This window comes from Burkholderia torrens, from assembly GCF_984668525.1.
This window is the reverse complement of sequence record NZ_OZ480212.1, coordinates 3,082,098-3,139,768: the sequence shown is the minus strand read 5'-3', so window position 1 is coordinate 3,139,768 and position 57,671 is coordinate 3,082,098. Positions and strand designations below refer to the sequence as shown.

Below are 57,671 nucleotides of genomic sequence, written 5' to 3'. Positions count from 1 at the left end.
GCTTCATGTCCGCAACGCGCTGCATGCGGCCGGCCTCTCCAGCCGAACCGCGCGTGCGCTCACGCCGGATGTGCTGCGCGCGCTGCAGGCGACGGGCGGCGACTATTTCGTGAAGCCGGTGCAGGGTATCGCGTCGTACGGTGCCTTCCGGCTCACGCACGACACGAGCTGGGCGACGCTCGAGGCGATCGCGGCCGAAGCGCGGGCGGACACGGTCTATGCGTCGGTGCTCGGCGACGGCGTTCGGTTCATCGCGGAAGAGTACGTGAGCGGAACCGAGTGCAGCTTCGAGGTGCTGGTGGTCGACGGACGTCAGTACGTGGTCGCGATCCACGAGAAATGCGAACTGACCGAAGCGAACGGCACCGTGCTGGAGGACAGCTGCACCAGCCCGCCCGTCTCGATCGCCGCACACGAATGCGCGGCCGGCATCGCGTGGCTCGGCAAGGTGTTCGCGCACCTTGCGCTCGACTGGGGCTGCTTCCATGTCGAGGCCCGTTTCGACGGCACGCGATGGGACCTGATCGAGATCAATCCGCGTGTGGGCGGCAGCCTGATTTCGCCGAGCGTGTTGGCGCTCAATGGCGCAGTGAACCTGCTCGACATGTGGCTCGCGGTACTGCTGCTGGATGCCGATGCCGCGCGCGCGTCGCTCGCGCACCTCGCGTATGGCATCGACGGCCATGCGGCGGGCCCGAACGCGACGGTCTTCCGCGTCTACTTCGCGTCGCCGGGCCGGATCGAGTCGATCTCGCTCAATCCGCTGCCGCGCGCGCCCGTGGTGACGCAGGTGCTGCTGAAGTCCGGGGACGAAGTGGATCCGGCATCACGCGAAGTATTTCTCGGTCAGTTGTTGTGGTCGATGAGCCGCGCGGAACGCGACGCCGAGCTCGACACGCTGCTCGCGGCTTCCGCGGACGCCATTACTGTGCACTACCGGGTCGCCGAACCCGCGCTGGGAGCCTGATCATGACTGCTCGTTCCACATCGACGTTGTTGATCGTCGACTACAACCTGAGCCGGGTGGAAGACGTCGCGCACCTGGCGCGCTACGCGCGGGAGCGCTACGGCGCCCGGAAGGTGCTGATCCGTTCGGGCCCAAGCGAGCGTGACCGGCGTATCTGCGACGACGTGATCGATCTCGACCCGCTCGCGGACGGCTTCGTCGATGTCGCCGTTGCGCGGCTCGCGGGCATCGCGGGCGACCTGCGGGCCGGTATCGTGTTCTCGGACAACGCGGTCCAGCATGGCGCCGCGCTGCTGGAGCGGCTCGGCCTTGCGGTCGATTCCGCGTCGCTCGCGGCCGGTGCGTTCAGCAAGCACGCGTATCGGGTCGCGGAGCACCGCGTGCGTGCGCTGCTCGAAGCGCAGCGCGTGATGGTGCCGGACTATGCGGAGGCAGCGTCGGTCGACGATCTGCGGCGCTTCGGTGCCGCGCATCCGGGTGGCTTCGTCGTCAAGCCGTCGTGCGAGGGCAACAACCGCGGCGTGGTGGTCGTGCGCGACGGCGACAGCATGGAAGCCGCATTCGCCGAAGTCGCGCCGTATGTGTCGCGCGGCGTGATCTGCGAAGCATTCATTCCGTTCGCGCGGGAATTCTCGTTCGACGGCCTGGGTGCGCTGGCGTTCACGACCGAGAAGGTCAGCGCGACCGGCCGCTATCCGGTCGAGGTCGCGCAGATCCTGCCGTCGCGGCTCGCCGCTCACGAAGCCGACACGCTCACGCGCGCGGGCCGCCTCGCCAATCTGCTGGTCGGGCAACGCGACGGCCCGTTTCACAACGAGATCAAGCTCAGCGACGACGGGTTGCAGGCTGCCGTCGTGGAACCGAACCGGCGTCCGGCAGGCATGAAGATCTGGTGGCTCGCGCGCTGGGCCTACGGCGTCGATCTGTTCCACGCGTGGATCGACACGGTCTGGGGCGTCGCGCCGCCCGTGACGCTGCCGGAGCCCGCGCGCTTCGCTGCCGCGGTGATGCTGGGCGTTGCATACGACCGGCAGTTTTCGCCGCAGGACGTGCGGGCCGGCGCGGACCCGCTCGGCGACGCGATTGCCGACACCGTGCGCACACTCGGCTTGCGCGACGGCGCGCTGCAATCACAGGGCTTCGAATGGTTGCACGCTGACCGGCGCTTCGTTCACGCGATCGCACGCGACAACGCCGATTTCGTCGCGCTCGCCTGCATCACGCTCGAACCGGGCGACGCCGATATTCGCGACGTCGTCGCTACGCTGCGCGCGAGCTGGCCGGCTGCGCTCGATGCGGCCTGTGAAGTGCGCGCGGCGGCGTGACGCCACCGTCAATCAATTGGTCCGGAGACCGCGATGAACATTCTCGTATTGCACCGCGTGCCCTATCCGCGCATCGACTATGCGCGTGGCATCGATCACGATCTGCATGACGTCACGTATTTCGGCAAGCGTGACATTCTCGACACGATTCCGGCGGAGCTGCGCTGCTCGCGTGTCGAACGGGCCGGCCCCGCCACTGCGTTCGATGAGGCGAGTGCCTGGCTCGAAGCCCGTCCGCAGCGATTCGACATCGTGATTTCCCTGTCGGAGTACGAATTGATCGACGCAGCGAAGCTGCGCGAGCGATTCGGCATCGCCGGCAAATCGGTCGAAGAAGTGATGCTGGTGCGCGACAAGGTGAAAATGAAGGCGGCGGTGCGCGATGCCGGTGTGCGCGTGCCGCGTTTCCTGCCGTTGCGCGCGTGGATCGACGCGCAGGGGCACACGCCGTGGCACGGCAAGACGGTGCTGAAGCCGCACAGCGGCGCGTCGAGCGCCGACGTCGTCGTGTTCGATACGCCCGCCGCGCTGTTCGATGCGTTGGCGGCGGGGCGCACGGGCGTCGCCGCGCTCGATTCGCACGCGCCGGATATCAGGGATTTCCAGCTGGAGGAATTCGTCGACGGTCCGATTCTGCATTTCGACGGCATTGTCGCGGACGGCACGCCGCGCGCGATCACCGCGAGCCGCTATGTGGGCACCTGTCTCGGCTACGCGGCGGGTCAGCCGCTCGGTTCGTACCATTTCGCGCTGAGCGACACGGCTCGGCGCTGGGTCGAGCGCGTGCTGGCTGCGGTGCGCATCGATACGGGCAGCTTCCACCTCGAAGCGATCGAACACGACGGCGAACTGGTGTTCCTCGAAGTCGGCAACCGGGTCGGCGGCGCGGACGTGGTCGCGACGTTCGAGCTCGCCACCGGCATCCACCTGCCGTCGGTCGAACTGCGGCTGCTGATCGGCGCACCGGCAAGCCTGCCGGCGCGCACCGCGTTCGCGCAGCAGCTCTGGCATGGCTGGTTCGTGTTTCCGGGCCATCACGTGCAAGGCGGCCGCTTCCACGGGTTCTCCGGCGTCGAGCCGTTCCGCACGAGCCCCGCTGTGCTCGCGTGGGCCGAACTCGAGACGGGGCGCGCATTCGCATCGAATGTCACGTACTCGGCGCGCGAAACCCCGCTCGCGGGGATCATCGGCACGCCGAGCCCGGAGGAGACGAGCGACTGGATCGAGCGGCTGTTCGCCTCCGCGTCGCTGTGCATCTCCGTGCCGGCGTCTTCCTGACGCACGGGCCTTTCGACAGGAGCCGAGCATGGCACACGTGATCACGGAAAACTGCATCAAATGCCGCTACACCGATTGCGTCGAGGTGTGTCCGGTCGATTGCTTTCACGAAGGCGCGAATTTTCTGGTCATCGACCCGGACGAGTGCATCGACTGTGGCGTGTGTCGTGCCGAATGCCCGGTCGGCGCGATCTTTCCCGCCGACGAGGTGCCGGCGGCGCAGTACGCGTTCGTCGCGTTGAACATGACACTGTCGAAGACCTGGCCGAGCATCACGCGCAGCCAGCTGCCGCCGGTCGATGCGGCCTGCTGGGCGAATGTCGACGGCAAGATCGCGCTGCTCGAATCGTAGGCGGCGCACGACGATATACCGGCGTCGCGGCGGGAGCCGGTCTCGATAATCCCGCTTTGCCATTCACCATTCATGGAGGTTTGCATGGCACTCAATCCGCTGCAACAGTTCTTCTCGAAGGTTGGCGCCGGTGACGTATCGGGCGCGCTCGAGGTCATCGACGACGCGACGGTGTTCGAGCCGCAGGGCCCCGAAAGCCTGCCGATCTACGGGCGCTTCGTCGGCAAGGCCGGTGTCCAACGCCTGCTCGGCACGCTGGGCGAGCTGTTCGAGACCGAGCAGTTCGAGATCCGCAAATGGGCCGAAGCCGACGACTACGTGTTCGCATACGGCTACATGCAGCATCGCGTGCGCAAGACAGGGCGAACCTTCAAGAGCGAATTCGCCGTCGTTGCACGCATCGAGGGCAACGTGATCCGCCACTATCGGATCTTCGAGGACACGGCGGCCGCCGTGGCGGCGTTCGCCTGATCGCCTGATCGTCTGGCAGGATGCGCGACGGCCCGGTGCATCGCACACCGGGCCGTCGCACGCTGTGTTCGCCGCGAGGTTCAGCGAATCTGCGTGAGCCAGCCGCTGTAGTCGGTATCGGTGCGTTGCAGGTGATGCTGCGCGCTTCCCGCGACGACACGCGTCTCGCTCGGCGCGTGACCGAATTCCAGCTTGAACGCACGACTGAGCTGCGTGTTGCTGTTGAATCCGTACCGGTATGCCAGATCACCGATCCGGTGACGCGCGCTTTCGGGCGACATCAGCGCGCGGTGAATCGCGAGCAGGCGGCGCTTGCGGATGTAATTCGCGACCCCGCCATCCTGCTCGAACAGCCGGTACAGGCTCGAGCGCGAGATGCCGATTTCCTTGCAGATCCGATCCGGCGACAGGTCCGGTGATTCGAGGTTCTGCCGGATGTACTCCTTGATCTTCACGTACAGGGTCGACAGCAACTCGTTGCGCGCATTCGAGATCTCCTGAGCGGTCGGGCTGAGCATCGCCTTCACCAGGCTCAGCGTCGCCTGCTCGGCATGCAGCGCCTCCGCTTGCGACAGCGTGCCGATCTTGTCGAGCAGGCTCCTCAGATAGCTGTCGAGGAGCTGGCTGATTCCGCCGCTGAAGATGGTGCCGTGGACGCTCGACGGCAGGTTCGGCAGCATGTCGCGCGCGACCAGCAGCGTGACTGCGTCACCCGCCTGGATTTCGCGGTGATAGGGACGAGCCTGGTCGACGACGAGGATATCCCCGGGCTGGACGAACACCGGTCGTCCATCCATCTCCCCGCGCACGCTTCCCGCATCCCGCAGGTTGAACGAATAGTTGTCCATCCCGTCCCGCCGGATGAACGCCGCCGAACGGTTGAGCGCGTACGAAAGCGGCGCCGCCGCATTCCCCGGATGGTGGTAGGTCCACTTACCGACCGAAATGTTGCCAAGCGTGTAGCCGATAAATTGGTAATCGATTATCGGGTCAATCGGCGCAGTCAAAGAAAACTCGGCAATCGAATACTGGGTCTGCCATGCATCGAGTCGCTCGGCAGGTGAATAATCTTGTAAGGAGAAACGGAAAGGCGGATTGGTTGTGCTGCTCATCTTGTGGCCCTCTAAATCGTATTTTTGGTTTGCTAAATTATAGAGGGGTTTTTTGAAGGAATGTGACGTGCGGAGGGGGGCGTGGCTAGGTAAATTTTCTTCTATCTATATAATTTATGTGATGGTTTTAATTGATTCTCGATTGGCGGTGTTTCGGCCATTTTTAATGGGGTTCCATCGCACATGGCGGCTTTTGAAGTGATCCGCGTCTTCAAGGTCGCTGATGGTGAAATAATGATTTCGATTTTGTGAAATTCGATGCGCTATTTCAGGGCTGTTTTTCTTTCGATTATCTTTCGATGGGCATGCTGTCTGTTTTGAAGAACCGGGGGCAGCGGGCTTGCCCTTGTATCTTCGGGCATGCATTAGAGCAACCGCATTAATATCGCGAGTCAGTCGCTCGATGGATCTCCGACATCGCACCATCTGCGAAAATTTTTTGTTTCGCATGTCGTGCCGATCAGCATCCCATACCCGGCAGGTTCTACCGATCACAGGTGGACGGTAGATCGCTAGTGTTCTCGCCAGAACCGCAGCATGAATCGCTTCTTTCGATTCGAAGTGGTTATGGAACGAGCCGGACCCCAACGTCCGCGGCTTCCGTAATTTCATTGATCGCGACGCCTTCCATCCCCTTTTGCGCCATGAGCACAAAGGCGGCATCCGGCAGGCGCGCCCGTGTCTCGCGCTTTCCGGGCGCGCCTCGAGGCTCGCGAACCTCGGGGCTCGACGGCGATTGCTGGTTCGAGACGGCCGGCGGAGGTGTTCTGCTGCGACCGGAGGAAGCGTTGGGCATCGGCGTGCGCCCGGGTTCGGTGTTTGAGTATACGTTCGAACGTCATAATTGACAAAAACATCAACGATGATTTTAATGTCACCAAGGCGGCCTGCAGTGGCCAGTCTCAAGAATTGGAGACAGAACGGTGACGGAGACAAAACTGGCGTGCGAGTCGGGCGCCCATGAAAGCAACGACAACGCGGGCTGCGCCGGCGGCTGCGACTTGCCGTCGGATGTAGACGTGCTTGTCGTGGGCTGCGGCCCCGTCGGCGCGGCGGTCGGCGCGCTTCTTGGCCGGGACGGCGTGCGTGTGCTTGTCGTCGACAGGGCGGCGGAGATCTTCATGGCGCCGCGTGCGATCGCGCTCGACAACGACGCGCTTCGCATCCTGCAGTACGTCGGGGTGAACGAAGCCGATCTCGATACGGTGGCGATTCCGTACGTCCGGATGCGCTCGCCCTGGTTCGGCGAGTTCGGGCGCATCAATACGCTCGGGAGCATCGATGGCCATCCGAAGCTCGTGACGTTCTATCAACCGGATCTCGAGCGATGCTTGCGTGCGCGACTGACCGCGCACCGCACCGCCCGAATGGCGCTCGGTGTGACGCTCGTCTCGCTCGACGAGAACGCCGATCACGTCGCCGCCACGCTCGACAGCGGGCAGGGCGCGCGGCACGTCGTGCGCGCCCGCTACGTCGTCGGTGCCGACGGTGCCAGCTCGATGGTGCGCCAGTTGATCGGACAGGATTTCAAGGGCAAGACGTTCGCGGAAGACTGGTTGATCGTCGACGCGCGAAACGTGCGCCGACCCATCGACCATGTCGAGTTCATCTGTGACCACCGGCGGCCGACGCCTCATATGACTGCCCCCGGTGGGCGCGAGCGTTGGGAGTTCATGCTCCATCCCGACGAGACGCGAGAGGAGATGGAATCCGACGAACGCATCCGCGAACTGCTCGCGCCGTGGGGCGGCATCAAGGACATGGTGATCGAACGCAAGGCCGTGTACCGATTTCATGCCCGAACCGTCACGACATTCAGCAAGGGACGCGTTTTTCTTGCAGGCGACGCCGCCCATATCACGCCGCCGTTCGTCGGCCAGGGGCTCGTCGCCGGTCTGCGTGATGCCGCGAATCTGGGCTGGAAACTGGCGTGGGTCGTCAAAGGCCACGCAACCCCGCAAATTCTCGACTCCTACGATCGGGAGCGCCGACCTCACGCCAAGGCGATGATCGGCGTTGCGAAATTCATGGGGAAGCTCGTGATGCCGCGCAATGCCGGGATCGCGTTGTTCACGCATGGTCTGATGCGATTGACGCGGTTCGTTCCGCCGCTACGGAATCATTTCGACGAGCTCGGGATCAAGCCGAAGAATGCGTTCCGGTGCGGTCTGTTCGTTCCCGGCCATTCGTCCACGCGGCTCGTGCGCGGAGCAGCCCTTCCGCAGGGATGGCTGCGCAAGCACGATGGGGCGATCCGCCTGAGCGACGACGTGTTCGGTAGCGGTCTCGCGTTGATCGGATTCGGACGGGATCCGGGCGTCGAGCTCGACGCCGACGCGCGAGCCGCGCTGATTGCGGCGGGTGGTGTCGTGGTGCAGGTCGTACACCGTGGGCAGCGCCTTCATCGCATCGAGAACGACGGATGGGAGGACCTGAACGGTACGTTCATGCCGGGTGTCGTGCGGTTTGGCTGGGCGGCCGTGATTCGGCCGGACAAAACGGTCCTGCACGAGGGCCCGGTGGCCGACTCGACCCGCCTCGTTCTCGAATCCCTGCAATTGCTTGGTGCGCGCACTTCCTTGTCGCCGCTATCCGGTCACATTGCCCAGCCGACTTCCTGAGGCCCCCCATGAAGCTCACGACTGCACAACCCGCACGAAATCCCCAGCCGACGACGAAGGCCCGGGCGCTTTCCTATTTGATGTTCGAGCGTCCCGATCTCGAACGGGCCGAACGATTTCTCAACGATTTCGGTCTGCGAACGGTATCCCGTGACGGCGAATATCTGTTCCTCCGCGGCACGGCTGGCACACCGTTCTGCTACGTCGTCCGGCGTGCTGAAAAAAACCGCTTCGTCGGCTTCGGGCTCGAAGTTGACGACATCGACACGCTGCGCAAGCTTGCCCATGTACCGGGCGCGTCGAACGTGGAGCCGTCATCGTGGCCCGGCGGCGGGCATCGCGTCACGCTCGTCGATCCATCGGGTTTTCGTGTCGACGCCATCGCGGGACAAGCGCAGGCCGGTGCCCTGCCGCACCGGTCGGCGTTGCCGTTCAACTCGCCCGATACCGTCGTTCGCGTGAACGATACCCAGCGTCCGCCGCTGGAGGCGCCGGAAGTGATTCGCCTCGGTCATGTCGTGCTCGAACTCGCCGATTTCCAGGCGACCTGCGCGTGGTACACGTCTCACTTCGGCTTCATCCCGAGCGACGTTCAGGTGTTGCCGGATGGATCGCCCGCCGTCGCGTTCCTGCGACTCGATCGCGGGGCGACACCCGCGGATCACCATACCCTGGCATTGGCACAGGGATTCGCGGCGCTGTACAGCCACTCGGCATTCGAGCTGGTTGACGCGGATGCCGTGGGGGTCGGGCAGCGCGTGCTGAGCGAAAAAGGATGGACGCACGCATGGGGGATGGGGCGCCACATTCTCGGCAGCCAGGTCTTCGACTATTGGCAGGACCCGTGGGGCGACAAGCACGAACACTATTGCGATGGGGACATGTTCACGGCGGACGTGGCGACGGGCATCCACGAAGTCAGCCGTGAAGCGATGTCGCAGTGGGGCCCACGGATGCCGCGCAGCTTCACCAAACCGAAGATCACCGCGGCAAGCATCGCAGCGCTCATCCGAAACCTCCGGACCAGTCCGGACGTCACGTTCGCGAAGCTGCGCACGCTCGCGAAGCTGTTTGCGTGACCTTCATCTTCACTCAGACCTGTTCGAGGCATCTTCATGGCATTGCACGTCTTGCACTACCGGCATCAGGGGCGCGCCCAATGGGGCGTGGTGACGAATGGCCGGATCACACCGATACCGGGCGACTACCCGACGACCGGCGAATTCGTGCGAGCGCATCGGATCGATGAACTCGCCGCGCTCGGTGGAGAAACGATTCCCGAGTCGGACGTCGAGTGGCTGTCGCCGGTTACGCGCAATCAACAGTTCGTTTGCCAGGGCGCCAACTATCGCCAGCACATGATCGAGTCCGGCATGAATCCGGACGCGAAGTCATTCAACATGATCTTCACGAAGGCGACCAGCTGCATCGTCGCCGCCGATTCCGACGTCGTCCGGCCGCACCATGTGCAATTCCTGGACTACGAGATCGAACTGGGGCTCGTGCTTCGCCGCGACATCACGTCCCGGCAAGCCATCACGGAGGCGAACCTGCACGAGTACGTTGCCGGCCTCGTGATCGTCAACGACTATTCCGCACGCGATATCCAGATTCCCCAAATGCAGTTCTACAAGGGGAAGAGCTATCGAACGTTCGGACCGGTGGGACCGTATCTGTGCCTGCTGGAGGCAAGCGATATCGCGCGGCTGCGCGCGCTGACACTGACATTGACCGTGAACGGGGAAGTGCGGCAGAGCGATTCGACCGGGAATCTCGTGTACGGTCCGGCCGAAACGCTCACCGAGCTTTCGGGCGTTCAGGATCTGAACGCCGGCGACTTGCTTGCAACGGGCACGCCGTCCGGATGCGCACTCAGCATTCCATCGCCGGCGAAACAACGGATTGCCGCGTTGCTGCCCGAGCACGTGAAGTGGCGGATCTTCGCGAAGGTTCAGGCCGCGCGCCCGCAGTACCTGAAGGCCGGAGATCTGGTCGAATCGCGCATCTGGAGCAAGGATGGGGCGATCGACCTCGGTGTGCAACGCAACCGAATCGTGGACGAGCACGCATGAACGCCATCGCAACCGAAGCGGACGTGCTGCGGATCGAAAACCAGGGGCCGCCCGCCGACCTCCCGGCCAGCACCTACGAGATGATCGGCCGTGGTGCGGCGATCGACCCGAACGCGCCGGCCTTGTCGTTTTTCCTGCGTGCCGACGATCATCGCAAGCCATTGCGCTGGACCTATTCGGAGCTTCTGCGGGATATCAACCGGACTGCGAACATGTTTTCGCGCCTCGGCATCGATCGCCACTCGGTGGTCGCCTACGTGCTGCCGAACTTGCCGGAGACGCATTTCGTCATCTGGGGAGGCGAAGCGGCCGGGATCGTATGCGCGATCAATCCGTTGCTGGAGGGGCCGGCAATCGCATCGCTGCTCAAGGCCGCAAACGCGAAAGTGCTGGTGACGCTGGCACCCTTTCCGGGAACGGATATCTGGTCGAAGATCCAGCCCTTCCTGAGCCAGGTGCCGTCGCTGCGAAGCCTCGTCCTGATCGACCTGGCCGGACGCGTGCACGGATGGCGCCGAATGGCGGCGCGCGTGATGCAGCGTCGCGAATGTAAACGGTTGCACGGGCGCGCGGGTGTGCGCGGCGCCGTTCCGCGCCACATCGCGATCCACGATTTCGACGATGCGATGTCGCGTGAATCCGGCGATTCGCTGCTGATCCCACGGCGTTTCGAAGCCGACGACATATCGTCCTACTTCTGCACGGGCGGCACGACGGGTTTGCCGAAAATCGCGGTTCGCCGGCACGGCAACGAGGTGGCCAATGCCTGGAGCGTCGGGCAGGTCGTCGGTGCCGGGATGGGTCCGGGGAAGGCCGTTTTCTGCGGACTCCCGCTGTTCCATGTCAATGCCGTGCTGGCAACCGGCCTGGTGCCGTTCTCGCGCGGCGCGCATGTGGTGCTGGGTACGCCACAGGGCTATCGCGGCGACGGCGTCGTCAAACGATTCTGGGAAATCGTCGAGCGCCACAGGATCAATTTCTTCAGCGCGGTGCCGACCTTGTATTCGGCGTTGCTCGACGTGCCCGTCGACGGCTGGAATATCGACTCGCTCGAGTATGGGCTCTGCGGTGCCGCACCGATGCCCGTGGAAGTATTCCGCGCGTTCCAGGAGCGCACCGGGGTCCGGATCCTCGAAGGTTACGGGCTTACCGAAGGCGCGTGCGTAAGCAGCGTCAATCCGCCTGGCGGCGAACGGCGCCTCGGTTCGATCGGTTTGCGCATCCCCGGCCAGATGATGAAGGCGGTGATACTCGACGACGCCGGCCGCTACGTGCGCGATTGCGTCGAGAACGAAGTCGGGTTGCTGACGATTTCCGGGCCGAACGTTTTCGCGGGCTATCTTCAGGAAGACCAGAACAAGAGCCTGTGGCTCGATCTCGGCGACGGCCGGCAGTGGCTCAACACCGGGGATCTCGCGCGACGCGATGCGCAAGGCTACTTCTGGCTCACGGGCCGCCGCAAGGAGCTCATCATCCGGGGCGGTCACAACATCGATCCGGCGACAATCGAAGAACCGCTGCATCGCCACCCGGCAGTGCAGATCGCTGCGGCAATTGGACGTCCCGACGTGCATGCAGGCGAGCTGCCGGTCGCCTACGTCCAGTTGAAAGCCGGCGCGACTGCAACCGAGACGGAGCTCGACACATTCATACGCAGCTCGATCGGCGAGCGTGCTGCGATACCGAAGCGGATTCATATCATCGATGCGATGCCGCTCACGGCGGTCGGCAAGATCTTCAAGCCCGAACTCAAACGACGGGAGACGCTCGACGTGCTGATCGCTGCGCTGAAGGATGCCGGCGTCGCGGATGCCCGAGTGAGCATGGCGGACGACCCGTCGCGCGGGCTCGCCTTGCATGTGGCGCTGAGCGATCACGCGCAGATAGCGAAGGCCAATACGGTGATGGGCCGCTTCCCGTTTGCCTTTTCAACTTCGGTGGAACCCGAACACCAGTGATTGTCGATTCTCGGAAGGATTGGGATTGAAGTAGGCAAATAATTTTGGAATCCGAAGTTAAAGAAATGAAATTTCGATTGACGAGGAAGAACCCGACGCTTTGAGCGTCGTGCTTCATACGCGCAGGAACAGCCCGCGAGCCGCGCCTGGCGCACGGGGCTGAAGGCAGGTTTCACGATTCTTGAACACCCACACCAAAATCTGGAGACAATCATGAAACGAATCAGCGCAGGAATCGTCGTACTGGTCGCGGCTATCTCTGGCGCGCATGCGCAATCAGCCGGTCAGTGGGTAGTCAATGCCGGCTGGTCCCACTTTGCGCCGCAGGGGTCGGCGGATCCGCTGACCGTCAATGCGCTCGGCCAGTCGCAAGTGATGACCGGCAGCGGTGCGGACATCGCAAGCGGCGATACGTTCGGACTGACCGCGACCTACTTCGTGACCGATCACATCGCGGCGACGACGGTCATGGGTTTTCCGCCGACATGGCACTTGAGCGGCTCAGGTACGCTCAGCGGTTTCGGCGAACTGGGGACCGCGCGGGCCTGGAGTCCCGCGATCATCTTCAACTACTACTTCGGCGAGCCGAATGCGCGGTTCAGGCCGTATCTGGGCGCCGGTGTCACCTATACGTGGTTCAGCAACGTCAAGCTCAGCAATCCCGTTTCCACCGGGCAGATCTTTTTTTCGCCAACTGTCGGTACGGCGCTCGAGGGGCCGACATCCGTGTCACTCAGGAAATCCTTTGCGCCCGTCGTCAACGGCGGCCTGACCTACAACATCGATTCTCACTGGTCGATCAACGCGTCGGTAGCGTATTCGTGGGTATCGACGCGCGCCACGCTGACTACCCGGTCATCCGTCGGCACGGTCACGAGCACCACCAAGTTCCGGGTCAACCCGATCGTGACGTTCCTTTCGGTCGGATACCGCTTCTGAACCGCGTCGACCAGGACATGGCGCACGCATGTTTCTGCCGGCGCTCGAGTGCGACGTGACGATCGCCGTCGAGCTTCGGCGGCGCGCGGCTCGTTCGGCGGCAGGCGGGTCCGCGCCTTACATCGCCTACTGATGCCATGAGCGTGGCCGCCTGAGGCAGGGCCGCGACGTTCACAAAGACGACTTTTGCGAGAATTTTCGCGGCCACGAACATCTTTTCCGAGACGAGTGGCATGGGGCTTTCTCGGAAAAGATATTCGAAATCTTGACGACCGCTCGTCCCTTCGACGTATCAATCCGTGCGCTTCTGTTGCGGGAGCACCCAAAGCATCCGTCCGACCGCTTCGGCCTGGTTCCGCGAATGGGTCTTTTCATAGATCGCCCGCAATTGAGTACGCACCGTCGCCAGCGACACACCCGCGCTCGCAGCACATTCATCAGGCGTCTTGCCATTGATCAACGCCTCGGCCACCGCCGCTTCGGCGCTCGACAAGCCGAACGACTGCCGCAACTGTTGTGCGACGACGAGCGGGGTGGCGCTGCGTCGCCTGACCGTAATCAGCATCGTCGCATCGCCGAACGTCGCATGGAGCGCTTGTCCGGACAGCGCCGCGATGCCGAGAAAAACTTCATGCGCCGCCACCAGCGTGCCGGAAAGCGCAAGGCTCTCGCTCTTGCGGGTCTTCGCGACACGCGTCAACGCCGCCTTGAGTGCATCGTTCTGCGGCGCGCTCGTCGCGCTCAGGTATCCGTTCTCGAGCTTCAGGCAGGTGGTGGCGCGCAGCATCGACTCTGCCGCCCGGTTGACGAAGACGACGCGCGCGTGCCTGTCCAGCGCAAAGACGGAAAGACCCAGCTCCTCCATCAGTTCGACGCCGAGCATGGCGTCGCGATGCAGCACGCGCGCGTCTCGCCACAGGTTGATCGAGCGTTGCAGATGCCCTGCCATACCGGTCAGGGCCGTGCGTTCTTCCGGCGAATACGGCGCGCGGCCGCGCGCTCGCAGTAACCCGAGCAGAATGTTGTCGCTGCCGGGGCGCGCGAAGCGGATCCCCATCAGGTAGCGAAATCCCGACGGAATCTGAAAGTCCTGGAAGAACTCGCTGCGTTCGACGTCGCGGTCGGTGAGGTGATCCTGGCAGCAAACGAATTCGCCAAGCGGTGCGTTCTCGACGAAGCCGCGGCGTGGATCGAGCGCACCGTAATACTGGTCGTAAAGCGCGATGATCTCGTCGAACTCCGCGCGTGGCGAATAGATCGAGAATTGCGGGGCATTGCGCGCGGCGTCCCAACTGAACATGTGAAAGACGTTTGCGCCGAGTGATTCGGAGACCCGATGAAAAACTTCGAGAAAACCGTCCGGCTGCAGCGCGGCCTCATAGAGGTCCCCGATGAGTTGGTCCCGTTGCATGCTTCCCCCGTCGCTTCGCGATCTTCGTATGTGGTTTTTGTCTGACGATATTGCTTCGAATACCGTATTTTTTTCAGGCTAACACAGGTTGTTTGCGTTTCACCCCGTGTTATTTCCCGATTTTCATCCACCTGAATGATGATCGCGAAAATCGGCTTTGCGAGAATCCTCGCCATCCAGCGTGCATGAGTGGTGCATATGACACGCATTAACCAGAAGGATGTCGGGGGAAACGCAATGAAACTCACGCCTGTCGTATCCGGTATTGCAGCGCTCGTCCTGTCGGCTTGTGGCGGTAGCGACAGTTCTTCGCCGCCGCCCGGGCAACCTGCGGCTCAGACGGTCAGCGGGGTCGCGGCGGCCGGCGCGGCGATGCAGGCCGCCACCGTGAAACTGGTCGATGCGACCGGCAAGACGGTCGACTGCCCGGCCGATGCGTCGACCGGCGCGTTTCATTGCGCAGTGTCCGGCCTGAGCGCGCCTTTTGCGTTGTCCGCATACGGCAACGTCGCCGATTCGCAGGCCACGCTGATCGCGCTCAGCGCCACGGCCGGCACGCAGACGATCAACATCACGCCGATCACGAACGCGATCGCCGCCACGATCGTCGGCGACAATCCGGCGAAGCTGCTGACCGACACCGGTTTGCTGAAAAGCAAGGTCACGGCCCAGGCTGTTGCCGGCACGGTGCAGGCTTATTCGACGGCGCTGGCCGACCTGCTGGCCGCCACCGGCAATACGGGCGTCGACCTGATTTCCGGCCCGCTGACAGCCGGTGCGCCGGGGCTCGACCGGTTGCTGGACCAGGTGAAGATCAACGTGCTGCCGGACGGCGGCGTGCAGATCAGCTCGGTGGCGGGCGCGTCCAGCGATACGCCGGTGCAGCTTCAGCTCGCGCCCGGCGTCGCGCCGCAGGCGAGCGACAAGGCCAGCCTGCCGGCTGCCGCGACGATCAATGGCGCGGTGGTGTCGAACCTGCCGAGCGCCAGCGATCTGGCGGCATTGCAGCGTGCGCTCAACCAGTGTTTCGCCGGTTCGACCGGCGCCGCGCGCACGGGTGGCAGCGTATCGGCGTGCGGCCAGATCTTCGTCGACGATGTCGCGTCCGGCGCGCTGAATGCAGGCGTGCCTGCCGCGTATCTGAACAACGGGATGTCGGTCGACCAGGAGTTCGGCGCGCCGGCCGGCGGCACGCCGGGCATCGTGGCCGACGATGCGATGAACAACGCCAGCTTCAGCTTGCCGGAAGTCATCCGCGTCGTCGCCAGCGACACGATGTGGGTCAAGCTCGCGTGGACGCGCAGCGACGGCATTCGCGACGGCATGCAGCAACATGTACAGCTCGCGGTGCGGCCGGGCAGTCTCGCAAACGGCGATACCGGCTGGCGCGTGGTCGGCAATCAGCGCGCGGTATTGAGCAAGGTCAACGCGAATGCGCAGAAGTGGGACTGGTTGAATCCGGCCAATCCGTCGACGGGGACCGACGCGTTCGTCGATTCGCTGAACCTGCAGGTGGGCGCTGTCGACGCGGCTGGTACCGCGGTGGACTTCGCGATCGTCAACGGCCCCGGCTTGCGCAACGGCGTGTTCCTCCAGCCGTCGAGCGGCACCTGCGACACGCTGAATATCCGTGCGCAGATTGCAAGCGGGCAGACGCCGGCGCAGCTCGCCGCACTGGCGAAGAGTGCGCAGTGCCGCAACAACTTCCGCCTGGCCGGCGTCGCGCAGGACCCGGCGAACCAGGGCCTCTTCACGTGGCCCGGCGACGCGCCGCGCAACAACACCGCGTGGGCGAAGCCGCAGCTGAGCGCCGCCGAGCTGGTCGACATCAAGCCATTCAGCGCCTATACGATCGACGTCTACCAGAACGGCAACACATCGACGCCGGCCAGGCACTACACGGTGCGGGTGCGTACGCCGTCGCCGTCGCCCGATGCGCTGCGTCAGTACGCGTGGCACGATCTCGCGCAGTCCACGCGCGACAAGCTGACGCCGGGCGCCGCCGGCACGTTCGCGGGCGGCGCGACCTTCCCGCTGGGCTGGACGTCGAAAGCGGGGCTGCCGTTCGTCAAGCGCGGCAACGTGCAGATTCGCGCAACCGCGACCGGGCAGACAGTCGCGACGTTCGTCAACGGTACTGCCTCTGCGCCGCCGGTCCAGCCGGGTGCGGCGGTGACGCTCAACGTGCCGGGCGATCAGGGCGCCGCGTTCCCGTCGGTGGCCGGCTGGGCCGGCGCCACGGACTTCTCGTTCGTGAGCCTGACCTGGTCCGATTCGATCGACACGGTCTTCACCGAGTCCTTCGAGTACGACCGGTAACGGACAGCCGGGCCGATGCGTCCGGCGAACACGCGACCGGCGGGACGATTCACGATCCCGTCGGCGCGTTCCTGCTCGCCGGCCTGGCGTGACGGGAGGGCCCGTCCGTGTGCACGCATGGCATGGACGGGTATCGAGAGGTCGGCGGACGAGCGCGTTCCAGCGCATGCATCGGCGACGATGCGCGCGACCAGGACGCCGCTACCCGCGCCTTCCAGCACTTGAACCCGAGCCTCACGGCCCCGCCCGCGACGTATCGCGATTCGAACCGATGATTGACAGCTCGCACGAGGTTGACTAGATTCACCCCATGAACGCACGTTTCGTCACGACCACCACGACCACCACCACGACCGCCAACGGCGGGCCGAGGGGAGGTTGCACGTCGTAGGCCAGTGCGTCACATCATCCCCAGGAGCCCCGCCGGAAACGGACGGGGCTTTTTTCATGCTCCGTTCGTCCAGCACCCACGTCAACGGAGATCGTGATGGAAGAGTTCGACCATCGAGTGCTTGGCAGCAGACTCGATCTGTTTCACCAGCAGGATGAAAGCCCGGGCGCCATTTTCTGGCACCCGCGCGGCATGGTCCTGTACCGGGTCGTCGAGGAATACATTCGCGTCCGGATGCGGCAAGCCGGCTTCGCCGAAGTCAGGACACCTCAGATTGTGTCGCGCGACCTGTGGGAGCAGAGCGGTCATTGGGAGAAGTTCGGGCGGAACATGTTTTCGCTCGAGAGCGACAGCAAGCCGTACTGCCTGAAGCCGATGAGCTGTCCGGGCCATGTGCAGCTCTTCAGGAAAGGCGTTCGTTCGTATCGCGAGCTGCCGGTCCGCTACGCGGAACTCGGCGCGGTGCACCGTGCGGAGCCGTCGGGCGCGCTGCACGGGCTCATGCGTGCGCGTGCATTCACGCAGGACGATGCGCACGTGATGTGCATGCCCGATCAGGTCGAGGTCGAAGTCGCGCGATTCTGCGTGTTGCTGAAGACGATCTACGCGGATTTCGGGTTCGACGGATTCGACGTGGCGCTGTCGACGCGGCCGGCGGTTCGCGCGGGCGACGATGCGGTGTGGGATCGCGCGGAAGCGATGCTGGCCTCCGCCGCGCGAGCGGCAGGGCTGGATTTCACGCTGCTGCCGGGAGAAGGGGCGTTCTACGGCCCCAAACTCGAGTTTCATCTGCTCGACCGACAGGGGCGGAAGTGGCAGTGCGGGACGATCCAGCTCGACTTCGTGTTGCCGGAGCGGCTCGGCGCAACCTATGTTGCGGAGGACGGTGCACGCGCGACGCCCGTCATGCTGCATCACGCGGTGCTCGGGAGCCTCGAACGGTTCATCGGCATCCTGCTCGAGCATTACGAGGGCTGGTTGCCGACGTGGCTGGCGCCCGACCAGATCGTCGTCGCGAACATCGGAGAGGGCGATCGCGCGTTTGCCGACGACACGGCGTTCGCTTTCGAAACGGTCGGCTGCCGGGTGCTGCGGGATTTTCGTTCCGAGCGCCTGCCGCGCAAGATCTTCGATGCGCGGGAACTGGCCGCGCCGATCGTCGCGGTGGCCGGACGGAAGGAAGCGCTGGCGGGCGAGGTGTCGCTGCGGATGAGGGACGGGGAGCAGCACGTGCTGTCGATCGACGCCGCGCTCGCGTACTTGAAGCAGCAGGCGCGTGCGCCATCCGAGGCGCACGTTTTTCGCTCGCGGGTTTGACCCGGAGGCAGGCTTGTCCGTGTGAACGTTCCACATGGACGGGCCGCATATCGATGCGGGTGCCGGCGAAGGTGCCGTGCTACCCGCATGCCCGCGCCTTCAAACACTTGAACCACAGCCTCACGGCCCCGACTCCGCCCGCGACCGGAATCCGCGGCAGCAGGAACGGATCGTCGGCCGCACGGGCACATCCGCGCCGGGTCGTCGTCGCATTGCCGTAACCGGCAGCGATGACCTGATCGCGCACGCGCGCATCAAGATCGCCGTACGGATAGCAGAACGACTCGACGCGATGGCCGCTCAGCATTTCGAGTTTCCGCTTCGATTCGGTTAGCTGAAAGTCTGCTATGGGCGCCGACACATACGACAGCGCGACATGATCGAGCGTATGCGAGCCGATTTCATGGCCGTGATCGCGCCACACGAGCATGTCGTTGCATGTCATCAGCGGTGAGCGCGCGGTATCGGCTGCCGCATCCCAGTCGTTCTCGCCGCCGAAGCGGCCGGCGACGAAATAGCAGGTCGCGGTGAAACCGAGTTCGTCCAGCACGGGCATCGCGTGGGTCAGTACGTTGAGAAAGCCGTCGTCGAACGAAATGCCGAAGACCCTCCCGCTGCGCTCGCCACGCAGATACGGCTGCAGTTCGCGCACGCTCAGTCCGCTGTAGCCGAGCCGCTTGAACAGCGTCATCTGGCGGCGGAACGCGTCGGGCGTGACGCTCAGGCTGCGCAGGCGGTCGGGCGGCGGTGGTAGCGGACGTACCTGGTGATACATCAGGATCGGATGGCGCGTGGCGGACAGAAGCATCGGGGGGCCGTGAGAAACGCGGGGTTACGCGGCCTTGCGGAAGATCCGCAGGGTCTTGAAGTCGCCGACCTCGACGAAATCGGCGTTCGCCGCCCATTGGGCGATGATCGGCTCGGCCTTCCGGTACGCCGACGAGCCCTTGTAGAACAGCAGGTGGCCGTTGGCCGCGGTATGGCGTGCGAACAGGTCGAGCACCTCTTCGTCGGTCTTCGCGCCGTAGCGGCTGTTCGACTCGTCGCGGAACTCGCACAGATGGAACAGCGTGACGACGTCGAACGCCGGCAGCAGGCCCGAATTGCTCGTATAGATGTCGCCGAAATACGCGAGGTAGGTCTTGCTGACCTCCGGTTGCCGCGTGACGAGATCGACATACGACTTGTATTCCTTCGGCGACGCCGTCACGCCGAAGACGGTGTTGTTCAGGTGCGGCCGCGCGCATTCCACGCCGACATGGTGATGACCGCCGGTGCCGAAGTGATAGATGCGCACGCCCCTGAGACGGACGGATTCCAGCCATTCGACGAAGTGCACATCGCACGGACATTCCTGCGTCCGCAACTCCCAGTACTTCTTCCAGATATTCATTGCCATCAAACGGACCTCATGGATGTCACCCAACGGTAGGGGTTGTGTCGAATCGATTTCTGATAGACGGACAACGTCGCGTCGACGAAGGTGTCGAACGAGAACTCGCGCTTGCCTTTCAGCCGCGCACTGCGCCCCATCGAACGGACGCAGCCGGGTTCGCGCACGATCGTGCGCAGGATGGCTTCGATCGCTTCGGGCTCGCGCGGCGGAACGACCCAACCGTCCACGCCCGGCTCGACGTTCTCGGGCAGGCCGCCCACGCGCGTGACGATCGCGGGGCAGCCGAGCGACATCGCTTCGCGGCACGCATACGACAGGCTCTCGTGGTACGACAGCACGAACGACACGTCGATGATCGAGAACGGCGCCCGTACGTCGTCGAGGCGCCCGGTGAACGCGGTGCGCGACGCCATGCCGTGCCGCGCGATCTGTTCTCGCTGCTCATGGCACGGCTCGGCGCCGACCAGCAGCACGCGAAACCGCTCGCGCTCGCTTTCGGGCAGGCGGCCCAGCGCCGCGATCAGGTCCATCCAGCCTTTCTCCGGCGCGGTGCCGGCGCTGCTGCCCAGCACGATCGCGTCCGCGCCGGACGGCCCGAACAGCGCGATCTTGCGGCGGCGGATTTCGTCGCCGGCCAGTCGTTCGGCGGCAGACCGGCGCACGCCGTGCTTCACGACCGTCACGTTTCCGTAGGGCGAGCGCAGCGCGAGCATGCTCGCGACATAGTCGCTGACCGCGATGGTGTGGTCGGTGGCGAGCCGCGCGCGCAGCAGGTTGCCGAAGCTGTCGGCGCGATAGGTGTTGTGCTTGGTGAGCACGACCGCGGGCCGGTATCGGCACCCGAGCAGCGCGAGCATCACCTGCCGGTGATCGGCAGACCCGTTCACATGGATGACGTCGAAGCGCTCGGCGACGATCCGCCGGCGCAGCCGGACGATTTCCTGGCACAGCCGGTTCCAGCGCGGCTTGAATTCCATGTCGAAGATCGCCACGTCGGGGCTGTCCTTCAACAGGCGCGACAGGCGGCTTCCCTCCGGTGATGCGACGGTCACGCGGTGACGCCGGCTCATCGCGGCGGCGAGATCGCGAACGTAGGTATCCTGGCCGCCGCCGTAGTCGCCGTGGAAGTTGGTATACAGAATGTTCATCACGATGCCGCTTTTCCTCGATCATTCATCAAGAGGACTGCTTATGAAATGAATGGCTCAACCCGTCGGGAGCAATGACTCGGACACGGTGCCGCGTTGCCGGCCCGCGATCGCGTCGACGCCCGGACATGGCGTCAACGCGAATCATTTCCAAATATTACATATCGATTACGTATCGTAGTGTCGAGGTCTGCGCATCTTTGTGAGAATGTGTCGCGATCGCTGGACCGTGTGTTGCCGCCGGATCTGCTCCCGGCCGCCGCCCCGCTTCATCCGCAGCCGTCTCCACGCATCCGGCCCCATAAATAGCGGGCCGGATCGCGACAAAACCCGTCCTTCCGACAACATCTGGACGCAAATCAAGCGCCGCCGCTTTCAGATTTGAAAGCATGGACGCCATTTGCGTTAGAATGCCCCCCCTGTACGCCGAGGCGACCGCCAAACGCGGACTTGCCGCCTGCGCGGCGACATGGGTTCCGATTCGCAGCCGGACGCGAATGATTTGCCAGCCGTTAGAAACATACGCTTTGTGATTTGGATTACTAATGAAGAAGAAGCACAACATTACCAAGTACATCGTCGTCGCGATGATGCTTGGTATCGCCGTGGGTTACGCATGTCATAGCGCGTTTCCCGATCCGAAAATGGCGAAGGAAGTCGCCGGTTACGTGTCGTTGCTGTCTGATGTATTCCTGCGATTGATCAAGATGATCATCGCGCCGCTGGTATTCGCGACGCTGACCGTCGGCATCGCGCAAATGGGTGACGGCAGCGCGGTGGGCCGCGTGGGCGTCAAGGCGTTCGGCTGGTTCTTCATCGCATCGTTCACGTCGCTGCTGCTCGGTCTGCTGACCGCGACGATCCTGCAGCCGGGCAGCCACCTGAGCCTGCCGCTGCCGCCTTCCGATGCGGCCCTCAACCTGAAGACGGGCGCCTTCACGCTGAAGGACTTCGTGGTCCACCTGGTGCCGAAATCGATCGCCGAGGCGATGGCGAACAACGAAATCCTGCAGATCGTCGTGTTCTCGATCTTTTTCGGCACCGCGCTGTCCGCGCTCGGCGATGCAGGCAAGCGCCTGACCGGCGTGATCGAGGATCTCGCGCAGGTGATGCTGAAGGTGACGGGCGCGGTGATGTGGTTTGCGCCGATCGCGGTGTTCGCGGCGCTCGCGTCGACGATCACGACCGAGGGGCTCGGCATCCTGCTGACGTTCGCGAAGTTCATGGCGAGCTTCTATCTGGCGCTCGCGCTGCTGTGGGGCGTGCTGACGCTCGCCGGCGTGACGTTCCTCGGCAAGCGTGCGTTCACGCTGATCCGGCTGATTCGCGAGCCGTTCCTGCTGTCGTTCGCGACGGCGAGCTCGGAGGCCGCGTATCCGAAGCTGCTGGACGCGCTCGACCGCTTCGGCGTGAATCGCAAGATCTCGAGTTTCGTGCTGCCGATCGGTTACTCGTTCAACCTCGACGGCTCGATGATGTACTGCACGTTCGCGGTGCTGTTCATCGCGCAGGTGTACGGCATCCATCTGCCGCTCGGCACGCAGATCACGATGCTGCTGATGTTGATGGTGACGTCGAAGGGGATGGCCGGCGTGCCGCGCGCGTCGCTGGTCGTGATCGCGGCGACGCTGAACCAGTTCAACATGCCGGAAGCCGGGCTGCTGCTGATCATGGGTGTCGACATGTTCCTCGACATGGGGCGCTCGGCCACCAACGCGGTCGGCAACTCGATCGCGGCTGCGGTGGTCGCGAAGTGGGAAGGGCAGCTCGGTGATCCGCGCGGCGACAACGAGTCGGACGGCGGCGCGGTGGCCGACGTGAAAGTACGGGAGACATCGGCATGATGCGCGGCAACGCGGCGACGCGTTGCCTCTGCCGTAGTCGATGACGATCGCCGGCCTGGATTCGCTACGGATCCAGGCCGGCGATTTGTCTTGTGCAGTGACTTTTCCTCTCATTCGGCGGCTTTTTTCGGTTTCCCGGTAAAAGCGTGTGCCGTTTCAATCTGTCGTCGCTGGACAAGCGGCGGTATTCCCGCAGGCGAACGCCTGATTTTCTCCATTCCTGTTCCGGCGTGTAAGTGAACATTCACTGTCGCGCAGTCGCGCTTGCCGCAAGCGTGAGCGGGTCGCAATTTTTTTCGATTTATATGACGTTATTCTCGCCCTGCTCATTATCGAAGGCATGCCGTACGTAATACCGACTGCGCCGGATGATTCAGGGGAAGAATTTACGCAATTGCGAATTTCAAGCCTTCTGGCCGGCCGGTCCCTCATGTGAATGTCTGCATCATTCAGGAGAGCATCCGTCATGGTCGCCGGAAAACGAATCCAGGCTGCGCTTGTCGCCGCAACGATCGCCGCGATTGCGCCAGCCGCGCACGCCGGCAATACCACCGACTGGCTGGCGAACACGTACGGCACGCTCGCGGCGCACGTCGGCAACGTCGCACGCGCGATGTGGGTCGCGCCCGAAGGCGTGATCTACACGGCGTCGATGTGGGACGAGGATGAAGGCGGCGTCGCGATCTACCAGAACGGCAAGAGCGTCGGCTCGATCGGCACGCATTCGGAATTCCAGGGCAGCGCGATCACCGGCAATGCAACCTCGCTGTTCGTCGCGCTGCAGCCCGGCAAGACGTACGGCAGCGGCGCGGTGGGGCGCTATAACCGCGCGACGAAGTACCGCGACCGCGTGATCCAGATCAGCGCGGCAACCAACCAGCCGCGCATCGACGTCGTCACCGGGCTCGCGACGGCCGGTTCGCTGCTCTACGCCAGCGACTTCTACGGCAATCGCGTACGCGTGTTCACCACCGACGGCGTGTGGCAGCGCGACATCAACGTGTCGGCGCCGGGCGCGCTCGCGGTGGACGGTGCGGGCAACGTGTGGGTCGCGCAGAAGAGCGCGGGCGCGATCGTCGGCTTCAGCCCGGCGGGCGCGCTGCTGAACACGATCCGGATGCCGGCCGGCTCGCAGCCGTCGGCCCTGTATTTCGATGCGGCTGCTGCGCAGCTGCTGGTGGGCGACGAAGGCCCCGACCAGAACATCAAGCGCTATACGGTGGCGGGCCGGCCTGCACTGGCCGGCACGTTCGGCGTGCGCGGCGGCTATCTCGACACGACGACGGGCATCAAGGGGCAGGTCGGCGCGCAGCGCTTCACGCGCATCGCCGGGATCGGCAAGGACACCGGCGGCAACCTTTACGTGCTCAACAATCCGTGGGGCGGCAGCTGGGATCTCGGCCGCAACGGCGCGACCGACATTCATGCGTACAGCAGCACCGGAAGCCTGCGCTATACGCTGCAGTCGCTGAACTTCGAAGGCATCGCCGCGCCGGACCCGGTCACGGACGGCGCGCTGTTCTATGGCGGCACACACGTGTACAGCGGCACCGCGGGCGGCAAGTTCGTCGCGAACACCGTCGACCCGTTCGCGTATCCGGCGGACCCGCGCATCAACATGAGCGATACGCAGCGCGACGAACACTTCGGGCTGCTCACGTCGGTGGGCGCGAACCGGATCCTCGTTGCGGCAGGCCAGAATCCGCCGGTGTTCTACTTCTTCCATTTCAACGCGGCGAACGGCTATATCGCGATTCCGGACGGCTCGATTCCGGGCCCCGCGTTCAACACGACGCAGCGCGTGACGAGCGGCTTCAGCCTCGACAGCAAGGGCAGCGTGTGGGCCGGCCTCGACAAGACCGGCGCGATCACGCATTACCCGCTGACCGGCTTCGACGCGAACGGCAAGCCGTCGTGGGGGCCGGGCGACGCGACGCGCATTCCGGCCAGCATCCTGCCGCTGACGCGCATCGTCTATCTCGCGGACAGCGACACGATGGTGCTCGCGCAGGGGGCCGTCGGCAGCAACGACTGGACGTCGATCGGCACGCGCATCGAGGTGTATCACGGCTGGAGCGCGGGCAACACGACGAAGCCCGATCCGGTGATCACGCTGCCGCACAGCGGCGCGAAATCGATCGACGCGGTCGGCAACCATCTGTTCGTCGGCTACTGGTTCAGCAGCAGCGGGCCGCTGTGGCCGAACGTCGACGCGTTCAACCTCACCACCGGCAACCTGGATACCACGCTGGTCAATGCGAGCTCCGCGACCGTCGATACCAGCAGCGCGATCGACGCGATGTACAGCATCCGCGCGTACCGCCGGTCGAACGGCGAGTACGTGGTGATGAAGAACAACGTGAAGGGCAACAGCATCACCGTGTACCGGTGGACGCCTTGAGCGGCTGAACGTGCGGCCGCTTCGGGCAGCGGTCGCACTCGCGAAGTGATGAACGCAATCGGCGCGTTTTCGCGGGATTGCCGCACAACACGAATGCAATGAACGGCGCGCACACTGTGCGCCGTGCCGCGTTGCGCGGCGCTTCCCAACCTCCCGACGCGGAAATGCGGTTCCGTGCACAATGGCAGCGGCACATGCGGACGCTGCGTGTGCGTGCACGATGAACCGGCGCGGCTGTCCCTGCCGTGCTTCTTACGCTCGAAGCGACGAAAACGATGAAGATGAAGACGACACCGAACCGCCTGTTGCTGATTGCCGCGCTGGCCGGCGCATTGAGCGGCGCTGTTCACGCGCAGACGGCAGCGACCGTGGCGACCGTCAACGGCACGCCGATCACGCAGGCCGACGTCGATACGCTGCTGCGCGCGTCCGGGCAGCCCGACTCGCCGGAAGTCCGGCAGGCGATCAAGAACCAGCTGATCACGCGCATGCTGGTGCAGCAGGCGGCCGAAAAGGCGAATTACGGCGACAAGCCCGAAGTCAAGGCGGCGGTGCAGCAGGCGAAGGTGACGGCCGAGGTGCAGCTGTACCTGCGCGACAACGTGAGGCCCGAACCGGTGACTGACGAACAGGTGAAGGCGCGCTACGACGCACTCGTCGCGACGCTCGGCAAGAGCGAATACAAGCCGCGCGTGATCGTCGTCAAGGACCCGGTGACGGCCGCGACCGTGCTGAGCGAGCTGAAAGCGGGCAAGTCGTTCGACGGGCTCGCGCGGCAGTACAGCATGGCGCCGAGCCGCGACAGCGGCGGCGAACTGCCGTGGGTGAGCTTCAATACGCCGGCGGCGGAAGGCAAGACGGGCGGGTTGCCGCTGCCGGTCGCGCAGGCGCTCGAGAAACTGTCGGTCGGCGCGGCGACGAAGGATTCGATTCCGGTCGACGGCGTGCGGGCGATCGTGAAGCTGGATGCGAAGCGGCCGACGCAGGTGCCGGGTTTCGAGGCCGCGAAGCCGGCGCTTCAGCAGCAGCTGCAGGCGATCGCGGTGGAAAAGGCGAGCGCGCAGATGATCGGCAATCTGCTGAAGGACGCGAAGATCACGCAGTAATCGCGATGCGACGGCGTCGCAACGGCGCGTGTCACGCGCGCCAGATCATGCTCGCGCTCGTGTCGGTTTCCGACGCGAGCCGGAAGCCGAGCCGCTCGCAGAGCCGGCGCGCCGGGTTGCCGTGCAGCACGCTGAGCGAGACCGGCACGTGCTCGCGTGCGGCGTCGGTCAGCAACGCGTTCAGCACGGCCTCGCCGATGCCGCGGCCCTGGTGCGCGGGGAGGATCTGGATCTGGTGGACGTGCCATTCGCCTGCGGCGCGCGTCACCTTCAGCAGGCCGATGGCTTCGGCGCCTTCACAGACGATCATCGCGTCGTCGAAGTGCGCGCGGATGCGCTGGTCGTGCGCGGCGTCGTCCGTCGGCGCGCCGACGCGCTGCAGGTGCTCGGTCATCGTCAGTCGACGGAGCGTCAGCAGGAAAGGGAAGTCCTCCTGGGACGCAGCACGCAGATGGATCGCCGGTTTCATGAGTGGTGAGAAGTTGCGTCAGGTGCGAGGCCGCTACGTGGATCACAGGCCTGCCAACGGAATCTGCAGGCCGGCCGGGCGATGTTCGAGGACATCCGTAACCTCGTATTCGGTTTTTGCGCCGTCCGAAGTTTGCCACTGCTGCATACGGACATTGCACAAGAGCACGTCCCCCTTGCTGAAACTGATCTGGCTGTTGTTCACGCGCGACAGGAAGCCGGCATCGGTGATCGTCGCGTGAATCGTTGACGTGCCGTCGTACAGCCGCCACTTGTTGTCGTCCTTGAACGCGAGCGACACGATCGAGAACGCCATCTTGCGATGCTCGTCGAGCAGGAGCGCATCGGTCGGCTCGGGCGCATGGAACCATGCCATCTCGTGGCGGATGACCGTCTCGTACACCTCGGTATCAGTGCCGACCGCAAAAATCTCGATGCCTTCGCGCGCGAGCGGCGCGAGCACTTGCGCGGTGGCACGGCGAACGCGGACGTCGCGTAGCAGCGTGAGCACGGGCAGGTCGATTTCGAGTTCGTCGCCGTCGACGTCCAGAACCGCGGTGTGGTCCTGCATCCGCACGTTCGTGATCTCGCGCCCGCGCAGCCATTTGAGGACGGCGAAAAGCCCCTTCCTCGCCTTGGGTGCGGCGATGCCGAGCGCGGTCAGGATCGTGATCGCATTGGCGAGCGCCGTGCCTTCGTTGCCGCTCAGCATGTCGCGCATGCGGCCGAGCAGCGAGGTCGCGAGCGTGAAGTCGATGCCGAAGCTGCCGGTCTTGAAGCTGCCGCGCACATTGACCTGCGGCCGGACCTGATCGCCGCACAGTGCGCGCGTCGACGCGTCGAGCAAATCGCCGAAGGCGAGCAGCGCGGGCGCGAGTTCGCGCACATCCATCTCGGATGACTCGAGCGTGGGCCCGTCGTACGTGACGCGAAATCGGCTCATCGCGTCGAAGGGGCCGAGATCGGCCGGGCCGGGACTGTTTTCATGTGCGGTCATGTGGAATGCGGGTGTGAGAGGTGGACGATACCCGAAACGAACGCTTTCGGATGCCTTTCATCGTAGGGGCGAATGGCCGGCCGCAGGCGATTTTGGCCATCCGGACAAGACGGCATGCCGACGTGTCCCGATGGCGCCCGGCAAGCCACGAACTTTTCCGATACTTTCCCGGTCACACTCGCCAGCTTGGCGGGAGGCGCCGGTGCCCCGAACGTGCTGCCGCCTTCCGGTATTCCGCCGTTCAGCTCGCCCGCCTATCATTCGCACATCGCACGCACGGCGTAATCAACAGGGATTCTCGATGGACACCAAACGATCGCGGCCGGGGCTCGTCGCCGCGCTGCTCTGGGCGGCGCTGTATCTCGCAACCGGCTACATCTCGCACGAGTTCAACGGCCCCGTCCGGCTGACGGGCTACATCTGGCTGCCGGCCGGCGTCACGGTCGGCGCGTTCATGCTGCGGCCGGGGCGCGACTGGCTGACGCTGGCCGGCGCGTTCCTCGTCGGCCAGCTCGCGCTGACCGCGATCGAACACGGCAGCCTCGTCAACGCGGTGCTGTTCACGATCGACGAGGTCGGTGCGGCCGCGCTCGCGGTCTGGCTCGTGCAGCGCGTGCGCTTCTCGCTCGAAGGGCTGTATTTCCTGCGCTCGGTCATTCTCGCCGGGCTGATCGCGGGCGTCGTCGGCGCGATCGGCGGCGCGGCGTGGTACACGACGGTCAAGGGCGCGCCGTTCTTCGACGTGTGGACGGTGTGGGCCGCGTCCGATTTCGTCGGCGTGCTGCTGGTCACGCCGGTGCTCGCATCGTGGTCGCGCTTTCGCGCGCATCGCTCGGGCGACCACGAGCGCTTCGACCTGATGCTCGGCATCGTCGCGTTCGTGTTGCTCGCGCTCGTCGCGCTCGTGATCTTCGATGGCGATACGTCGCGGAAATTCGGCACGGGCGCCGGCTTCGCGCTCACCTACATCCCGCTGTTCCTGACCGTCGCGGTGACGCTGCTGCTCGGCGGCCGCGCGGGCTCGTCGTCGGTGCTGGTGCTCGCGCTGATCGTGATCGCGCAGACCGCGCAGGGCGACGGCCCGTTCTCGTCGTTCCACGAACACTACGGCAGTGCGCTGCTCGAAGCGCAGCTCTATCTGGCGGTCGCGTCGCTGCTGGTGCTGACGGTCAGCACGCTGAAGACGACGCGCGAACGCGTGCACGAGCATGCGGCGGTCCTGCAGAACAACATGGAGCTCGCGCTCGCGAGCGCCGGCCAGATCGCGTACGTGCTCGATCCGGAGTCGGGCCGGATCGACTGGAGCGGCGACGTCGAGCGCGTGTTCGGCGTCGGCGTCGATGCATCGCAGATCGCGAGCGTGCCGCTCGTGCTCGAACGCGTGCAGCCGGGCGACCGCGAAGCGCTGAACGACTACTGGAACGCGGAGATCGCGGGCGAGGATCGCGCATCGCTGTCGCTGCGCATCGTGCTGCGCGACGGCGGCACGCAGACGATCACCGACCACGGCGCGCCGCTGCTCGATTCGAACGTCGACGTGACGGTGGTCGCGGGCGTCTGGCAGATCGAGCGCGTGTGGCCGGCGGACGAATGAGCGGGCACGTGTCATGACAGCCCGCACGGGCGTCCTGCTGATCCACGGGCTCGGCGGCACGCAATACGATCTCGGTTCGCTGCACAAGGCGATGCGGCGCGCGGGCGCCGACACGCACATGATCACGCTGCCCGGCCACGGCACGCGCCCCGAGGATCTGGTCGGCGTGCGCGCGGAGGCGTGGCTCGACGCGGTGACCGAACAGTATCGCGCGCTGGAACGCGAGTACGACACGCTGCATGTCGCGGGCATGTGCATGGGCTCGCTGGTCGCGCTGCTGCTGTGCCACCGCGTGCAGCATGCGCGCGGCCGGCTCGCGTTGCTGGCCACGCCGGTGTTCATCGACGGCTGGTCGACGCCGTGGTACCGGTCGCTGCGGCACGTGCTGTACCGCGTGCCGGGCGTCGCGGAGCGGATGCGCGTGGAGGAAGGCGATCCGTTCGGCATCAAGAACGCGACGATCCGCGCGATCGTGAAGAAGAAGTTCGAGCGGCAGGACCGTTTCCACTATGCGTGGGTGCCGCTCGCGTGCGTGCGGCAGGTCGACCGGATGCGCGACTGGGTGCGCGACGCCGCGGCCGGCACGCCGTGCCCGACGCTCGTGCTGCATGCGCGCGAGGACGAGCTGACGAGCCTGCGCTCGGCCGATTTCCTGCTGGAGAAGCTGCCCGACGCGCGCGGGATCGTGCTGGAGAACAGCTATCACATGATCTGCGCGGACAACGATCGCGACGACGTCGCGCGGCACGTGCTCGACTTCTTCGGCTTCGATCCCGTGCATGCGGTGAGCCCGGCGATGGCGCGCAGGATGAAGCGGCAGGAATCCTGACGGCGGGCTATGCCGCCGCCGGCCGGCGGGCGAGCCGCTCGCGGATCTCCGGCGACGCCAGGCAGGTCGCCAGGGCTTCGAACCCGGGTGCGCCGGGGTAAGGCGCCACGCGCGCCGGCGGGCTGTGATTGGCCGGGCAGAGCAGGAGCGTTTCGTCGGGGCCGACTGCCGCCAGATCGAGGATCGCCGACGAGCGCGTGAGCAGGAACAGCGGGCGCATGCCGGCGGCCGCGCATTCACGCAGATGAGCGATCAAGGCCAGCTGCGTGGGCCGGTCGAGATCCTGTTCGATCATGTCGACGACCCGCGCGCGCGGGCCTTCTGCTTCGAGACTGGCGAGCAGCGCGACCAGCGCGGTCGACGGCGTTGAGCCTTTTCCGGTGAGCGCGGTCAAGGTGCGGTCGACGCGCGACTTCAGCGCAGGATCGGCGCGCAGTGCCGCGCGTGCGGCCGCACAGTCGTCGTCCAGCCGGTCGAGTCCCACGAACACGGCACCGGGCAGCGCGTCGGCCAGCCGAAGCGCCAGCCGCGTCTTGCCGCTCCCCAGCGAGCCGATGATGTAGTTCAGCGGCCGGATGTCGCGACACTCGAACCATTCGCCACCCCACGGCCACGGCAGGTTGAATGCGGCACCGGCAACCGGCTCGTCGAGCAGCCGCGTCAGCTCGCCGTCGGCCGGCATCCGGCCGCGCGCGAGGCCGGCGCGGATCGCGTGCACGCGGTCGACCTTGCGCACGAGATCCTGAATGCCGTGGCCAAGCGCCGTTTCGTGGGCGGCCAGCGCGTCGTCGAGGCTGCGCGCGTCGCCGTCGAGTACGTTCGCTACCTGGGAGAGGCTGAGGCCGAGCTTGCGCAATGCCGCGATGTCGGCCGCGCGGGCGAGATCGTCCGGGCCGTACGCGCGGTATCCGGCCGGCGTACGCCCGGGCGTGACGAGGCCGTGCCGCTCGTAAAGCCGCAGCGCCTTGACCGAGACGCCGAGCCGCGCGGCGGCCGCCGATGCGTTCAAACGGGGCGTGGACCTACCCATTCGTCACCTCTTCGCTGTCGATTCGTTGCGGTCAGCATAAAGGCGATCCCAAGGGCCGGGTCAAGCGCGATTGCGCCCCCGCTCAATCGGCCGCCGCGAATTCCTCCCGCAGCGCGCGATACAGCCGCCGATACCGTGCGAGCCGGCTGGCCAGCAGATCGATCGACGCGGAATCGGGCGCGACCGTCTCCGTCACGGGCGGTGCGACACAGACTTCCTCGAGCGAGTCGTTCGTCGCCGCCAGTCGAGCAAGCCGCGCGGCGCCGAGTGCCGCGCCGACCGCACCGTCCGCATGGCGCTGCATCGCAAGCCCGGTCGCGTTCGCGCACAGCCGCGCCCAGAACGCGCTCTTCGATCCGCCGCCGATGAACGACACCGCGTCGAGCGTGGTGCCGGCCGCGCGCAGCGCGTCGTAGCCGTCCGCCATCGCGAACGCGACACCTTCCATGACCGCATACGCGAGGTCGTCGGCATTGTGTTCGTTCGACAGTCCGAAGAACACGCCGCGAGCATGCGCATCGTTGTGCGGCGTGCGTTCGCCGCCGAGATACGGCAGGAACAGCGGTGCGCGAGCCGGATCGGCGCGTTCAGCGCGCACGGCCAGCACGCCGGGCGTCGTGCCGTGCGCACGCGCGAGCCAGTCGAGGCTCGCGGCGGCCGACAGGATCACGCTCATCTGGTGCCAGCGCCCTTCGAGGCAGTGGCAGAACGCATGCACGGCGGCATCCGGGTTCGGCGCGAAGCGGTCGTTGCCGGCGAACAGCACGCCCGACGTGCCGAGCGACAGGAAGCCGCTGCCGGCGCCCGTCACGCCCATGCCGATCGCGGACGCCGCGTTGTCGCCGGCGCCGCCGGCGATCGTCACGGGCCCCGCGATGCCCCATTCGCGCCGCAGCGTATCGCGCAGCTGTGCGGCGGGCGCATTGCCTTCGACGAGGCGCGGCATCTGCGCGCGCGACAGCTCGGTCGCGGCGAGCATCCGATCGGACCAGTCGCGGCGTGCGCAGTCGAGCCACAGCGTGCCCGATGCATCGGACAGGTCGGACACGAATTCGCCGGACAGGCGCCAGATCAGGTAATCCTTCGGCAGCAGCACCTTGTGCACCGCGCGGAACACGGCCGGCTCGTATTTCGCGAGCCACAGCAGCTTCGGCGCGGTGAAACCGGGCATCGCCATGTTGCCGGTGATCGCGCGCGATTCCGGCACCAGCGCCTCGAGCTCGACGCATTCGTTGCCGGCGCGCGTGTCGTTCCACAGGATCGCGGGGCGCAGCACCTGGTCCGCGCGGTCGATCAGCGTCGCGCCGTGCATCTGCCCGGACAGCGCAATGCCTTGCAACGCGGCGAAGCCGGCAGGATGCGCGGCGCGCACCGACGCAATCGCATCGAGCATCGCGTGCCACCATGCCTGCGGGCTCTGTTCGGACCAGTGCGGATGCGGGCGGCTGATCGACAGCGTGGCCGTGCCGGTCGCGAGGGGCACCGAGCGGGAATCGGTGAGGAGAACCTTGACCTCGGACGTGCCGAGATCGATGCCGAGAAATGTCACGTATGAAGCGTCCTGTCTGGGGCGCGCGGCGGCGCGCGTCGCGGGGGCGGCGCGTCGTCGCGGCCATGCGGTTCGTTGAGCCGGTGCAGCGCGCGGAACCTCGACGGCGGCACCTGCTTCATCGCGAGAAACTGACGGTTGAAGTTCGACAGGTTGTTGAAGCCAACCCGGTAGCAGATGTCGGTTACCGTCAGGTCGGAAAACATCAGCAGCTCGCAGGCTTCGTTGATGCGCAGCCGGTTCAGGTAGCGCACGAACGACGAGCCGGTGTGACGCCGGAAGAACCGCGTGAAGGTGCTGACGCTCATGCCGGCGAACGCGGCGACGTCGGTCTCGCGCAGCAAGCCGGGCAGGTTCTGCTGCAGGTACGACAGCACCTGGTTGATGGTCGACGACATGTAGTGCTGCGCGTTGCTGCGGTAGCCGGGGCCCGCGAGCACGCGCCGCTCGCGGCACGACGACAGCCGGTCGAACAGCGACATCAGGATCTCGACGCGCCGGCAGCCGTGCGCATCCGCGAGTTCGAGCATCAGCGGCGCGACTTCGATGCCCACGCGATCGGGAAACTGCACGCCGCGCGCCGCGTCGTCGATCAGGTCGATCACCGGCTGCAGCTCGCTGAACGCGCCGACCATCTTCTCGATCGCATCGCGCGAGAACTGCAGCACGACGTCGCGCGACGGCACGCGTTCGCCGTCGGCGAGCTCGCTGACCCAGTTGTGCGGCAGGTTCGGCCCCGTGACGATCAGGTTGCCGGGGCCGAAATCGCCGATATGGTCGCCGACGAACACCTTGCCGCGCGACGCCTGGATCAGATGAATCTCGTACTCGGGATGAAAGTGCCACTTCGCGACCGAATGCGGGTAGTCGTGGACCCACGCGCGGAACGACTCGTCGCGGTGGGTGGGAACGATCTCGAGATCCGGGTTCATCGTGTGCTCCGTCGAGGCGTGCCGGCGTGCTACGAACGGGACATCGACCAGCCCGTCGCGGCAGGCGGCGTGGCGCGCGTCGCGGCCGCCGGCGGCACCGCGTGCGCGATCGGGTTCGCGTCCGGCAGCGCGACGTTGCGCTCGGTGCCGGCGTCGAACAGGTGCAGGGCTTCTTCGTCGAAGCGAAACGCTACCACGGCGCCCGGCGCCGGGGCCATCGGGGCCGGCACGAGGGCCGCGCACGGCTGGCCGCGCCAGTCCAGCGTGACGAGCGCCTCGGCGCCGAGCAGCTCGACGAGTTCCACGGTGCCGGTCAGCGCGAGCGTGCCGGGGGTCGGATCGCCTTCGGCGACGAGCCGCAGGTGGTTCGGCCGGATCGCGGCCTTCACCTGCTGGCCGTCCTGCAGCCGCGCGAAGCGCGGCGACGCGAGCGGCCAGCGCGCGCCGTTGCAGTCGAGCAGCACGTTCGCGCCGACGCGCTCGATCGTGCCGTCCGCGAAGTTCATCGCGGGCGTACCGACGAACCCGGCGGCGAACACGGTATGCGGTTGGCCGTACAGCTCGGCCGGCGTGCCGATCTGCTCGATGTGGCCGCCGCGCATCAGCACGACGCGGTCGGCGAGCGTCATCGCCTCGAGCTGGTCGTGCGTGACGTACAGCGTGGTCGTCTTCAACTGCCGGTGCAGCCGCTTGATGTCGCCGCGCAACTGCGTGCGCAGCTTCGCGTCGAGGTTCGACAATGGTTCGTCGAACAGGAACACGGCCGGCGTCTTGATCATCGCGCGTGCGATCGCCGCGCGCTGCTGCTGGCCGCCCGACATCGCGCGCGGGCGGCGGTCGAGCAGCGCATCTAGGCTCAGGATGCGCGCGACGTCGCGCACGCGGTGGTCGATCTCGTCGGCCGGCACCTTCAGCCGCCGCAGGCCGAACGCGATGTTGTCGTACACCGTCATGTGCGGGTATAGCGCGTAGTTCTGGAACACCATCGCGACATTGCGCTCGCGTGACGGCAGGTCGTTGACGACCGCGTCGCCGATCACGAGCTCGCCGCCGGTGATCGCCTCGAGGCCCGCGATCATTCTCAGCATCGTCGACTTGCCGCAGCCGGACGGGCCGAGCAGCACGATGAATTCGCCGTCGGCGATCTCGAGGTCGAGCGGGTGAAGCACGGCGGGGCCGCCGTCGTAGTGCTTCGACAAAGCCTTGCAGGTGATCTGGGCCATCGCTCAATCCATTTCGATCTGAATCTTGACGTCGCGCGGGTGCCCGCTCGCCGCTTCCTCGAACGCGCGCACGCCTTCGGAAAACGGGAACGTGCGCGAGATGAACGGCTTCACGTCGATCGCGCCGGATGCGATCAGCGCAAGCGCGCGCGGGAAGATGTTCGCGTAGCGGAACACCGATTCGATGCGGCCTTCCTTCGCCTGCAGCGCGACCACGTCGAGCGGCACCGGCGCGACGGGCATGCCGATCAGTACCGCGCAGCCGCCCGGGCACATCAGGTCGACGAGGCCCGCATACGCGTTCGAGCTGCCGCTCGCCTCGAACACGACGTCCGCGCCCCAGCCGGCGGAGGCTTCGGCCACCGCGTCGGCGAGCGGCCGCGTACGCACGTCGACGGTCGTGACGGCCGGGTTGCCCGCGAACAGCGCGAGCTTGTCGGGCACGACGTCGGCGAGGATCACACGCGCGGCGCCGCCCGCGAGCGCGGCGAGCGCCGTCATCGCGCCGATCGTGCCGGCGCCGATCACGACCGCGAGGTCGCCCGGCTTCATCGCCGCCTTCTTCGCGGCCTGCAGGCCGATCGACAGCGGCTCGACGATCGCGCCTTCGGCGAACGACACGTTGTCGGGCAGCCGGTACGTGAACGCAGCCGGATGCACGACGAACGGCGTCAGGCAGCCGTGGATGGGCGGCGTCGCCCAGAAGCGCACGTCGGGGTCGAGGTTGTAGAGCCCGCGCAGCGTCGCGGGCGAATCGAGGCGCGGCACGCCGGGCTCCATGCATACGCGGTCGCCGACGCGCAGGTGCGTGACGCCGGCGCCGGTCTCGACGATAGTGCCGGATGCTTCATGGCCGAGCACCATCGGCGCGTCGACGCGGAACGGGCCGATGCCGCCGTGAACGTAGTAATGCACGTCGCTGCCGCAGACGCCGACCGTATGCACCTTGATCCGGACGTCGCCGGGGCCGACCGCTTGCGGCAGGTCGATGTCGCGCAGCGCAAGTTCGCGCGTGCGTTCGAGGACGAGTGCTTTCAACGTGTTCTCCTTATTTTCCCTTGACCATCGAATTGAGCAGCCGGCTCAGCATGCCGACGAAGACGAGCGGCGGCAGCGCGAGCAGCACCGTCGATGCGTTGATCACGCCCCACGGCACTTCCTGGCCGAGCGACGTGAACGCGGACGCGACCACCGGCAGCGTCGCGCTGCGCGACGACGTCAGCGCGAGCGCGATCATCAGTTCGTTCCAGACCAGCACGAAGCTGAACACGATGCCGCCGAGCAGCGTGCTCGCGCACACCGGCAGCGCGATGTGCCAGAACACCGCGTACGGGCCGTAGCCGTCGAGCGCGGCGGCTTCCTCGATCTCGCGCGGCAGACGGCGGAACACGGGGATCGACAGCCACGTGATGGTCGACAGCGTGACGAGCAGGTACGTGACGATCATCGACAGCTTCGTGTCGTACAACCCGAGATCGACCCAGATCGCGATCAGCGGCAGCGCGACCGCGACAGGCGGCAGGAAGCGCAGCGACAGCAGGAAGAACTGGATGTCGCGCTTGCCGCGCACCGGGTAGCGGGCGATCGCATACGCGGCCGGCACGCCGAGCACGGCGCCGATCAGCACGGCCGCGCCGACGATCGCGATGCTGTTGCCGAGGCCGATCAGCACTTCCGGGCTCGACAGCACCTGCTCGTAGTTCGCGAGCGTCGGCGTGAAGATGAAGCGCGGCGTCGGCGTGACGATGTCGAGCAGGTGCTTGAGCGAATTGAGCACGGCCCAGAACAGCGGGAACGCGGCGACGAGCAGGATCGCGCCGGCGATCGCGACGGTGGAAACGGCGGCGGGGCCGCGGCGGGCCATCAGTCGTCCCATTTGTTGACCCTCTTCCAGATGAGCGTGAAGACGAGCGTGGTCGCGACCATCATCAGCACGGCCATGCCGGACGCATAGGACACCTTGCCGGCGAGGCCGATGCCCTGCTGGTACGCATAGAGATCGAGCGTTTCGGTCGCGATACCGGGGCCGCCCTTCGTCATCACGTAGATCAGGTCGAACGAACGCAGTGACTCGACCATCTTGATAAACACGAGGCTCACGAGCGGCGCTTTCAGCATCGGCAGCGCGATGTACGCGTGCACCTGCCACGTCGTCGCATAGTCGAGCCGCGCGGCTTCGAGCGGCTCGGGCGGCAGCGTCTCCAGCAGCTTCAGGATCACGACCGCGAAGAACAGCCCCCACTGCCACACGTCGACCAGCGCGACCGCGTACAGCGCGAGATGCGGATCGGCGAGAAACGCGGTGTGCTCGACGCCGAGCGTGCCGAGCAGCCAGCTCAGGATCCCGGTGAGCGGCGCGTACATGAACTTCCAGATGAACGCGGCCGACACGCGCGGCAGCAGCACCGGCATGATCAGCACCAGCGACGCGAAGCGGCGCCAGCGGCCGTGCACGCGCTCGAACAGGAACACCGCGAGCGCGATGCCGACCAGCACCGCGCCCGCGACCGTGACGACTTCCCACAGCACCGACACCTCGATCGCGTTCAGGAAGCGCCGGTCCGACGCGAGCCGGATGAAGTTGCGCAGGCCGACGTATTCGCTGTCCGGATAGCGCAGCACGCGGTTGCGCAGCGCGAGGTTGATCGCGGCGACGGTTGGAACGAGGCTCAGGACCGCGAGCAGCGCGAGCGTCGGCGCGAGGAATATCCACGGCAGGCTCGTGCGGTCGCGGCGCGCGCTGCTGCGCCGGGCCGAAGGCGGGGAAGGGGCCGGGCGGACGCCGAGCGCGCGTCCGCCGGCGCCGTCATTTGCGAGCGCCATGTTCGAGCGCGTCCTTCGCGTACTGGGTGGCGTCGTCGAGCGTGCCGCGCGGGTCCGTCTGCGTGCCGGTGAACACCTGTTCGAGCGCGATGCCGAGGTTGTCGCCGATGTCCGGCCACTGCGGCGTGCGCCAGATCGTCACCTGTGTGACGGGGTTGGTGTCGTTCAGCCCGGCCTGGATCTGCGGCGCGACGTGCTGCTTGAAGTACGGGCTGCCGATCGTGCTCGAGCGGTTGTAGTCGCTGAACACGCCGTTGCGCAGCCGCGCCTGTTCCTGGTCCTTGCTGGTCGCCCACGCGATGAAGCGGCCGGCGGCCATTCGCGTGCAGTCGTCCTTCGCGCCGACCGCCGAGATCGCGAAGCCGTGGCCGTACGCGGCCGACGGCAGCGGTGCGGGCGGGCGCGTGTAGCCGACCTTGCCGGCCACGCTCGACTTGCTCGAGTCTTCCATCCAGTCCGCGAACGGCGTCGATTCGATCATGAACGCGACCTTGCCCGAGCGGAACGCTTCGAGCGCGTTGCTCCAGTCGTAGGTCGCCGAGCCCGGCGGCGCGTACTTGAACAGGTCGCTGTAGAGCTGCGTGGCCTTCACGGCGGCCGGCGAGTTGAACGCGGGCTGGCCGCCCTTGTCGGTCCACGTGCCGCCCATGCCGAGCATGAACGGCGACCAGCGCCACACGTTCATCCCCGAGCCGCGCTGGCCGCGCGCGACCCAGCCGTACAGCTTCGGCGGCGCGTTGAGCTTCCTGATCGCGGCGACGAGCTCGTCGAGCGTCTTCGGCACCGGGATGTGCGCGGCGTCGAGCAGGTCGCGGCGGTAGAACAGGAAGTCGCCGCCGCCGATCAGCGGCGCGAAGTACGCGACGCCGTTGTAGCTCGCGACCGCGCGGCGGCCGGGCAGGAAGTCGTCGTAGTCGTATTCCTTCGGGTAGTACTTGAGGAGCGGCACGATCCAGTTGGCCGACGCGAATTCGGCGACGTTCGCCTCGTCGACGTAGTAGATCTGGTAGGAACCCGCGCCGGTCGACGCATCGAGCCGCGATTTCGCGCGGCGGTCGTTCTCGCCGAAGTAGCTGATCTCGACCTTGGTGCCGCTCTTCTTCTCGTAGTCGGCCAGCGACTTCTCCATCACCGACAGGCCGAGGCTCTTCTGCGCGAGCACCCGAAGGGTCGGCACCTTGCAGGTTTGCGCGGCCGCGATGCCCGGCAGACAGGCGCCGAGCAGCACGCCGGCTGCGATGATTCGCATCTTGTTCACCCGTGTCTCCTTGATTCTGCTTGTTCGAATGCCGTCGATGACGGCAGGAACAATGGTGTGACTCGGGCGACGCGATCACCACATCAAAAGGATTCGTGAGCCGATACTTTTTGCTCACGGTGGGTCGTGCGATGCACAAAATGTGGTGGTGGGGCGACGGTGGGACCTTATCGCCGCAGGGCATCTGGGGGAGATGCTCGGGTTCAGCCCGCCGCTCGACCAGGTCGGGCGCGAACCGCGCGCGTGAGGGTGTAGCGGCGTAACGACGGCGGGTTACGCCGGGAACCGCTCGCTTTCGGGCGCCGGCACGAGATCGTCGGGCCACTGCACCTCGAACCGCGTGCCGCCCGCGCCGGTCGGCACGCACAGCGCTTCGCCGCGGTGCGCATGCGCGATTGCCGCGACGACGGCGAGCCCGAGGCCGGTGCCGCCGGGTTGCGACTCGTCGACGCGCCGGAACGCCTGGAACACGTGCGGCGCGAAATCGGCCGGGATGCCGGGGCCGTCGTCCTCGACGCGCAGCCGGCACATGCCGTTCTCGATGCGCGTCTGGATCCGGATCGCGCCGGGCACCGCGTGGCGGCGCGCGTTTTCCAGCAGTGCCAGCAACGCTTGGCGGATGCGGACCGGGTCGCAGCGCATGCGCCGCGGGTCGAGATCGAGTTCCGGATGCTGGCCGGCGGCCTGCAGCGCGTGCGCGAACACGTCGACCACGGCGCGCACCTCGGCGGCGAGGTCGGTGTCGCGGATCTCGATGCTCAGGTGGCCGCTGTCGGCGAGGCTGACCACGCGCAGATCCTCGATCAGCCGCGTCAACCCTTCGACCTGCGCGAGCAGGCTGCGGAACAGCGCTTCGCTCGGCGTGAACACGCCTTCGGCGAGCCCCTGCAGCCGCCCCCGCAGCACGGTCACGGGCGTGCGCAGTTCATGCGCGATCGCCGCGTTCCAGAACGTCTGCTCGTCGGTCACGCGCTGCAGTTCGCTCGCGAGCGCATTGAAGTTGTCGGCGAGCAGCGCCGCTTCCTTCAACGAACGGTCACCGGCAACGGCCCGCGCGCCCAGATCGCCGCGCGCGACGCGTCGGATGCTGTCCGTCACCGAATTGAGCGGCACGAGGATGCGGCGCGACAGGTTGATCGCGACGACGACGGCGATCAACAGGCCGACCAGCGTGGTCGAGATGATCCACACCCACTCCGGCCCGCTCGGGAGCCAGTTCACCGCCTGGAAAGACTGCGGCGAGTACTGGTACAGCAAGTAGTAGAACGCATAGGCCGTCACGACGATCAGCACCGTGATGCCGAAGGCGATCGCGCCCATCGTGAGCGCGATCTGGCGGCTCAGGCCGTCGAGTTTCAATCGCCGCTCCACAGTTTGTAGCCGACGCCGCGCACGCTCGCCGGTACGCCGGCGACGCCGAGGTCGTCGAGTTTCTTGCGCAGCTTGCTGACGTGGCTGTCCACGGTGCGCTCCAGCGCATCGCCTTCCGGCAGGCAGGTGGCCATCAGCTCGGCGCGGCTGAACACGCGGCGCGGCGCACGCGCGAGTTGCGCGAGCAGCTTGAACTCGGTGAGCGTCAGCACGAGCGTGTGGCGCGTGCCGTCGACTTCGACCGTCGCTTCGTGGTGCTCGAGATCGATCTCGAACGGCGCGGCGCGCAGCACGCGCTGTTCTTCCTGGCGCGAGCCGGCCATCGACCGGCGCAGCACGGCCTGTGCGCGCGCGACGACTTCGGCCGGGTTGAACGGCTTGACCACATAGTCGTCGGCGCCGATGCGCAGCCCGGTCAGCTTGTCGATGTCCTGGTCGAGCGCCGTCAGCATGATGACCGGCGTGTCGCCGCGATGGCGGATTTCGGCGAGCACCTTCCAGCCGTCGACGTGCGGCATCTGCACGTCGAGCAGCACGAGGTCGGGTTTCAGCGACAGGTGGAGTTCGAGCGCGCGGCGGCCATCGGCGGCGTGCACGGTGCGCAGGCCGTTGCGCGCGAAGTAGGCGGTCAGGATCTCGGCGATCTCGGGTTCATCCTCGGCGATGAGGACGAGCGCTTGCGCGCCCTGGCCGGCGCCGGGAGATGAAGAAAAGTCGGGCATGGCCACTCGTTCAGATCCATCGGGGTTCCATCAGGTCGCCATACTACCGTATGGCCATATCCGTCGAACGGAGACTGGAGGGGCGCCGGAATCAGCACGCAAGGCGCCGCGTTGCGCGCTATTGACGGCCCGGCGGAGGGCGCGCCTGCGCATCCACGAGATGCGGCACCGGCTCGGAATAGCGCATGCGTTCTCGCGTCGCGCCTCGGCGTGCTGGCCGGGAAGCTTTACGAGAACGGCTGGACGCGGGAGTAAGCACGGGCCGCGCGGGCGCGTTTTCCTTTACGGCTTACTTTCGCGTGTAAAGAAGTCACGATAGCGATATCGGAACGCGCGTGCCCATGCAGCGGCACGCGCGTCCGGACTCAGATGCGGTCGAGCAGCACCAGTATCACGACAATGACGACGATCAGCCCGACGGTCCCCGATGGCCAGTAGCCCCAGCTTCGGCTATGCGGCCATGAAGGAAATGCCCCGATGAGCAGCAGAATCAGAACGATGATGAGGATCGTACCGAGCATCGCATCCCTCCTGGATTTATTCGACACGGTGTCCGGTACCGCAATTCGCGTGCCGCACGGCCGGCGCCGATGAATCCCTGGGTGCCGATGCCGGATCGGGCGATGCGCGGCAGGGGCGATCGGGATTACGCGCCGGCGCTCGTGTCGTCGCTGTCCGGCCAGAGCAATGCCTGGGCGACGACGACGTGATCGCCGTTGAAGGTGGCGGCGGGCGATCCGTACAGGCGATAGCCGAGCGCCAGCGCGTCCGACACACGATGGCAAAACGCGGCGTCGTCCTTGCCCGTCAGCAGGCGGTAGCGGGGCAGGTCGTTCGGCGGGGAATGCGACATGGGCGGGACTCCTATGAAGGGGGCGGATCGCGCAGTATAAGTCGGACGATCCCACGGCGCCTCCTAAGGCGGCGGCACGGGAATTTGCGATGTGAATACCCGTTCATTCATCAAATAAATTTTAAAAATGAGCGCCGGCTCGCTATGCTGAATCCTTCACTCAGGCGGGCATGCGATGGCTGAACTCTTTCTGGTACGGCACGGGCAGGCATCATTCGGCACCGACGACTACGACCGGCTTTCTTCCGCCGGCGAGCAGCAGGGCGCCTGGCTCGGCGAATACTTCGCGCGGCAGGGCCTGGCGTTCGACCGCGTGATCTGCGGCACGATGACCCGCCACGCGCAGACGGTCGACGCGATCCTTCACGGGATGGGCCGCGAAGGCGTGCCGGTCGACCGCCATCCGGGCCTGAACGAATACGACTTCCACGGGCTGTTCGCGGCGGCCGCCCACGACTATCCGGAGATCGCACGGCTTGCCGCCGGTTCGATGAAGGAGCACTTCCGCGCGCTCCGGCAGGTGCTGCAGCTTTGGACCGAGGACAAGCTCGGCGACGCGGCCCCCGAAACCTGGTCGCATTTCCAGCAGCGCGTGGCCGATGCACGCGCCGCGATCCGCCACGGCGGCGGCCAGCGCGTGCTCGCGGTGAGCTCCGGCGGCCCGATCGCGGTGACCGTCCAGCAGGTGCTCGCTGCGCCGCCGTCGAGCGCGATCGCGCTGAACCTGCAGATCCGCAACAGCAGTCTTTCGCAGTTTTTCTTCAACGCCGATGCGTTCCACCTCGCGTCGTTCAACGGCATCCCGCACCTTGAGGATCCCGAACGGCACACGTGGCGGACCTACGGCTGACCCACGAACGATCGCGACGATGACGAACCCTTCCCAGCAACTCGACGTAGCCCGCCTCACGCGCTATCTGGAAACGCACGTGCCGGGCTTCGAAGGCCCGGTCGACACGGAGAAGTTTGCCGGCGGCCAGTCGAACCCGACTTTCCTGCTGAACGCGAAGAGCGGCCGCTACGTGCTGCGCCGCCAGCCGCCGGGCGAACTGCTGAAATCCGCGCATGCGGTCGACCGCGAATTCCGCGTGCTGACCGCGCTGTCGGGCACCGCGGTGCCGGTCGCGCGCCCGTATCACCTCTGCGAAGACCGCGACGTGATCGGCAGCCTGTTCTACGTGATGAGCTTCGAGGACGGCCGGATCTTCTGGGATCCCGCGCTGCCGGAACTGCCTCAGGCCGATCGCGCGACGTGCTACGACGCGCTGCTGCAGACGATGGCCGCGCTGCACGACGTCGATGTCGATGCGGTGGGCCTCGCCGACTACGGCCGCCCCGGCAACTACTTCGAACGCCAGATCGGCGTGTGGACTAAGCAGTATCGCGCGGCCGAAACCGGGCGTCTCGACGCGATGGAAACGCTGATCGACTGGCTGCCGAAAGCGTGCCCCGAGGACACGGGCCGGCCGGCGCTGGTGCACGGCGATTTCCGGATCGACAACCTGATGTTCGCGCGCGACGGCTATCGCGTGCAGGCCGTGCTCGACTGGGAACTGTCGACGCTCGGCAACCCGCTCGCCGATCTCGCGTATTTCTGCATGTGCCTGCGGCTGCCGTCCGGCGGGCAGGTGCGCGGGCTCGCGGGCCAGGATCGCGCAGCGCTCGGCATTCCTGACGAAGCGGCGATCGTCGCGCGCTATTGCGAGCTGCGCGGCATCGCGCCGATCCGCGACTGGCACTTCTACCTCGCATTCAGTTTCTTCCGGCTCGCGGCGATCGCGCAGGGCGTGAAGGCGCGCGCGCTGCAGGGCAACGCATCGAGCGAGCAGGCGCTGCGCGTCGGCGAAATGGCCGGCCGGCTGGCCGAACTGGCCGTCGGCGTGATCGACGCGCATCGCTGATATCGGCACGAATCGCAACGCTCGCCGAGCGGCGACACGACAATCCAATCAATGGAGGAGCACAGCAACATGGCAACGAACCTGTTCGACCTGACGGGCAAGATCGCGCTGGTGACGGGCGCAAGCCGCGGCATCGGCGAGGAAATCGCGAAGCTGCTCGCGGAGCAGGGCGCGCACGTGATCGTGTCGAGCCGCAAGCTCGACGACTGCCGGGCCGTGGCCGACGCGATCGTCGCGGCGGGCGGCCGCGCCGAGGCGCTGGCGTGCCACGTCGGGCGCCTGGAGGATATCGCCGCGACGTTCGAGCATATCCGCGGCAAGCACGGGCGGCTCGACATCCTCGTGAACAACGCGGCCGCGAACCCGTATTTCGGGCACATCCTCGACACCGATCTCGCCGCGTACGACAAGACCGTCGACGTGAACATCCGCGGCTACTTCTTCATGTCGGTCGAAGCCGGCAAGCTGATGAAGGAACACGGCGGCGGCGCGATCGTCAACACGGCGTCGGTGAATGCGCTGCAACCGGGCGACCGGCAAGGCATCTACTCGATCACGAAGGCGGCCGTCGTCAACATGACGAAGGCGTTCGCAAAGGAATGCGGGCCGCTCGGCATCCGCGTGAACGCGCTGCTTCCGGGGCTCACGAAGACGAAGTTCGCGGGCGCGCTGTTCGCCGACAAGGACATCTACGAGACCTGGAAGGCGAAGATCCCGCTGCAGCGCCATGCGGAGCCGCGCGAAATGGCCGGCACTGTGCTGTATCTCGTGTCGGATGCGGCGAGCTACACGAACGGCGAATGCATCGTCGTCGACGGCGGCCTGACGATCTGAGCGCGCGATGAAGATCGACAGCTACGCCGGCCAGGCCGTGATGATCACCGGCGCCGCGAGCGGCTTCGGCGCGCTGCTCGCGAGCGAACTCGCCGCGATGGGCGCGCGGCTCGCGCTCGGCGACCTGAACGGCGAAGCGCTCGAACGCGTGGCCGCACCGCTGCGCGCGGGCGGCGCCGACGTGGTCGCGCAGCGCTGCGACGTGCGCATCGAAGCCGACGTGGCGTCGCTGGTGCAGGAAGCCGCCGCGCGCTTCGGGCGGCTCGATGTCGGCATCAACAACGCGGGCATCGCACCGCCGATGAAGGCGCTGATCGATACCGACGAAGCCGATCTCGACCTGAGCTTCGCGGTGAACGCGAAGGGCGTGTTCTTCGGGATGAAGCACCAGATCCGCCAGATGCTTACGCAGCGCGCAGGCGTGATCCTCAACGTCGCCTCGATGGCCGGGCTCGGCGGCGCGCCGAAGCTCGCCGCGTATGCGGCGTCGAAGCATGCGGTGGTCGGGCTCACGAAAACGGCCGCGCTCGAATATGCGCGCCACGGCATCCGCGTGAACGCAGTGTGCCCGTTCTACAGCACGACGCCGATGGTGACCGACAGCGATATCGGCGACCGCCAGGACTTTCTCGCGCAGGGCTCGCCGATGAAGCGGCTCGGCAGGCCCGACGAAATCGTCGCGACGATGCTGACGCTGTGCGCGAAGGAAAACACTTATCTGACCGGGCAGGCCGTCGCCATCGACGGCGGCGTCTCGGCCTTCTGACCGAACGGAACACGAAAATCTCGAGGAGTCGATCATGGAATTTGGCTACACCCCGAAAGTGGAAGCACTGCGCGAACGCGTGCGCGCATTCATGGACGCGCACATCGTGCCGCGCATCCGCCAGTGGAACGAGGAAGTGCACGCGGGCCAGTACCCGGTGTCGTTCATGGAGGAACTGAAGGAGCGCGCGAAGGCGGAAGGGCTGTGGAACCTGTTCCTGCCGCACCTGAAGGACGACGAGCCCGGCACGGGCCTGACGAACCTCGAATACGCACCGCTCGCCGAGATCATGGGGCGCGTGAGCTGGGCATCGGAAGTGTTCAACTGCAACGCGCCGGACACCGGCAACATGGAGTTGCTGCACATGTTCGCGACGCCCGAGCAGCGTGAACAGTGGCTGCTGCCGCTGTTGCGCGGCGAGATCCGCTCGGCGTTCGCGATGACGGAGCCCGACGTCGCGTCGTCGGATGCGACGAACATCACGACGCGCATCGAGCGCGTCGGCGACGAGTACGTGATCAACGGCCGCAAGTGGTTCATCACGAACGCCGCGCATCCGAACTGCAAGATCTTCATCGTGATGGGCAAGACCGATCCCGAGGCCGAGTCGCACCAGCAGCAGAGCATGATCCTCGTGCCGCGCGACACGCCGGGCGTGACGGTCGTGCGCAACATCACGGTCGTCAATCACTACGCACCGGAAGGGCACTGCGAGATCACGTTCGACAACGTGCGCGTGCCGGCGCGCAACCTGCTCGGCGAGGAAGGCAGCGGTTTCGCGCTCGCGCAGGCGCGCCTCGGGCCGGGCCGTATCCACCACTGCATGCGCTCGATCGGCGCGGCCGAGCTGGCGCTGGAGCTGATGGTCGACCGCGCGCAGTCGCGCGTCGCGTTCGGCAAGCCGCTGAACCGGCACGGCACCGTCGGCGAATGGATCGCGCGCTCGCGGATCGAGATCGACCAGGCGCGCCTGCTGGTGCTGAAGGCCGCGTGGATGATCGACAAGGTCGGCGCGAAGGCCGCGCGCAAGGAGATCTCGATGATCAAGGCGCTCGTGCCGACCGTCTATACCGATGTGTGCGACCGCGCGATGCAGGTGTTCGGCGCGGCGGGGTTGAGCCCCGATACGCCACTCGCCGATCTGTGGACCTGGGGCCGCGCGCTGCGCTTCGCCGACGGCCCGGACGAGGTGCACCTGCAGGCCATTGCGCGGATGGAGATCAAGGACGGCGAGCCCGGTTCGACCGCGCCGTACCTGACGCCGCCGCTGCGCGGTTGACCGGCTGCACGACGCGCCGGGCGACATGGACGAACGGATGGCGCACGCCGTAAGATGCCGGCAAGGAGATCCGGCGATGCGCCTTACGAAGATTGATCTGAACCTGTTCGTCGTATTCGAGGCGATCTACAACAAGCGCAACCTGACGCGCGCGGCCGAGGTGCTGAACCTCACGCAGCCGGCCGTCAGCAATGCGCTGGCACGGTTGCGCAAGACGCTGGACGATCCGCTGTTCGTCAGCACGCCGGCCGGGATGATGCCGACGCCGATGGCCGAGAACATCGTGGGCCGCGTGCGCGAGGCGCTGCAACTGCTCGATTCGAGCGCACACGAAGGCGACGTGTTCGATCCGGCGTCGTCCGAACGCGTGTTCCGGCTCAGCATGAGCGACCTGACCGAAGCGCTGCTGCTGCCCGCGCTCGGCGAACTACTGCAGACGCAGGCGCCCGGCATGCACGTGCGCAGCTACACGATGGACCGCCGCGAAGTCGCGACCGCGCTCGCGAACGGTTCCGTCGACATCGCGATCGACGCGCCGCTAATCGGCGATCCGCATCTGCACCAGGCGCTGCTCGTGCAGGACCGCTATGCATGCATGATCCGCGACGATCATCCGTTCAAGGGCGACACGCTCACCATGGACGACTACCTGTCGATGGGGCACATCCACGTGTCGAGCCGCCGCAAGGGCAGCGGGCACGTCGACGCCGAGCTGACGCGGCTCGGGCTGCGCCGCAACATCCAGATGCGCGTGCAGCACTACATGGTCGCGCCGCTGATCGCGATGCGCGGCGATCTCGCGCTGACGGCGCCGCTGCGGCTGCTGCAGCGCTATCCCGCGCGCATCCTCGAACTGCCGTTCGAGATGCCGGGGCTCGATTACTTCTGCTACTGGCACCGTAGCGCCGATCAGGACCAGGGCAGCCAGTGGCTGCGCGAACAGCTGATGACGTTGATGGGCGGGATCGGCGAGGTGCGGTGACGGAACGCCGCGCACGAGATCGTCGCCGTCGATCGATCGGCCGCGCGCACCGTTCTGGGCGGCGACCTCGATAAGGCGCTTTTCGACAGTTGCGGCGACGTATTCCGTCGGTAGAATCGGTACTTCCCTACCGGAGTGCCTCGCATGGACTCTCACGCCCCGAATCGCCACGCGCTGGCGCCGCTCGCGTACCACGAAGCCGTGGCCGACTATTTGCGTCGGCACGAGCCGGACGTCTGGCGCTGGACCAGCGAGCGCACGACGCATGCCGAACAGCTCGAATCGCTACGCGCATCATTGCTGCGCGAAACCTACCGGCTCGACGCCGATGCGCATGGCGATGTCCATGCCGCCCTGACGCTGGCGATGGAGCGACTCGGGATCGTCGACGTGCCGGCCACGCTCTATCAGTCGCCGGGCACCCAGATGAATGCGTCGCTCGTATTCGTACCGGGCGAGATCCACATCCTGTTGCAGGGCCCCGTCCTGGAGCGGCTGGCACCGCCGGAACTGCTGGCGATCCTCGGGCACGAGCTCGCGCACTATCTGCTGTGGTCGCTCGACGGCGGCCGGTTCCTGACGGCGGACCGGATTCTGAACGACGCGGTGGCCGCTCCGGGCGGAGCCGACAGCCATCGCGAGACGTTTCGGCGTTATGCGTTGCACACCGAGCTCTTTGCCGATCGCGGTGGCGCATTGGCTGCGGATGCGGTGGCACCTGCCGTTTCGACACTCGTGAAGGTGCAGACAGGCATCAGTACGGTGGATGCCGCGGCTTATCTGCGTCAAGCCGCCGAGATCGAATCGAACGAATCGAGTGCCAGCGCGGCATTGAGCCACCCCGAGACTTTCATCCGTGCCCGTGCGCTTGCGTTGTGGTGGGACGGCGAGGTAAGCCTCGACAGCTGGATCGACACGCGCCTGCACGGCCCGCTTTCGCTGGAGCGGCTCGACCTGCCGGGCCAGGCGCGTCTGCTGGCACTGACGCGCGGATTCCTCGCGCATTACCTCGATGACGCGTCGCTGGCCAGCGATGCAGTGCTGGCCCAGGTACGCATGCTGTTCCCGGACTGGCGTGAGGACGAACCCGTCGCCGGCCCGGACGCATTCGACGCGGCAGGCGTCGATGACAGCGTGCGCAGCTACCTGAACGCACTGATGATGGATCTTGCACTGGCGGACCCCGATCAGCGCGACGTGGCGTTGCTCCGCGCCGGGCGGGTCGCTCGGGCGCTCGGCAGTCTCGACGCATTGCAGCTCAACCTCCGGCGCGACGCGGGCCTTGGCAAGCGCGAACTCGAACGCTACAAGCGGCAACTGGCCGAGGAGAAGGACGCATGAACGACAGGATCACCGACGGTGCGCCGCGCACGCTGCGTACGCTGATTGCCGCGCAGGCCGGCGCGGCATTGTCGACTGACGACGTGCTAGTGCTGGTGTTGCCGCTATTCGCGCAGGTGGCGGAACTGCACGCGCAGGGCAAGGTGGCGTCGCTCGACACGGACAGCATCGTGATCGACGAAGGGGGCGGCCTGGCGCTGCGACGCCCCGACGGCGAAGCGCCGCAGATGGACGTTGGCGCTGTGCATCGCGTCCAGCCGCACCCTGCGTCGGGCCTGAACATCGTCGGCGCGCTACAGCTGGATCACACGCCCGATGGCCATCACAGCCAGACCGATCTCGCGTTGCAGCTTGACGCAGCGGCACCGGTCGAGCGGCCCGTCTATTTGCCCGGGTACGCGAGCTGGGAGCGATCTATCGGTCATCACGATGAGATCACCGACGTGTTCATGCTGGGAATGGTGCTGGCCAGCCTTGCATGCGGGCTGAACTTCGAAACCGAAAGTGACCTGCGCGCGTTCGTCGAGCATCGGCGCAATCTGTTCGTGCTTCATGAACGGCTGCATCCTATCGTTGCGGCAGCGATCGTCGAAATGACGGAAGTGAACCGTCATGACCGCGCGACCGACGTGGCCGCGCTTGCGATGCGCCTGCGCACCTGGCGCGAGCAGCCGCTCGGTCTGGACGTCGAGCGTGCGCTGGCCGGGGCGACAGGGGCGGCGTCACGCCGCGGTGCAGTGCTGACGCACCTTCGCGACCGCTTGTTCGATCTGTCGCGTCGCAACCGGCTGCTGCATTTCCGCCCGACTGCGGCGACCGTCAACCTGACCGTGGCCAGCGTGCCGCTGATGCTGCAGATCGAAAGCGTACGCCCTGAGCACATCTGCACGTGGGGCGGACCGTTCGCTGCCGACCTCGTGGCCGGCAAGGCGGTGCCGCTGCAGCAATGGCTGCGGTTCGACGATCAACCGTACCTGCCCGCGTCGCTGGATCGGTTGATCGCCGATACGCGCCGCGAACGGGCCGAGTTCGGCTTCAGCAACCTGCGTCTCGTGATCGCGTTCCTGCGCTGGCACAACCTGAAGGAAGCCGCCGACGAGCGTATCGTGTCGCCGCTGCTCTGGTTGCCGGTCGAACTCGTCAAGCGCAAGGGCGTGCGCGATCAGTACGTGATCCAGTGCGCCGGCGGCGACGCCGAATTCAATCCGGCGCTGCGGCACCATCTGAGCCAGCTCTACGACATCCGGTTGCCCGAGACGGTCGACCTGGGCAAGGTCACGCTGGCCGAGATTCACGCGGATATCCTGACGCAGATCCGGAGGTCGGAACCGTCGGTCGAGCTTCGGTTCGTCGACAAGGCGTCCGTGCGGCTGGTGCGCCAGAAGGCACAGCAGCGCATGCAGCAATACCGACGGCGGAAGCCCGCGGCACGTGCAAGCGGTTCGCACGGCAGTCGGCTGCCGTCGTTCAGCTATGCGCAGGACGATTACCGACCGCTCGGCCGCGCGTTGTTCGAGGAATGGGTGCGACCGAGCGAACTGCCGCAGCGTTTCGAGGCCGGCGCCACGCCTGGCGCCAGCCTGCGTCGGCCGCAGATGGCCGACGCAGCGGCGGAGGCCGTCGACGATCGGCAGGGTTACGTGCTGCAGGAATCCGACGGGCATCGCTACGCGTGGGATTTTGACCTGACGCAGGTCACGCTGGCCAATTTCAATTACAGGAAGATGTCGCTGGTGCGCGACTACGCGCAACTGCTCGACGAGACCAATGTGAATCCGGCGTTCGACCGGGTGTTCTCGATCGAGCCGCGCCAGGTGGAAACGTCGGCGGCCGCGCCACTGCCGGCAGGGGAGCAATGGAACGTGGTGGCTTCCGATGCGACCCAGAATGCGTCGGTGAGCCTGGCGCGCAGCCAGCGCAGCTTCATCATTCAGGGGCCGCCGGGCACCGGCAAGTCCCAGACCATTACCAACCTCATCGCCGATTACGCGGGGCGCGGCAAGCGTGTGCTGTTCGTATGCGAAAAGCGCGCGGCGCTGGACGTGGTGTTCCACCGGCTCAAGCAGAGCGGGCTGGACGCGCTGTGCTGCCTCATCCACGATTCGCAGTCGGACAAGAAGGCGTTCATCGCCGATCTGAAGACCTGCTACGAGCGATGGATCGCTCAACCGCACGACAGCGAAGCGCTGCACGAACGACGGGCGGCGTTGATCGATGCGCTCGACGTACAGCAGCGGCGCATCGATGCATTCGAAGCGACGATGGCGGCTGCGCCCGACGCACTGGGCGGCAATGTGCGCACCTTGCTGCGCCGGCTGGTCGCGCTGCCGGCGGCGCCGGATGTCGGCTTTGCGTCGCGCGAACGCTTGCCTGCGCTAGCCGTATGGGATCGACATGGCGAGTTGACCCAGCGCGTGCATCGTGCGATGCGCGAACGATTCGGCGCGAACAGCCTGGCTTCGCAACCGTTCGCGCGCCTGTCGGCGGTGCTGCTGGCCGACGAGCGAGCATTCGGGCGGGTCGAGCAGCTGTGCCAGGACACCGACGCGCTGTTCGATGCACTTGATCCGGTGCTCGACAGCACGGTGGCGTCGATCGGACATGACATGGCGTTGTCGCGTGCATGCGCGATCGCCGCCGATTGCCAGTGGCTGATCGATACGGGCCTCGCTGCGCATCTCGACGTGCTCGATCCGGCGTCGCCGGCGCAGGCGGCATTGCGAGAAGTCCGCGACGCGTTGTCCGCGCACACAGACGCGCTGACCGCCGCACAGGCCGCCACCCTGCACTGGCGGGACAAGCTGTCGCCGGGCGATACCGCGTCGGCGCTTGCGCTCGCGCGCCGGTTCGAGGTGTCCGCGACGCGATGGTTGCAGCCGGCATGGTGGCGGTTGCGCGGCGAGCTTCGGCGTCGCTACGACTTCGCGCAGCATGCGGTGCATCCCGGCTATGTCAAGGTGCTGGAGCAGCTTGCCACCGAGCAGGCTGCTGCTGCGGCACTTGACGCGGCCGATGTCGAGTGCCGCAAGCGCTATGGCGTGAGCGAAATGGGGGCGTTCCTGCGCGCGCTGGCCGAGCTGGAGGCGCGGCTGGCGTCGGACGGCGATCTGCGTGAACGGATCGCGCATCTGCGTCAGGCGGTCGATCCGCTTGCTGCCGCGCGTATCGATGCCGGCGCACGCGAGGCGCTCGACAAGCTCGCGCGTCGCATCCGCGACAACCTGGTCATGGACGATGGCGTGTCGTTGGCCGAAGTCGCCGAAGCGCTGCGCGATCTTCGGGAGGGGCTGGACGACTTGCCTGACTTGCTGCCGCTGTTGCGTGCGGTGCACGCGGCTGACCCCGCGTATGCGGCGACGCTGCAGTCCGTCGACCTCGCGCCCGCGGAGCTGGAGGCGCTGATTGCCGACGAGGCGTTGCGTCGCCTGGAGCGCGAGAATCCGGTGCTCGCGCGATTCGGCGGCGCGGCGCTCGCGCAAGCGGCGCGCGCTGCCGCCCGGATCCAGCGTGAATTGCTGACCGTGAATGCACAGGTGGTGAGCGCAACGTTGCATCGGCAGTTTGCCGACCACGTGCGCCAGTCCTCGCTGTCGGCCACGCAACTCGATGCCGACGGCAAGACCTTCAAGAAGCGCTACGCAACTGGCCGGCGCGAGCTCGAACACGAATTCGGCAAGAGCATGCGCCACCGGTCGATCCGCGACCTCGCCGACGACGAGACGGGCATGGTCGTCAACGACCTGAAGCCGATCTGGCTGATGAGCCCGCTGTCCGTGTCCGACACGCTACCGCTGTCGCCCGACCTGTTCGACGTGGTGATCTTCGACGAGGCCAGCCAGATTCCCACCGAGGAATCCGTGCCGGCGCTCAGCCGTGCCCGACAGGTCGTGGTGGTCGGCGACGAGATGCAGTTGCCGCCGACGAGCTTTTTTACGGCAGCGGGCACGGAAGGCGAGGACGAAATCGTCGTCGAGGAAGAGGGCGAGCGCATCGCCATCAATCTCGATTCCGACAGCCTGTTGAATCAGGCGGCGCGCAATCTGCCCGCGACGCTGCTGGCATGGCATTACCGCAGCCGGCACGAAGCGTTGATCAGCTTCTCCAATGCGGCGTTCTACGATGGTCGTCTCGTTACGATTCCCGATCGCGTGCTGGAGCGCGCCGACGAGGACGGGTGGTCGGTGCAATCGAGCCAGGACGATGCCGGCATCGTCGGCACCGATGCGCTGCTCGCTCGGCCGATCAGTTTCCACCGGCTCGACGACGGCGTGTACGTCGAGCGCAGCAACGCCCCTGAAGCGCGCTATATCGCGTCGCTCGTACGCGAGATGCTGCGCCGGGAGACGGGCCTGAGCCTCGGCATCGTCGCGTTTTCCGAGGCACAGCAGAGCGCGATCGAAGCAGCGCTGGAGGCACTGGCGGCCGAAGACGCCGATTTCGCCGCGCGGCTCGAGCGCGAGTACGTGCGCGAGGACGATGACCAGTTCAATGGCCTGTTCGTCAAGAACCTGGAAAACGTTCAGGGTGACGAGCGCGATGTGATCATTCTCAGCATCTGCTATGCACCAGGCCCCGACGGCAGGATGCTGATGAATTTCGGGCCGATCAACCAGCGTGGCGGCGAGAAGCGTCTGAACGTCATCTTCAGCCGCGCACGGCACCGGATGGCCGTGGTCTCGACGATTCACGCCGAGGCGATCACCAACGTGCACAACGACGGCGCGGCCGCGCTGCGGACATTCCTGCAATTTGCGCAGGCGAGCGCCACGGGTCAGTTCGACCGTGCGCAGGCGGTGCTTGGTGCGTTGAATCAGGGCGCGCGCGATGCATTCGCGCGGCGGACATCGTCGGACGCCATTCGCGACGCACTGGCCGAAGCCCTGCGCGCACGCAGTCACCAGGTCGATATCGACGTCGGCCGTTCGCAATTCCGCTGCGACCTGGCGATCGTCGATTCGTCGAAGCGCGGCTACGCGCTTGCGATCCTGCTCGACAACCCAGCCCATGCCGTAGCCGATACGGCGGAGCGCTACATATTCCGGCCCGGCATCCTGCGCGGCTTTGGCTGGCGCGTGCTGGACATCCCCGGGAAAGACTGGCTGGATGACCCGGCCGCGGTGCTGGCACGCATCGAGGCCATGCTAGCGGATGGCGAAGATCGAGCGCTCGACCAGGAAATCGAGTTGCCGATGCCGGTTGTTCAGGCGCCCACGCCGGAAGCGGCAACTGTGCAGAGCGAGACTGCGGGGGCCGGCGTGCCGACGGAACGCGTGCGATCGCTGCGATTCGAGCAAGGCACCTCCAGCAAGTTCTGGCGCGCCAGCCTGCAAGGCACGGAGCTGAACGTGACGTACGGTCGGATCGGATCGGCCGGACAAGCCAACCTCAAGCAATTCGAAACCGTCGAGCGTGCGCAGCGCGAGATGGACAAGCTAGTGGCGGAGAAACTGCGCAAGGGCTACGTGGAAGATCCGGCTGTGTGACGGCCGGCGGCCGATGCAGCGGCGATGAGGGTGTTGCGCATGCAGAAGTGGTCCGATTTCACGTTCCGGCGGCGTGTTCGACCCGACTTGCGAAGCGGCGGCGTGCAGGTGCGCGCCGCCGTTTCGTCAATACGAATCGTCGTCGAAGCGCGACGAGGCCGGCCGGCGCTTCATGTCCTTCAGCCAGTCGCGGACGTTGTCCGGATCCTCGAACTCGCGCAGCGCGACGGTCAGGTCCTGGTTGCTCCGCTGCATGCCGGCGATATCGCGCGTGAGCATGCGCATCACGGTATCGGGCGCGACCTTGGTGGACGACGCGATGCCGTACGTTCGCCTGAAATCGTTCTCGACGTGCACGATCTCCTGATCCAGCTCGCGGATCTGCTCCTCCAGGATGCCGTTGTAGCGCGTCAGTCGCGCTTCGCTCAGGCCGTCGATCGCGCGCCGGTCGATCTGTTCGATTTCCAGTTGCAGTTCCAGCAATTGCAGCAGATTGCCCTTCGCATACGCGTGGTTGACCCGCTGCATCAGCACGGTCTTGCGTTCCTGCTCTTGCGGATCGGTTTCGCGATCGGGGTGTAGCGCGCTCGCGAGCTTGCGATAGATCTCGCGGATCGACTTGCTCGATTCGGCCTGCTCGGCTTCGCGCTTCGCGGTTGCGGCCGATTGCCGGGGCGCTTTCTTGCGCTTCGCGCGCTGCGCCTCGCGGGCCTCGTGGGCGGCCATGTCGCGCTCGAACTGCTCGTCGAGTTCGGCTTGCATGCGCTCGGCGAGTTCGTCGGGCGACAGCGCGTCGAGGTCGTCCGCAGGTTCAGCAGCAGGCATCGGCTCCGGTTTCTGCGTTGCCGGTGCGCGGTCGGCCGCTGAGGGGGCGTCGTCGCCCGATGCGCTGTGCCGGTTGTAGATGACCTTCAACGCCGCGTCGTCGCTGAAGTCCAGCAGGTTGCGCGCCATATCGGCGATCAGCCCCGACAGCGTGCGCTGCTCGGCCTTGCTCAAGCCCTTCTGCAGGAACGCGTCGTCGAGCAGATTGAGCAACCTGATCCGCAAGGCCGTCGACGCCTGTTCGAGCGGCAGCAGCCCGTCGACGTATTTCTTCTGGAAGGCCGGCATCACGGCGTCCCACGCGGCGAGCTGCTCGCGCCGCTTTTCGATCTGCTTGACGAGCGCATTGAACGTGCTCTGGGCTTTCGACAGGCTGGCTGTCTCGTGTCCGGGTGCGATGGCGACCGCGGCACCGCGACGTGCGGTCATGATTGAAATTCCTCCAGCCGCGGCGGGACGCGCAGCAGGCCGGTATTTTAGCCGGACGGGCCGCGGGGCGGCCCGCAAGGGCACTTTCCTCCGCAGCGGCCGGCGGCGCGTTACTGCTTCACTGTCGCAACGGCCGCCGCGCCCGACTCCGCGCCCGGTGCACCGTTCGACCCGTAGGCCGCTTCGGCGCTCTTGCGTTCGGCGAGGCGCTTGGCGGCCAGGCGTTCCTGCGCGGCGACGATGTCGCCCGGATAGTTCTCGCCGTCGGCGGCGATCGGCACGTAGCCGACCGATTCGAGGTCGAACAGCTCCTGGCGCACCTGGGCGCGCGTGAGCGTCGAGTGCGACGACTGCGCGTACGACACGGCCGGGGCGAGGAGAACGGTGGCGGTAGCGGCGGCGGTGGCGATGGTGACGATGATGGATTTCACGGTTTCCTCAGATGGTTTCGTTACGGTTCGGCGCGCATTTGCCTGGCTGAACCGACGACACAAGTTTAGGAACCCGGACCGCCCGGATAAATGGAGAATCCGTGGCAGCAGTGTTACAGAACGAGCAAGAGTGGATGGGGCGGCGCCGTTGCATCAGTCGCCGAACAGTTGCCCCTGCCCGGAGATCACGCGCTCGAAATCGTCCCGCAGAAACGGCAGGATCGCATCGGCAACCGGCTGAAGCTGGCGGCTCAGGTAGAACGCATAGTCGATCGGCGAGCGCATCGTTTCGAGCGGCTCGGGGCCGGCCGTCGTCATCACGTAGCTGATCCAGCCGCCGCGCTGATACTGCAGCGGCCGGCCCTGCGCAAGATTGAACTCGTCGGCGATCCGCGCCGCACGCACGTGCGGCGGCACGTTGCGTTCGTATTCGCGCAGCGGCCGGCGCACGCGCTTGCGGTAGACGAGCTGGTCGTCGAATTCGCCGGCCAGCGTGCGCTGCACGTAATCGCGAATGAAATCCTGGTACGGCTCGCGCCGGAACACGCGCCGGTACAGCTCGCGCTGGAACTGCTGCGCGAGCGGCGTCCAGTCGGTCCGAACCGTTTCGAGCCCCTTGAACACGAGGTCCTCGCTGCCGTCGGCCGCGGCTGCGAGGCCCGCGTAACGCTTTTTGCTGCCTTCTTCCGCGCCGCGCACGGTCGGCATCAGGAAGCGGCGGTAATGCCGCTCGTATTGCAGCTCCAGCGCGCTGTCGAGCGCGAAGTGGTCGCGCAGATGCGCCTGCCACCAGCGGTTCACGTGCTCGACGAGCGCGCGGCCCTTGGCGCCGGCTTCGTCGTCGTCATGCGCGCGGCCGAGCCACACGAACGTCGAATCGGTATCGCCGTAGATCACCTCGTACCCCTGGGCTTCGATCAGCTCGCGCGTGCGATGCATGATCTCGTGGCCGCGCATCGTGATCGACGACGCGAGGCGCGGGTCGAAGAAGCGGCAGCCCGTCGAGCCGAGCACGCCGTAGAACGAATTCATGATGATCTTCAGCGCCTGCGACAGCGGTGCGTTGCGTTGCCGCTTCGCGTCGTCGCGGCCTTCCCATACGCGGCGCACGACGTCGGGCAGGCAGTGCGCGGTGCGCGAGAAGCGCGCGCCGAGGAAGCCGGGCACCGATGCGTCGTCGCCGGGGTTGGCGAGCCCTTCGATCAGGCCGACCGGATCGATCAGGAAGGTGCGGATGATCGACGGATAAAGGCTCTTGTAGTCGAATACGAGCACCGAGTCGTACAGGCCGGGGCGCGAATCCATCACGAAGCCGCCAGGGCT

General features: G+C 66.1%; 47 protein-coding genes and 1 pseudogene (2 of these 48 cut by a window edge). 25 read left to right on the top strand and 23 right to left on the bottom strand.

Annotated elements, in window-relative coordinates; genetic code table 11:
• The 5 genes from AC5LXX_RS30290 to AC5LXX_RS30270 all read left to right on the top strand — a co-directional run.
• Nucleotides 1-967 carry the 3' portion of an ATP-grasp domain-containing protein gene (locus AC5LXX_RS30290; RefSeq protein WP_493412216.1) on the top strand. Its footprint begins 359 nt before the window's first position, so only the last 967 of its 1,326 coding nucleotides appear in the window; the start codon falls outside the window, past its left edge; its stop codon occupies nucleotides 965-967.
• 2 nt (nucleotides 968-969) lie between these two features.
• Complete coding sequence (locus tag AC5LXX_RS30285; RefSeq protein ID WP_493412215.1) at nucleotides 970-2,292, top strand: ATP-grasp domain-containing protein; 1,323 nt, start codon at nucleotides 970-972, stop codon at nucleotides 2,290-2,292.
• A 33-nt stretch (nucleotides 2,293-2,325) separates the two neighbouring features.
• Entirely contained in the window at nucleotides 2,326-3,570 is a 1,245-nt protein-coding gene (locus tag AC5LXX_RS30280) for an ATP-grasp domain-containing protein (RefSeq protein ID WP_493412214.1), read from the top strand.
• Between the two features lie 28 nt (nucleotides 3,571-3,598).
• Nucleotides 3,599-3,922, top strand: coding sequence for a ferredoxin FdxA (gene fdxA, locus AC5LXX_RS30275; RefSeq protein ID WP_493412213.1), 324 nt, complete (start codon nucleotides 3,599-3,601; stop codon nucleotides 3,920-3,922).
• 84 nt (nucleotides 3,923-4,006) lie between these two features.
• On the top strand, nucleotides 4,007-4,393 hold the full coding sequence (locus tag AC5LXX_RS30270) for a nuclear transport factor 2 family protein (protein WP_493404287.1): 387 nt from the start codon (nucleotides 4,007-4,009) through the stop codon (nucleotides 4,391-4,393).
• Between the two features lie 80 nt (nucleotides 4,394-4,473).
• Here the strand turns inward: AC5LXX_RS30270 and AC5LXX_RS30265 are convergent, their stop codons facing one another.
• Both AC5LXX_RS30265 and AC5LXX_RS30260 read right to left on the bottom strand, forming a co-directional pair.
• Nucleotides 4,474-5,505, bottom strand: coding sequence for a helix-turn-helix domain-containing protein (locus AC5LXX_RS30265; protein ID WP_493412212.1), 1,032 nt, complete (start codon nucleotides 5,503-5,505; stop codon nucleotides 4,474-4,476).
• Between the two features lie 525 nt (nucleotides 5,506-6,030).
• Nucleotides 6,031-6,301, bottom strand: a pseudogene (locus tag AC5LXX_RS30260) (TetR/AcrR family transcriptional regulator); the annotation flags it as partial.
• A 112-nt stretch (nucleotides 6,302-6,413) separates the two neighbouring features.
• Between AC5LXX_RS30260 and AC5LXX_RS30255 the strand changes: the two are divergent.
• The 5 genes from AC5LXX_RS30255 (at nucleotide 6,414) to AC5LXX_RS30235 (ending at nucleotide 13,095) form a co-directional block, all read left to right on the top strand.
• Nucleotides 6,414-8,126, top strand: coding sequence for a bifunctional 3-(3-hydroxy-phenyl)propionate/3-hydroxycinnamic acid hydroxylase (locus AC5LXX_RS30255; RefSeq protein WP_493413447.1), 1,713 nt, complete (start codon nucleotides 6,414-6,416; stop codon nucleotides 8,124-8,126).
• Between the two features lie 8 nt (nucleotides 8,127-8,134).
• Entirely contained in the window at nucleotides 8,135-9,205 is a 1,071-nt protein-coding gene (locus AC5LXX_RS30250) for a VOC family protein (RefSeq protein ID WP_493412211.1), read from the top strand.
• Nucleotides 9,206-9,241: 36 nt separating this feature from the next.
• Nucleotides 9,242-10,198 (top strand): fumarylacetoacetate hydrolase family protein, encoded by a 957-nt coding sequence (locus tag AC5LXX_RS30245; protein WP_493412210.1) that lies wholly within the window; start codon nucleotides 9,242-9,244, stop codon nucleotides 10,196-10,198.
• Nucleotides 10,195-12,156 (top strand): acyl-CoA synthetase, encoded by a 1,962-nt coding sequence (locus tag AC5LXX_RS30240; RefSeq protein ID WP_493412209.1) that lies wholly within the window; start codon nucleotides 10,195-10,197, stop codon nucleotides 12,154-12,156. The genes AC5LXX_RS30245 and AC5LXX_RS30240 overlap by 4 nt, the downstream gene beginning before the upstream one ends.
• Before the next feature lie 213 nt (nucleotides 12,157-12,369).
• Complete coding sequence (locus AC5LXX_RS30235) at nucleotides 12,370-13,095, top strand: OmpW/AlkL family protein (protein ID WP_124454210.1); 726 nt, start codon at nucleotides 12,370-12,372, stop codon at nucleotides 13,093-13,095.
• Nucleotides 13,096-13,387: 292 nt separating this feature from the next.
• Here AC5LXX_RS30235 and AC5LXX_RS30230 read toward each other — a convergent pair whose 3' ends face one another.
• Nucleotides 13,388-14,506 (bottom strand): helix-turn-helix transcriptional regulator, encoded by a 1,119-nt coding sequence (locus tag AC5LXX_RS30230; protein ID WP_493412208.1) that lies wholly within the window; start codon nucleotides 14,504-14,506, stop codon nucleotides 13,388-13,390.
• A gap of 237 nt (nucleotides 14,507-14,743) precedes the next feature.
• Between AC5LXX_RS30230 and AC5LXX_RS30225 the strand changes: the two genes are divergently transcribed.
• The gene (locus AC5LXX_RS30225; RefSeq protein ID WP_493412207.1) at nucleotides 14,744-16,825 is read left to right on the top strand and encodes a hypothetical protein; all 2,082 of its coding nucleotides are present in this window, start codon (nucleotides 14,744-14,746) and stop codon (nucleotides 16,823-16,825) included.
• A 487-nt stretch (nucleotides 16,826-17,312) separates the two neighbouring features.
• Nucleotides 17,313-18,533, top strand: coding sequence for a threonine--tRNA ligase (thrS, locus tag AC5LXX_RS30220; protein ID WP_493412206.1), 1,221 nt, complete (start codon nucleotides 17,313-17,315; stop codon nucleotides 18,531-18,533).
• Between the two features lie 79 nt (nucleotides 18,534-18,612).
• Here the strand turns inward: thrS and AC5LXX_RS30215 are convergent, their stop codons facing one another.
• From AC5LXX_RS30215 to AC5LXX_RS30205, 3 genes are read right to left on the bottom strand one after another with little or no spacing between them, the layout of a single operon-like run.
• Nucleotides 18,613-19,341 carry a polysaccharide deacetylase family protein gene (locus AC5LXX_RS30215; protein WP_493412205.1) on the bottom strand — a complete coding sequence of 243 codons (729 nt, stop codon included), beginning with the start codon at nucleotides 19,339-19,341 and terminating at the stop codon, nucleotides 18,613-18,615.
• Between the two features lie 24 nt (nucleotides 19,342-19,365).
• Nucleotides 19,366-19,926: a hypothetical protein gene (locus tag AC5LXX_RS30210; RefSeq protein ID WP_493413446.1), complete on the bottom strand. Its 561-nt coding sequence runs from the start codon at nucleotides 19,924-19,926 to the stop codon at nucleotides 19,366-19,368.
• Nucleotides 19,927-19,931: 5 nt separating this feature from the next.
• Nucleotides 19,932-21,077, bottom strand: a complete 1,146-nt coding sequence (locus tag AC5LXX_RS30205) for a glycosyltransferase (RefSeq protein WP_493412204.1) — start codon at nucleotides 21,075-21,077, stop codon at nucleotides 19,932-19,934.
• 545 nt (nucleotides 21,078-21,622) lie between these two features.
• Here AC5LXX_RS30205 and AC5LXX_RS30200 point away from each other — a divergent pair.
• From AC5LXX_RS30200 to AC5LXX_RS30190, 3 genes are all read left to right on the top strand, one after another.
• Nucleotides 21,623-22,921 carry a dicarboxylate/amino acid:cation symporter gene (locus AC5LXX_RS30200; protein WP_493412203.1) on the top strand — a complete coding sequence of 433 codons (1,299 nt, stop codon included), beginning with the start codon at nucleotides 21,623-21,625 and terminating at the stop codon, nucleotides 22,919-22,921.
• A 466-nt stretch (nucleotides 22,922-23,387) separates the two neighbouring features.
• On the top strand, nucleotides 23,388-25,322 hold the full coding sequence (locus AC5LXX_RS30195; protein ID WP_493412202.1) for an SMP-30/gluconolactonase/LRE family protein: 1,935 nt from the start codon (nucleotides 23,388-23,390) through the stop codon (nucleotides 25,320-25,322).
• 275 nt (nucleotides 25,323-25,597) lie between these two features.
• Nucleotides 25,598-26,428: a peptidylprolyl isomerase gene (locus AC5LXX_RS30190; RefSeq protein WP_493412201.1), complete on the top strand. Its 831-nt coding sequence runs from the start codon at nucleotides 25,598-25,600 to the stop codon at nucleotides 26,426-26,428.
• Nucleotides 26,429-26,459: 31 nt separating this feature from the next.
• On the opposite strand, the gene AC5LXX_RS30185 is transcribed toward AC5LXX_RS30190, so the two are convergent.
• Both AC5LXX_RS30185 and AC5LXX_RS30180 read right to left on the bottom strand, forming a co-directional pair.
• Nucleotides 26,460-26,897 carry a GNAT family N-acetyltransferase gene (locus tag AC5LXX_RS30185; protein WP_493412200.1) on the bottom strand — a complete coding sequence of 146 codons (438 nt, stop codon included), beginning with the start codon at nucleotides 26,895-26,897 and terminating at the stop codon, nucleotides 26,460-26,462.
• Between the two features lie 42 nt (nucleotides 26,898-26,939).
• Complete coding sequence (locus AC5LXX_RS30180) at nucleotides 26,940-27,893, bottom strand: LAPAL motif-containing putative phage structural protein (RefSeq protein WP_493412199.1); 954 nt, start codon at nucleotides 27,891-27,893, stop codon at nucleotides 26,940-26,942.
• 301 nt (nucleotides 27,894-28,194) lie between these two features.
• Here AC5LXX_RS30180 and AC5LXX_RS30175 point away from each other — a divergent pair, with 301 nt between their 5' ends.
• Both AC5LXX_RS30175 and AC5LXX_RS30170 read left to right on the top strand, forming a co-directional pair.
• Nucleotides 28,195-29,487, top strand: coding sequence for an MASE1 domain-containing protein (locus AC5LXX_RS30175; protein WP_493412198.1), 1,293 nt, complete (start codon nucleotides 28,195-28,197; stop codon nucleotides 29,485-29,487).
• Nucleotides 29,488-29,500: 13 nt separating this feature from the next.
• Nucleotides 29,501-30,316, top strand: coding sequence for an alpha/beta hydrolase (locus tag AC5LXX_RS30170; protein ID WP_493412197.1), 816 nt, complete (start codon nucleotides 29,501-29,503; stop codon nucleotides 30,314-30,316).
• Nucleotides 30,317-30,323: 7 nt separating this feature from the next.
• Here the strand turns inward: AC5LXX_RS30170 and AC5LXX_RS30165 are convergent, their stop codons facing one another.
• The 12 genes from AC5LXX_RS30165 to AC5LXX_RS30110 form a co-directional block, all read right to left on the bottom strand.
• Nucleotides 30,324-31,346, bottom strand: coding sequence for a MerR family transcriptional regulator (locus AC5LXX_RS30165; protein WP_493412196.1), 1,023 nt, complete (start codon nucleotides 31,344-31,346; stop codon nucleotides 30,324-30,326).
• 82 nt (nucleotides 31,347-31,428) lie between these two features.
• Nucleotides 31,429-32,895 carry a xylulokinase gene (gene xylB / locus AC5LXX_RS30160; protein WP_493412195.1) on the bottom strand — a complete coding sequence of 489 codons (1,467 nt, stop codon included), beginning with the start codon at nucleotides 32,893-32,895 and terminating at the stop codon, nucleotides 31,429-31,431.
• Complete coding sequence (locus AC5LXX_RS30155) at nucleotides 32,892-33,827, bottom strand: AraC family transcriptional regulator (RefSeq protein ID WP_493412194.1); 936 nt, start codon at nucleotides 33,825-33,827, stop codon at nucleotides 32,892-32,894. The genes xylB and AC5LXX_RS30155 overlap by 4 nt, the downstream gene beginning before the upstream one ends.
• 29 nt (nucleotides 33,828-33,856) lie before the next feature.
• Entirely contained in the window at nucleotides 33,857-35,050 is a 1,194-nt protein-coding gene (locus tag AC5LXX_RS30150) for an ABC transporter ATP-binding protein (RefSeq protein WP_493412193.1), read from the bottom strand.
• 3 nt (nucleotides 35,051-35,053) lie between these two features.
• Nucleotides 35,054-36,088: an NAD(P)-dependent alcohol dehydrogenase gene (locus AC5LXX_RS30145; RefSeq protein ID WP_493412192.1), complete on the bottom strand. Its 1,035-nt coding sequence runs from the start codon at nucleotides 36,086-36,088 to the stop codon at nucleotides 35,054-35,056.
• A 10-nt stretch (nucleotides 36,089-36,098) separates the two neighbouring features.
• Nucleotides 36,099-36,926 (bottom strand): carbohydrate ABC transporter permease, encoded by an 828-nt coding sequence (locus AC5LXX_RS30140; protein WP_322082585.1) that lies wholly within the window; start codon nucleotides 36,924-36,926, stop codon nucleotides 36,099-36,101.
• Entirely contained in the window at nucleotides 36,914-37,873 is a 960-nt protein-coding gene (locus tag AC5LXX_RS30135; protein WP_493412191.1) for a carbohydrate ABC transporter permease, read from the bottom strand. Before AC5LXX_RS30135 ends, AC5LXX_RS30140 begins: the two co-directional genes overlap by 13 nt.
• Nucleotides 37,857-39,122: an ABC transporter substrate-binding protein gene (locus tag AC5LXX_RS30130; RefSeq protein WP_493413445.1), complete on the bottom strand. Its 1,266-nt coding sequence runs from the start codon at nucleotides 39,120-39,122 to the stop codon at nucleotides 37,857-37,859. Before AC5LXX_RS30130 ends, AC5LXX_RS30135 begins: the two co-directional genes overlap by 17 nt.
• Nucleotides 39,123-39,404: 282 nt before the next feature.
• The gene (locus AC5LXX_RS30125; RefSeq protein WP_493412190.1) at nucleotides 39,405-40,490 is read right to left on the bottom strand and encodes an ATP-binding protein; all 1,086 of its coding nucleotides are present in this window, start codon (nucleotides 40,488-40,490) and stop codon (nucleotides 39,405-39,407) included.
• Nucleotides 40,487-41,224 (bottom strand): response regulator, encoded by a 738-nt coding sequence (locus tag AC5LXX_RS30120; RefSeq protein WP_493412189.1) that lies wholly within the window; start codon nucleotides 41,222-41,224, stop codon nucleotides 40,487-40,489. Before AC5LXX_RS30120 ends, AC5LXX_RS30125 begins: the two co-directional genes overlap by 4 nt.
• A 365-nt stretch (nucleotides 41,225-41,589) precedes the next feature.
• Entirely contained in the window at nucleotides 41,590-41,745 is a 156-nt protein-coding gene (locus tag AC5LXX_RS30115) for a DUF3309 family protein (RefSeq protein ID WP_493404234.1), read from the bottom strand.
• Nucleotides 41,746-41,870: 125 nt separating this feature from the next.
• Entirely contained in the window at nucleotides 41,871-42,077 is a 207-nt protein-coding gene (locus tag AC5LXX_RS30110; protein WP_493412188.1) for a DUF1737 domain-containing protein, read from the bottom strand.
• 175 nt (nucleotides 42,078-42,252) lie between these two features.
• Between AC5LXX_RS30110 and AC5LXX_RS30105 the strand changes: the two genes are divergently transcribed.
• From AC5LXX_RS30105 to AC5LXX_RS30070, 8 genes are all read left to right on the top strand, one after another.
• On the top strand, nucleotides 42,253-42,927 hold the full coding sequence (locus AC5LXX_RS30105) for a histidine phosphatase family protein (protein WP_493412187.1): 675 nt from the start codon (nucleotides 42,253-42,255) through the stop codon (nucleotides 42,925-42,927).
• Between the two features lie 19 nt (nucleotides 42,928-42,946).
• The gene (locus tag AC5LXX_RS30100) at nucleotides 42,947-43,978 is read left to right on the top strand and encodes a phosphotransferase (RefSeq protein WP_493412186.1); all 1,032 of its coding nucleotides are present in this window, start codon (nucleotides 42,947-42,949) and stop codon (nucleotides 43,976-43,978) included.
• A gap of 69 nt (nucleotides 43,979-44,047) precedes the next feature.
• A complete protein-coding gene (locus AC5LXX_RS30095; RefSeq protein WP_124454284.1) occupies nucleotides 44,048-44,812 on the top strand; it encodes an SDR family oxidoreductase in 765 nt (254 codons plus the stop codon).
• Nucleotides 44,813-44,819: 7 nt separating this feature from the next.
• Nucleotides 44,820-45,578 (top strand): SDR family NAD(P)-dependent oxidoreductase, encoded by a 759-nt coding sequence (locus AC5LXX_RS30090; protein ID WP_493412185.1) that lies wholly within the window; start codon nucleotides 44,820-44,822, stop codon nucleotides 45,576-45,578.
• A 34-nt stretch (nucleotides 45,579-45,612) separates the two neighbouring features.
• Nucleotides 45,613-46,857, top strand: coding sequence for an acyl-CoA dehydrogenase family protein (locus AC5LXX_RS30085; protein ID WP_493412184.1), 1,245 nt, complete (start codon nucleotides 45,613-45,615; stop codon nucleotides 46,855-46,857).
• 76 nt (nucleotides 46,858-46,933) lie between these two features.
• Nucleotides 46,934-47,839: a LysR family transcriptional regulator gene (locus AC5LXX_RS30080; protein ID WP_493412183.1), complete on the top strand. Its 906-nt coding sequence runs from the start codon at nucleotides 46,934-46,936 to the stop codon at nucleotides 47,837-47,839.
• 201 nt (nucleotides 47,840-48,040) lie between these two features.
• Complete coding sequence (locus AC5LXX_RS30075; RefSeq protein ID WP_493412182.1) at nucleotides 48,041-49,180, top strand: M48 family metalloprotease; 1,140 nt, start codon at nucleotides 48,041-48,043, stop codon at nucleotides 49,178-49,180.
• Nucleotides 49,177-54,663 carry an AAA domain-containing protein gene (locus tag AC5LXX_RS30070; RefSeq protein ID WP_493412181.1) on the top strand — a complete coding sequence of 1,829 codons (5,487 nt, stop codon included), beginning with the start codon at nucleotides 49,177-49,179 and terminating at the stop codon, nucleotides 54,661-54,663. The genes AC5LXX_RS30075 and AC5LXX_RS30070 overlap by 4 nt, the downstream gene beginning before the upstream one ends.
• A gap of 126 nt (nucleotides 54,664-54,789) precedes the next feature.
• On the opposite strand, the gene AC5LXX_RS30065 is transcribed toward AC5LXX_RS30070, so the two are convergent.
• The 3 genes from AC5LXX_RS30065 to AC5LXX_RS30055 all read right to left on the bottom strand — a co-directional run.
• The gene (locus AC5LXX_RS30065; RefSeq protein ID WP_493412180.1) at nucleotides 54,790-55,917 is read right to left on the bottom strand and encodes a J domain-containing protein; all 1,128 of its coding nucleotides are present in this window, start codon (nucleotides 55,915-55,917) and stop codon (nucleotides 54,790-54,792) included.
• Nucleotides 55,918-56,027: 110 nt separating this feature from the next.
• The gene (locus AC5LXX_RS30060; protein ID WP_493412179.1) at nucleotides 56,028-56,348 is read right to left on the bottom strand and encodes a DUF4148 domain-containing protein; all 321 of its coding nucleotides are present in this window, start codon (nucleotides 56,346-56,348) and stop codon (nucleotides 56,028-56,030) included.
• A 153-nt stretch (nucleotides 56,349-56,501) separates the two neighbouring features.
• Nucleotides 56,502-57,671, bottom strand: partial view of a DNA polymerase II gene (locus AC5LXX_RS30055; RefSeq protein ID WP_493412178.1) — the 3' end only. Its footprint extends 1,215 nt past the window's final position; the window shows 1,170 of its 2,385 coding nt (coding positions 1,216-2,385); its start codon lies beyond the right edge, outside the window; it ends in the stop codon at nucleotides 56,502-56,504.

What these genes read in the sequence shown, in the direction of transcription:
- AC5LXX_RS30150 (WP_493412193.1), bottom strand. Translation starts at nt 35,050, where the DNA reads ATGGCCCAGATCACCTGCAAGGCTTTGTCGAAGCACTACGACGGCGGC.
- AC5LXX_RS30175 (WP_493412198.1), top strand. Translation starts at nt 28,195, where the DNA reads ATGGACACCAAACGATCGCGGCCGGGGCTCGTCGCCGCGCTGCTCTGG.
- AC5LXX_RS30280 (WP_493412214.1), top strand. Translation starts at nt 2,326, where the DNA reads ATGAACATTCTCGTATTGCACCGCGTGCCCTATCCGCGCATCGACTAT.
- AC5LXX_RS30070 (WP_493412181.1), top strand. Translation starts at nt 49,177, where the DNA reads ATGAACGACAGGATCACCGACGGTGCGCCGCGCACGCTGCGTACGCTG.
- AC5LXX_RS30100 (WP_493412186.1), top strand. Translation starts at nt 42,947, where the DNA reads ATGACGAACCCTTCCCAGCAACTCGACGTAGCCCGCCTCACGCGCTAT.
- AC5LXX_RS30235 (WP_124454210.1), top strand. Translation starts at nt 12,370, where the DNA reads ATGAAACGAATCAGCGCAGGAATCGTCGTACTGGTCGCGGCTATCTCT.
- AC5LXX_RS30170 (WP_493412197.1), top strand. Translation starts at nt 29,501, where the DNA reads ATGACAGCCCGCACGGGCGTCCTGCTGATCCACGGGCTCGGCGGCACG.
- fdxA (WP_493412213.1), top strand. Translation starts at nt 3,599, where the DNA reads ATGGCACACGTGATCACGGAAAACTGCATCAAATGCCGCTACACCGAT.
- AC5LXX_RS30245 (WP_493412210.1), top strand. Translation starts at nt 9,242, where the DNA reads ATGGCATTGCACGTCTTGCACTACCGGCATCAGGGGCGCGCCCAATGG.
- AC5LXX_RS30250 (WP_493412211.1), top strand. Translation starts at nt 8,135, where the DNA reads ATGAAGCTCACGACTGCACAACCCGCACGAAATCCCCAGCCGACGACG.
- AC5LXX_RS30140 (WP_322082585.1), bottom strand. Translation starts at nt 36,926, where the DNA reads ATGGGACGACTGATGGCCCGCCGCGGCCCCGCCGCCGTTTCCACCGTC.
- AC5LXX_RS30265 (WP_493412212.1), bottom strand. Translation starts at nt 5,505, where the DNA reads ATGAGCAGCACAACCAATCCGCCTTTCCGTTTCTCCTTACAAGATTAT.
- AC5LXX_RS30095 (WP_124454284.1), top strand. Translation starts at nt 44,048, where the DNA reads ATGGCAACGAACCTGTTCGACCTGACGGGCAAGATCGCGCTGGTGACG.
- AC5LXX_RS30215 (WP_493412205.1), bottom strand. Translation starts at nt 19,341, where the DNA reads ATGCTTCTGTCCGCCACGCGCCATCCGATCCTGATGTATCACCAGGTA.
- AC5LXX_RS30120 (WP_493412189.1), bottom strand. Translation starts at nt 41,224, where the DNA reads ATGCCCGACTTTTCTTCATCTCCCGGCGCCGGCCAGGGCGCGCAAGCG.
- AC5LXX_RS30185 (WP_493412200.1), bottom strand. Translation starts at nt 26,897, where the DNA reads ATGAAACCGGCGATCCATCTGCGTGCTGCGTCCCAGGAGGACTTCCCT.
- AC5LXX_RS30115 (WP_493404234.1), bottom strand. Translation starts at nt 41,745, where the DNA reads ATGCTCGGTACGATCCTCATCATCGTTCTGATTCTGCTGCTCATCGGG.
- AC5LXX_RS30200 (WP_493412203.1), top strand. Translation starts at nt 21,623, where the DNA reads ATGAAGAAGAAGCACAACATTACCAAGTACATCGTCGTCGCGATGATG.
- thrS (WP_493412206.1), top strand. Translation starts at nt 17,313, where the DNA reads ATGGAAGAGTTCGACCATCGAGTGCTTGGCAGCAGACTCGATCTGTTT.
- AC5LXX_RS30180 (WP_493412199.1), bottom strand. Translation starts at nt 27,893, where the DNA reads ATGACCGCACATGAAAACAGTCCCGGCCCGGCCGATCTCGGCCCCTTC.
- AC5LXX_RS30230 (WP_493412208.1), bottom strand. Translation starts at nt 14,506, where the DNA reads ATGCAACGGGACCAACTCATCGGGGACCTCTATGAGGCCGCGCTGCAG.
- AC5LXX_RS30130 (WP_493413445.1), bottom strand. Translation starts at nt 39,122, where the DNA reads ATGCGAATCATCGCAGCCGGCGTGCTGCTCGGCGCCTGTCTGCCGGGC.
- AC5LXX_RS30135 (WP_493412191.1), bottom strand. Translation starts at nt 37,873, where the DNA reads ATGGCGCTCGCAAATGACGGCGCCGGCGGACGCGCGCTCGGCGTCCGC.
- AC5LXX_RS30195 (WP_493412202.1), top strand. Translation starts at nt 23,388, where the DNA reads ATGGTCGCCGGAAAACGAATCCAGGCTGCGCTTGTCGCCGCAACGATC.
- AC5LXX_RS30285 (WP_493412215.1), top strand. Translation starts at nt 970, where the DNA reads ATGACTGCTCGTTCCACATCGACGTTGTTGATCGTCGACTACAACCTG.
- AC5LXX_RS30065 (WP_493412180.1), bottom strand. Translation starts at nt 55,917, where the DNA reads ATGACCGCACGTCGCGGTGCCGCGGTCGCCATCGCACCCGGACACGAG.
- AC5LXX_RS30270 (WP_493404287.1), top strand. Translation starts at nt 4,007, where the DNA reads ATGGCACTCAATCCGCTGCAACAGTTCTTCTCGAAGGTTGGCGCCGGT.
- AC5LXX_RS30205 (WP_493412204.1), bottom strand. Translation starts at nt 21,077, where the DNA reads ATGAACATTCTGTATACCAACTTCCACGGCGACTACGGCGGCGGCCAG.
- AC5LXX_RS30165 (WP_493412196.1), bottom strand. Translation starts at nt 31,346, where the DNA reads ATGGGTAGGTCCACGCCCCGTTTGAACGCATCGGCGGCCGCCGCGCGG.
- AC5LXX_RS30155 (WP_493412194.1), bottom strand. Translation starts at nt 33,827, where the DNA reads ATGAACCCGGATCTCGAGATCGTTCCCACCCACCGCGACGAGTCGTTC.
- AC5LXX_RS30085 (WP_493412184.1), top strand. Translation starts at nt 45,613, where the DNA reads ATGGAATTTGGCTACACCCCGAAAGTGGAAGCACTGCGCGAACGCGTG.
- AC5LXX_RS30110 (WP_493412188.1), bottom strand. Translation starts at nt 42,077, where the DNA reads ATGTCGCATTCCCCGCCGAACGACCTGCCCCGCTACCGCCTGCTGACG.
- AC5LXX_RS30240 (WP_493412209.1), top strand. Translation starts at nt 10,195, where the DNA reads ATGAACGCCATCGCAACCGAAGCGGACGTGCTGCGGATCGAAAACCAG.
- AC5LXX_RS30225 (WP_493412207.1), top strand. Translation starts at nt 14,744, where the DNA reads ATGAAACTCACGCCTGTCGTATCCGGTATTGCAGCGCTCGTCCTGTCG.
- AC5LXX_RS30190 (WP_493412201.1), top strand. Translation starts at nt 25,598, where the DNA reads ATGAAGATGAAGACGACACCGAACCGCCTGTTGCTGATTGCCGCGCTG.
- AC5LXX_RS30080 (WP_493412183.1), top strand. Translation starts at nt 46,934, where the DNA reads ATGCGCCTTACGAAGATTGATCTGAACCTGTTCGTCGTATTCGAGGCG.
- AC5LXX_RS30105 (WP_493412187.1), top strand. Translation starts at nt 42,253, where the DNA reads ATGGCTGAACTCTTTCTGGTACGGCACGGGCAGGCATCATTCGGCACC.
- AC5LXX_RS30090 (WP_493412185.1), top strand. Translation starts at nt 44,820, where the DNA reads ATGAAGATCGACAGCTACGCCGGCCAGGCCGTGATGATCACCGGCGCC.
- AC5LXX_RS30210 (WP_493413446.1), bottom strand. Translation starts at nt 19,926, where the DNA reads ATGAATATCTGGAAGAAGTACTGGGAGTTGCGGACGCAGGAATGTCCG.